We start from the raw sequence: 56,734 nt of genomic DNA on the forward strand, positions 1-56,734 counted from the left end.
GTCCCATCCCGAACCCGGTCGTGACCCACCGCAGCGCCGGAGAGTACTGTGGGGTCGCCCCACGGGAGGCGAGGCCGCTGCGAGCCCCCCAGATCGGCTCCCATTCGGGAATTGCAGGTACAATTGAATAGCGTGACGCGGGGTGGAGCAGCGGTAGCTCGTTGGGCTCATAACCCAAAGGTCGGGGGTTCGAATCCCCCCCCCGCCACCAAGTGATTCGGCCGGCGCACATGCGTCGGCCGTTTGCGTTGTCTGGCGCCTCAGACCTGGAGCCCCGTAGATGGATATGCCATCGATAACGTACTGCGTCGGCATCACCGAGCAAGACCGAAAAAAGGCCGTCGAGCTCATCGACGAGGCCTTCGCACGCAAGCTTGGCTTCGCGATTCCTGGCGGAGAGCGACGGCGACGCGTGTTGGAATCGGGATTGCGGCTGGACTCGGTCGTTGGCGCGTTTGCGGACGGCTGTTTGGTTGGTGTCGTAGGACTCAGGTCCCGCGGTGGCGCGGCATTCGATGGTATCACCGGTGGTCTTCTTTGGAAGGAATTGGGTTTCGGTGCGGTTCGTGCCGCAGTTCTCTTGCAACTGCTCGACAGCCACGTCGAGGATGGAACCATTCGTATCGATCTGATCGCCGTCGATGACCACATGCGTGGGCGCGGAGTCGGTTCCGGGCTCATCGATGCGGTGTTCCAGCTCGGATGCTCGATTGGGGCATCGGGTGTCGAGCTCGATGTGGTGGACACCAATCCGGATGCTCGTCGCCTCTACTTGCGACATGGATTTGTGGATCGTGAGACCAGGACGCTCCCGTTTCCAGCCCGTTGGATGGGATTTCGGTCGAGCACCGCCATGTATCGTGAGCTCGGTTGCCCGGAGCCCGACCAGACCACAGAACAGGCAGAATAGTCATCGACGAAGCGAGTGCGGAAGCGAAGGAGTTCCAGTGTACGACGTGCTGATCCGTGGGGGGCACCTGTTCACCATGACTGGTGAGGGCGTGGGGTTCGTCCCGCATGGCGCTGTGGCCATCAAGGGACGTGAGATTGTGGCGGTTGGGCCGGAAGAAGATGTTGCCAAGGTCGACCGCCCTGCCCAGATCATCGACGCCACCGGTTGCCTGGTCATGCCTGGCCTGATCGATGTGCATATGCACTCATCAGCCACGGTGGCGCGAGGACTGGCGCAGGAAGTCGAAGCCTGGATGGGGAGCGCCTATGGCCCCATGGTGCGTCACATCGCGGACGAAGACGCGGCGCTCTTCTCCGCACTGGCATTGATGGAAGGCGTGAGCAACGGTACGACCACGTTCGGCGACTATGAAGCGCCAATGATGGAAATTGCCGCGATGCACGAAGCAATGGGCAATCGGGCGGTCTTGTGCCAGGGGATCACTGAAATCGACTGGTCGCAACGGGAGCGCTGGATGGAGCAGGGATGGAAGCCCGGTGACCCTGCGTTTCTCGATCCTGCCGTCGGCGAGGCTGAGTTCGAGAACGAACTGGCGGTCTACGACCGCTGGAATGGAACCGACGAAGGCCGTATCACGAACGTGCTGGGTCCAATTGCGGCCGATATGGTGTCCAGGGAGTTGCTGTTGCGGGCGAAGGAGGAAGCCCGCAAGCGGGGCACGAAGATTCACTTGCATGTCTCGCAGGACCCTCGGGAGAACAACTCCACCATGCAACGCTACGGGATGCGGGCCATTCCATTTCTCGATTCCATTGGGGTGCTGGACGAAGGAACGATTTCGACGCATCTCTGTTTTGCGGAACCAGAAGAGATCGAGTTGGTGGCGCGACGTGGAGCGCCCATGGCGTGCTGCACGAATTCGATTGGCACGATCGATGGCATCGTCCCGCCGGCTGCGCACTTCGCCTCGCTGGGCGGTGTCGTGGGTCTTGGGTCGGATCAGGCAGCTGGCAACAACTCCCACAACATCTTTGCTGAGATGCGCTCGACCGCGATGTTTGCCAAGATAGCGGCTGGCAGCCCGTTACCGCTGCCGGCGTGGCAGGTGTTGCGAATGGCCACTATCGGTGGCGCGCAGGTGCTTGGCGTCGATCAGAAGGTTGGAACACTGGAAGTCGGCAAGGAGGCCGATCTCATCATGATCGACCTCACGAAGCCGCCCATGGCGCCGGTGGTGCTTCATCCCGCCCGAAACATTGCCGCCAACCTCGTCTATGCCGAAACCGGCAAGAACGTTCGCATGACGATGGTGGCCGGACGCGTCATCTATCGGGATGGCGTCTTTACCCGTATCGACGAGCACGCGATCTTGCGGGATGCCCAGGCCGCGGCCAATCGCTTCGAGGAGCGGCTTTCGGCCGATCCGGTTGTTGCCTGTTTGCCGATTGCTCAGTTGACGCAGCGTGGCTTCATTTAGCGGAGCGCGACTGCGTGACGTCTTGACGAACATCGTGGAGGTTGCCTATCCGCCGCGATGCTCCGGCTGCGGATTGCGTGGGCGATGGGTGTGCAGCGAGTGCCTGCTCGCAACGCCACTGTTCAGCGAGCCACGGTGCCCCATCTGCAGCATGCCGCAGCATGGGACCGCGTGCGACTGCCGCGATCTTCCTGCCGATGTCGACCGGCTCTGGGTGGCAGGTCCGTACGATGGTTGGCTGCGTCATGCAGTCCACAGTTTCAAATTCGGTGGCGAGACCGCCCGCGCTCCATCGCTTGCCGCATTGCTCGCCTCGGAATGCGCTTCGATTGGACCTGATGTGGTGCTCGTACCGGTCCCGATGCACGTCAAGCGCAAGCGCCAGCGCGGCTACGACCAGGTGGCCATTTTGGCGCACGCACTCGGCAAACAGACCCGGCAGCCGGTGGTCGCTGCGCTCGCCAAGGACCGGGAAACTCGTACGCAGGTCGGTCTGAGCGCCGCTGAACGCTCGATGAACTTGATCGATGCGTTCGTTGTTCGTCCGGGGATCGTGCTGCCCGACGCCGTCGTGTTGATCGACGATGTGGCGACGACTGGATCGACCCTCTCCGAGTGTGCCCGGACGTTGCGGCGAAGCGGGGTTCGCTCGATCAGCGCGCTGGCGATTGCCCACGGCCTGTAGCAAGCGATCGCAGCGTCTCGGTTGCGCGAATGTGCTCCTGGTCGACCGCCTGCAGGACGTTGTCGAGCGACGAAACATCCACCGAATCGTGTCGTTCCAAAGTGATAGCGAGTGCTCGCGCGATATCGGTGAACCGGATTTCGCCGCGGAGGAACGCCGCCACGGCCAGTTCGTCGGCGATGCTGTAGGCGGTGGGATACGACCCACCGGCCATGATGGCCTCTCGCGCCAACCGAAATGCAGGGAAGCGCGCATCGTCCAGCGGACCAAACTCCAATGATCCAACCGACGCCAGATTCAGGGTGCGGTGCACACTCGGCAATCGGTCAGGGTAGGTGAGCGCGAGCTGAATCGGCAATCGCATGTTCGGCCAGCTCATTTGCGCTATCTGGCTCCCATCGACGAATTCCACCAGCGAATGAATGATGCTTTGCGGGTGGATCATTGCTTCGATGCGATCTGGTTCGACATCGAACAACCAGCGCGCTTCGATCAGCTCCAGTCCCTTGTTCGCCATCGTGGCAGAGTCGATGGTGATCTTGTCTCCCATTGCCCATGTGGGATGGTTGAGCGCATCGGCCACCGTCATCGAGTCGAGCTGGTCGAGCGGGGTAGCACGGAACGGGCCACCCGAGGCCGTCAACACCAGTCGGCTGATTTCGTGCGTTCGCGCCTGGCCCAGAGATTGCCAGATGGCGCTGTGCTCGCTATCGATCGGACGTAGCGATACTCCACGCTCGCGCACAAGTGGCATGATGATCTGCCCTGCGCAAACGATAAGTTCTTTGTTCGCCAGGGCGATCGCTTTCCCTGCAAGGATTGCCTCGTACGCTGGCCGGAGTGCCGCGTGTCCCGCACTCGCGATGATGACGATATCGACATCAGGATGCGTCACGGCCTCGATCAGTGCTGGTTCACCGCGATCGTACCGCGTGCCGGGCCGTTGCCGCGGTAACGCGGTGTGCGGGGCGTTATGGACCGCCAGAACCGGCGCGAATCGATCGACCTGATCGGCCAACAGCTCGAGATTGCTCCCGGCGGCAATGGTGACGAGATCGAACCGATTCGGAAATTGGCTCAGGACATCGAGTGTTTGGGTGCCGATCGAACCGGTCGACCCGATCAGCGCAACTCCGGTGCGCGCCCGGCCAGCGGCTCGATCGGCTTCACTCATAGGAGCCAGCAGTCGAACGCGAGCGCGAGGAACCAACCCGCAACAAACGTGAAGATGAGCGCATCGATCCGATCGAGGAAGCCGCCATGACCGGGAATCAGATCGCTGCTGTCCTTCACGCCGGCGTCACGTTTGAGGACCGATTCGGCCAGATCACCGTACAACCCGATCCAGGCGATGATGGCGCCGAAAAGCAGTCCCCACAGCCAGTGAGGTGTCAGGCCGAAACCCCAGAAGCAGACGACCCCAGTGATAGCGGCCGCCACCATACCGGCGCCGAACCCTTCTTTGGTCTTGTTCGGAGAAACGACAGGGGAGAGCTTGCGCCGGCCGATCTTGCTTCCAGCCATGTAGGCAAGCGTATCGGCCAGCCAGGTGCAGAGGATGACCGTGATGACCCAGGCGAGTCCGCGGGGATGGTTCGCCCAGGCAAGCGAGAGACTGGAATCGAGATTCGTCAGCCACTCTCGGGAAACGGCGCCATCGATCTGCCGCAACGCCACGGCGCCGAACGCGGCCGCGCCCAGGTAGAGGGTCCCGGCGGCGGAAAGCGACCAGTCGGTCGTAGCCCCAGCCAGATTCTTTCGCCGAGTGGCGCTCATGAGCGGCAAGAAGACGGCAAGCGCGACCAACCCCATCGCCAACCGCTCTTCGTTGTTGGTGAACGGAATAGCCGCGAAACACGGAATGAGAATCAGCCCAACTTTGGGAATGCGGCCCGAGATGTTGCTCGCCAGACCATGAAACTCGATGAAGGCAATCATGCAGATGGCCGCAAATGTGAGCGCCCAGACAGGTCCGCCAAAGAGCGCCGGAATGATGCCAACCAACACCACTCCAATGGCCGAGATCGATCGTGTCTTCATGCCCTCTCCCGTGTCACACGCGCCGCCTCAGCGGAGATGTTGCCAAACCTTCGCTCCCGTCGGCTGAAATCCCGAACCGCGTCTTCCAGGTCCTCCGGCCCAAACTCGGGCCAAAGCACCGGGCTGAAATAGAGCTCAGAATACGCAGATTGCCAGACCAGGAAGTTGCTCAAGCGATACTCGCCGGAGGTGCGGATGATCAGATCGGGATCCGGCAGATCGCTGGTGAAAAGGTATCGCCCGATGGTCTCGTCGTCGATCAGCTCGGGGGACACGCCGTCGGCCATCATGCGGCGAATGGCGTCGATCAGTTCCTGACGTCCCCCGTAGTCGAATGCGAGCGTAAGCACCAGCCGGTCGTTGTTGCGCGTGAGCTCGATTGCGTCCAGCACTGCCTGCCTCAATGGCGCAGGGAGACCGTCCAGACTGCCGATGTGCCGGAGCTGGGCGCCCTGGCGGTGCAGCTCATCCAGTTCTCGGTCGAGGGTTTCGCCCAGGATACGAACGATCCCACTGACTTCCTCGGCCGGACGGCTCCAGTTCTCGGTCGAAAATGCCCAGAGTGTCAGATAGCGGATGCCAAGTTGACCGGCGGCTTCGGTGATGCGCCGAATATTGGATGTCCCCTGCTCATGACCTGCCAGGCGAGGCAACCCGCGACTCGCCGCCCAGCGACCGTTGCCATCCATGATGATGGCAACGTGTTGCGGCACGTTGAGCGTTGGCTCTGGAGCAACGAGTTCCGAGAGTTCTCCCGGACGCTCGCGGATCGATGCCACAGACCCTAGACCTCCAGGACTTCGTGTTCCTTGACCTTGCCGATCTTGTCCGCTTCCTCGACGAATTTCTTGGTCAGTTCGTCGAGTTTCTGCTCGGCGCGGCGCTCGTCGTCTTCCGAGACCAGCTTGCTGGACATCAGTTCGCGCACGTCAGACATCGAATCGCGCCGCACATTGCGAATCGCAACCTTGCACTCTTCGACTTGCGTGTGCACCTGCTTGACGAGCTGTTTGCGCCGGTCTTCGGTGAGTTGCGGGATCGCCAACCGGATGACAACGCCGTCATTCGACGGGGTGATGCCGATATCCGATTTCTGGAGCGCGCGCTCGATGTCAGGAATCACGCCTTTGTCCCACGGTTGGATGACGAGCAGGCGCGCTTCTGGCGCGGAAATGTTCGCCATCTGGTTGAGTGGTGTTGGGGTGCCGTAGTAGTCGACCGAAATGCGGTCGAGCAACGCGGGGGATGCGCGGCCGGTGCGGATCGTATTCAGATCGCGGTGCAGCGCTTCGAGCGACTTGGCCATCCGACTCTCGGCATCGGCGAGCGTGTCATTGATCATCTTGAAGCCCCTTCTGTTGGGTCGATTCTACCCGCAACCGGGCTCGACGATGAATCAGTCCGTGGCGAAACGTGATTCACCGGCGGTCACGAGGGTGCCTACGTGGTCTCCGGAGACCGCCCGCTCGATGGCGTTGTCATCGCGGATATCGAAAACCAGGATCGGCACATTGTTTTCCCGGCAGAGCGACAGCGCAGCGGCATCCATCACGCGCAGGTTCTTCTCGATCGCTTCCTGGTGGGAGACTCGCTCATAGCGCCGCGCATTCGGATTGACGCGGGGATCGGAATCGTACACCCCATCGATCCCGTTTTTGGCCATGAGCAGGATGTCGCAGTTCAGTTCGAGCGCGCGCAAGGCCGCGGCAGTGTCCGTGGTGAAATAGGGGTTGCCGGTACCGGCTGCCAGAATGACGACGCGCCCTTTTTCCATGTGTCGAATGGCGCGCCGCCGGATGTAGGGTTCGGCCACCTCGTGCATTTCGATGGCGGTCATAACCCGGGTTGGCACCCCAGCGCGCTCAGATGCTTCCTGGAGCGCTAGACCGTTCAACACCGTGGCGACCATCCCCATATAGTCAGCCGTGGAACGATCCATGCCTGTGGTGCTGGCGGAGATTCCCCGCCAAATGTTGCCGCCGCCGATGACGACGGCCACCTGCACCTGCTTGTCGGCAACTTTCTTGATTTGCTGCGCCAGCGACCGCACGACCGCTGGATCGATGCCGGAGTGTCCGTCGCCCATCAGCGCTTCGCCGCTGAGCTTCAGCAACACTCGCGCATGTTGTTCACTCATGTGCGTTGCTCCTTTGCGGCGATGCGCTGTTGGCCCAACCCCTTCCCGGGTGGTTGGCGTGGGTTACTCGGTTTCGCTCGCGGCTGGAAGATCGGCGCCGACCTCGAAGCGGGCGAAGCGGCGAATGACAATGTTCTCGCCCAGTTTGCCGATCTGCGCGCGGACAAGATCACCGATCTTGACCTTGGCATCCTTGATGAATGGCTGCTCGACGAGCACGACCGCGGCAACCGCGTTCTTCCGGCTGCCGAATTCTTCCTCCAGCTGTGCCCATTCCGCGTCGCTGATCTCGTCTTCAGTAACGAAGCGCGGGTTCATCGCGGCGACCTGCATCGCAATGTCGTGCGCAAGCGTCTTGAAATCATCGGTGCGAGCGACGAAGTCGGTCTCGCAGTTGATCTCGACCAGCGAGCCAATGCGGCCACCGTGGATATATGGCTCGATTACGCCTTCGCTGGCATTGCGGCCGGACTTCTTGTCTGCCTTGGCCAGCCCCTGCTGGACGATGATGGCTTCGGCCTTCTTGATGTCGCCACCGGTCTCGGTGAGGGCGCGCTTGCATTCCATGATGCCCGCGCCGGTCAAATCGCGCAGCTCCTTTACCTGGGCCGCACTAATCGTTGTTGCGCTCATTCCTCTCTCATTCTTTTCGTGGTCCAGTGATCAGGGTCCAGTGTCCAGCAGCATCCGGGAGCCAGCACTGGACACTGGCTCCCGGACCCTGGACAGCAGAATCGCTAGGAAGTGAAGTCTTCGACCGCGTCGTCGACCGCGTCTTCGACGTCACCTGCGACGAAGAGATCCGCATCGAGCACGCCCGGCTCATCGGCCAGCTCGGCTTCGGCGGCGTACGCTTCGTCGGCACGATAGGCCTGATTCATCATCGAGCCTTGAATCGCCGCGTCGGCGATCATTCCGGTCAGCAGGCGAACGGCGCGAATGGCGTCGTCGTTGCCGGGGATGATGTAGTCGACCTGATCCGGGTTCGCGTTCGTGTCGGTAATCGCGATGACGGGAATCTTGAGCTTCTGGGCTTCCGCCATGGCGAGGTGTTCACGCTTGGGGTCGATCACGAAGAGCGCCGCCGGCAGCTGGGTCATGTCGCGCATGCCGCCAAGGGTCCGCTGCAATCGCTCGAGCTCACCGCGCAGATTGGCGGCTTCCTGCTTGGGCAGAAGCTCCAGATCGCCGCGCTCTTCCTGGCGCTCGATGTCCTTCATCAGCTTCAGTCGGCCGCGGATGGTGGTGAAGTTGGTCAGTGTGCCGCCCAGCCAGCGCCGATTGATGTAGTACTGGTTCGAGCGGGCCGCTTCGAGCGCAATGACCTCTTGCGCCTGCTTCTTGGTGCCGACAAAGAGAATCTTGCCGCCATTTGCGGTGGTCTCTTTGACAAACTCGAGCGCAGTGCCGAGGAACCCGAGGGTTTGATCCAGGTCGATGACATGGATGCCGTTGCGCTGCGAGTGAATGTACGGCTTCATCTTCGGGTTCCAGCGCTTGGCCTGGTGTCCGAAGTGAACGCCCGCCTGCAGCATCTGCTGCATCACCTTATCGGGCGTATCTGGGAGAGAAGCTACCACGGGGTCCTCCTTTGAAATCGTTGGGTCACCGACGCCACTCATCTCCAACCCGGACCGGCACCCCCGTTCGATGCCGGCACGCCGGACTGAATCCTGACGCCTGCCAGATAAAGACCCGGCAACTGCCGGGCCGCCTGAAAGTATAACGCGTGTCGCGCATGCCGACCGAAGCAGCGAAGCATGCGGGAATAGGGAAGAAACGAAAGCGGCCCGCGTTCGGCGGGCCGTTGAATATGCGCTCTGGGCTGATTCGAATCAGCTACTTCTCGAGGAAGTCCCCTGCAACCCAACCGGTGACGCCCAGCGCATCATCGCTGACGTTCCACCAGGTATATCCCTCGGCTTCTGTTGGGGTTCCGCTGAGAACACGGAGCTCCGCGCCCTGAGATAGGGTGTCGACGATGTCGGCGGAGGTCGATGCATCGGCCCGCATATTGACGTCGTTGTCATTGACGACCACAAGATCGCCTTCGTTGAACGCGCCGGTCGTTGTTGCGGTCGTCGGCTCGGCCTGGGCCTGGGTGGGCTCAGCCGGGGCCTGCGTGGGCTGCGCCGGTGGCTGGGTCGGCTCGGCAGGCACCGCCGAGGTGGCGGTTGGGTTCACTGGCGTCAGTTGGATCGCATCGGCCAGGGTTGGAGTGAAGGTCGGCTGATCTTGCGGTGTGACATTGACTGCCACCACCGGTGTCTGTGTGCCGCTGTCGTCATCACCGATGAACGAGCTCGCCCAGTACCAGAAAACGCTGAGCAATAGCAGCAGGCCTGCAATCGGCAACGCGATTCGCAAGTAATCGGTCCAATAGCGCTCTTCGGTTTGATAACTGCTCGGGCGATCGCCGCCGCCGGACGATCCAGCGCTGCGACTGCTGCGGGGTGGGGGAGCGTCGGACGATTGCGGGTACATTGGGTCGTCGGACGGACGTGGCTGATCCGCGCTGGAGCCTCTCATCTGACTACCTCCCGACAGAACCTCATGCTGATCGTACTCCAATGAACGGTCGACCGTTGACTCCGGTTCCGCCGCGTCCATTGGACGGGCGGCAAAATCATCGTCACTGGCTTCCCAGAAGTCGCCTTGCCGTGAAGCGCAAGAGAGCTCGAACTCGGAGACAGGCTGGCTCTGACCGGCAGTGTAGAGGCGTGGGTTGCGGCACCAGCCGCACCCCGTTTGTGTCGCCCACTCGAAATGCCGGCAAGTTCCACAGATTCGGTCATCCATTGCGAGCCAATGCGGGACGCTCGGCTGCGGTCGAATTCTCCAACGTCGTGGCAAGCATGAAACTGCGAATCAATCGAGGCGCCTGATCCGTGCGTGCGAAACCGCGCACTGAGCAAGCGTTCCCGACGCCGCGAGTATAGCACGGCATTCTGACGAGTTGATCGGTTGGAACGTCAGGATTGTACGGTGGGAACCTACAATCCTGTGCTCGGCCGAATTCTGCCGGACCCTTGATGGGTGGCGCTATGAATCGCTCGAATCTGTGTCCTGATCGGGGTCCCATGGAGTCTCGGGGCCACCCAGCCGGCGAATGAAGGTGCTGGGCGCGACAGCTGGTTCGTCTGGAGTCGTCTCCGGTTGCGGCGTGCTGGTTTGCGCCGGCACCACCGTCGGTCGTTGGGGCGCCGCAATGGCTTGAGCGTCGTCCGCCATTGCAAGTTCGCCCTCGTAGATTGCCCCCTCGGTGATGACCAGTCCCGCGGTGCTGACTCGGCCGCGTACACGCCCGGTGGGGAGCAGGTGCAACTTGCCGCGGCAACGCGTCTCGCCGGAAAGATCGCCAGCGACGGTGATGTTCTCCGCAGTCACCTTGGCCGCGACGATGGCTCCTTCGGCCACGTAGAGCGTGCCATGGCACTCGATCGAACCCTTCACATTGCCTTCGACCCGCAGATCTCGCTCGGCGACAAAGTCGCCATCGAACCGGGAGAACCGGTCGATGACACTGAACGAGTCCTGGTCGCCAAATCCGGACTGTGCCTGATTGGGATCGAGCACCGAAGAGCGAAACGACATCTCAATTAACTCCCCCGGTCGGTTGCGACGTGGTGGTGACTTTCTGGTGAACGAACTGCATCGCTAGGCTGTGCCGCGATGGCTGCGCCGGTGGACCGCCGCGGGGATCGGCTGTTCGGCGCTACTGGATTGGGTCATGCGGACATTTCCGTTGATGATTGCGCCATGGTGCACGACCAGCGCAGGCGCGTAGATCTCTCCACGAACGCGCCCAGTCGGAAGCACCTCGAGACGTGTGCTGCAGTTCAGGGCGCCGCTGTATTTGCCCGAAACCGTCACGGTTCCGGCTGCGATCGTGGCGTCGACGTTTGCGTCATCGAGGATGAAGAGATCGTCTCGCACGCGGATGTTGCCCTCGAACGTGCCGAGAATGTGCATAGAGCCCTCGGCAACGATCTCGCCCTTCCAGGAAGCATTCGGGCTCAACACGGTCGTCTGGCCATCGACAGCAGGCAGAGAAGGAATAGGGGGATCGTTCGTCGGAACGGTTTCCACGATCTCGGTGACGGGTTGCTGATAGGCGTAGCGCTCTCGCTCGTACTGCGACGGAGCCTCATAGTTCCGCGCCGAAACGTAGGCAGCCTCCACACCGCCGGGCGTGTCGACAATGATCTCCTCCTCGACCTCATCGAACTCGCCGCTGCCCAATTGCTGCCGGAGCGCGCTGATCTGCCGCTGGAAGGAATCTCCCGCTCGGTCCTTGCGAAAAACCATCTCTTGACCCCCAACGGCCGAAGCCGCACTGTGACGCCACGACCAGTCGAGTTTCCCCGGCGCTGCAACGTAGCCGGAATCGACTGGAGACGTTCGATCGACACATCGACCGCGAGTCGCGCATGCAATGTGTACGTACATTGTAGCACGCAACATCGTACGTTCGATACATCAGTAACGTACGATGCCAGCGTGGGGTTACCCGAACCGAAGCGAATCTCCGGAAATCGCTCCCAGCAATCGTTGTGTTGACTCCCAGGCTATGGAAAACGGGAAAAACCTGTGAGAAGATAAAGGAAAGCACTCGAAGGAATGCGGATTCGAACGAATCGGCATTTCAGTTTTTACCCGCTGGAAGCGATCCCCCGTATGATGCTCTTCCGTCCGCAACACTCCGTCTTTCGACGTGTGCTGTTGGCCTGGAGCTTTGTGCTCTCCTCTCTCCTCGCGATCGAGGCATTGGGTGTTCCCGCTGCGCAGGCTGCTACGGCCGGCATGTCCACCAGCTACCTCAATCTGCGGACCGGCCCGGTAACCACATCCACGATTCTGGCAATCGTTCCGCCTGAGGCTGCCCTGACCGTCAGTGGAGATGCTGAAGCAGGGTATTACCCGGTGGTTTATGGCGAGAATGCCGGCTGGGTGTCTACCGAGCTCATCCAGCTGGAAATGCGCACCGAGCCCGCGGCGGCTGCCAACTTCGATGAAAGCAAGCTGCTTCCCGAGGGAATGGCGACGCTGGTCGAATCGGTCAACCTGCGAACTGGACCCAGCACCGATCACGATGCGTTGCGCGTCGTGGATGCGGGCACGCAGGTGGAAGCAACCGGTGAGATCAGCGGGGCGTACGAAAAGATCAAGGTCGGCGACGAGCTGGGTTGGGTACGGTCGGTTTACGTCGATCGCGGTCCTGAACCAGAGGGCGACGAGCTGCGCCAGACCGAGATCATGTCCGCGGCCGTTGCAGCCGGAATGTCGCCGCTCGTCGCCGGTACGGTCGTCATCGCCGACGCGGAGATCGTGCTTCGAGCCGAACCGTCGTCCACCTCGCAGAAAGTCGAAGTCGTTCCAGACAATTCCAGATTGACCCTCACTGGCAATCAACAGGGGGAATTCCTGGAAGCTGATCTCAATGGTAAGAAGGGATGGGTTGCCGGCGACTACCTGCGGTTGGCGTCTGTGCCTTCCTCCACTCCGCCTGACTTGCCGGTGTTGATGTATCACAGCATCCAGGAGAATGGGGCAGAGTATCAGGTCACTGCTGGCCAGCTCGAGGAGCAGCTCGCATGGCTCTCGCAGAACGGCTACGAATCGGTCACCAGTGCCGAGATCATTGCCTGGATGACCTACGGTATTCCCTTGCCTGAGAAGCCGGTGATGATCACCATCGACGATGGGAATTTCACCGATTGGTACTTCCTGGAGCTGCTCGAGCGCTATGGCTTCCAGGGGGTCTTTTCTCTGCCGAACTACGTTCAACTCACGCCGTCGGAGATCCGCACCCTGGATCGCGCCGGTGAGGTTTGTGGGCATTCCGTGAGCCACCCGAATCTCAGCACGCTCTCCTACGATGAGCAACTCTATGAAATCAGCGCGAACAAGGAGTTCCTGGAAGAGATTCTGGGCAATGAGATCACCTGTTTTGCGTATCCCTTTGGCGCGTACTCTGGCATGACGCAGTACGCGGTCATCGAAGCAGGCTACTTGATGGCCTTCGATGTCTCAGGCGGTCCCCAACCGCTGGACACTTCCATCGACCGCTGGCATATTCTCCGTATCAATGTCAACGGCAACGGAACGCTGGACGATTTCATCGCCTCGCTCCAGTCTTGGGAATAGCGGCTCCGCGCCGCTAGCAGGGGGAGGCAAGCATGATTCCGGTGGGACCGCATGCGGGTCAGCAGGTGCTCCGCGCTGGAGCCAGCGTGGAGAACGCTTCCAGCGCGGTAATTGCCGTTCACGGTCGGGGTGCCAACGCCGCCGACATCATTGGCCTGGCACGGGCGATCGATCTCCCGGGTGTGGCGTGGTTGGCGCCCGATGCGGCCAGCCATACGTGGTACCCGTATAGCTTCCTGATGCCCATCGAGCAAAACCAGCCGTTCCTCGACTCAGCCATCTCTGTGGTTGGCGGTCTCTTGCAGCACCTGGAGGATAACGGCATCCCGGCCGAGAACGCGGTGTTGCTCGGGTTCTCTCAGGGCGCGTGTCTCGTCTCGGAGTTCGTCGCGCGCTATCCGCGCCGATATGGTGGCTTGGCGGTCTTTTCTGGCGGATTGATTGGTGAGTCAGTCGATCCAGGCAAGTACGCTGGTTCTCTCGCCGGGACGCCGATATTTGGCGGCTGCAGCGACACCGATCCCCATATTCCGCTCGAGCGCTTCGAGGTTACCGGCCAGGTGCTGGCGCAGCTTGGCGGCGTAGTCGATTTTCGTGTCTACCCTGGCATGGACCACACGATCAATCTGGATGAGCTTTCAGCTGCCAGGGCATTGATCGCCGGCGTCTCGAGATCGGTTTCCTGACGCCCTTGAGCGATGTGCCCCGAGGTAGCTCCTGAAACCGGGGAACACTCGTCATTCTCTCTGGCTGCAGGTGACGTAGGCCCCGAGCGCGCGTCGCACTCACCTCAGACTCGGCATCGCCCATCTTCGTGGAATCGTCCGACTCCGCCTTCACCCCGATTCCGCGGTCTCGGGTCGATGGAATCAGGCACTTTCGACTAAATTGGACACTATAGTTCGTTCCTCGGCGAACGATTCGATCCGGCACAACTCGAGAGGACACATTTCATGCTTCGGGCTACGTTTACCAACGAGCCATCCGCCGATTTTTCCGATCCAGCCGTGCGTGACGCCATGCAGGCGGCATTGGCCAAGGTTGGCAAGGAACTCGGCCGCGAATACCCGTTGATCATTGGCGGAGAGCGACGCGAGACCGGCAACTGGATCGTATCCACCAATCCTGGCAATACCGACCAGGTCGTCGGCAAGGTGGCAAAGGCGTCCAAAGACGACGCGCTCGATGCGATTGCCGCTGCCCAGGATGCGTTCAAGGAGTGGCGGAAGCTTTCCATGGTCGGTCGCGCCAGCGTCTTGCTGCGCATGGCGGCCATCGTGCGGCGCAAGCGCTTCGAGCTTGCCGCGTGGATGGTGTATGAGCTGGACAAGCCATGGGATGAAGCGGAAGGCGAAGTGGCCGAAGCGGTCGACTTCCTCGAGTGGTACGCGGCTCATGCGGTCAAGTTGACCGAGCGTGCCGAGTTGGCCCACTTGCCAAACGAAGCGACCGACTACTTCTATCAGCCGATCGGTGTCGGGATCGTCATTCCGCCCTGGAACTTCCCGTGCGCCATTCTGACCGGCATGACCATGGGACCGATTGCCGTCGGCAACACCGTGGTCATCAAGCCCGCGACGAACACCCCGGTCATCGGATACAAGATGGTCGAGATCATGTTGGAGGCCGGCGTTCCTGGCGGTGTCGTGAACTTCGTCGCCGGATCCGGTTCTGAGATCGGCGACCTGTTGGTCGAGGATCCGCGGGTGCGTTTCGTCGGATTCACCGGCTCGAAGGATGTCGGCGTGCACATCTTCGAGAAGGCGGCGAAAGTCCAGAAAGGACAGCGCTGGCTCAAGCGGGTCACGGCCGAGATGGGCGGGAAGGACGCGATCATCGTCGATAGCTCGGCCGACATCGACGCCGCCGTCGAGGGAATCGTCACCTCGGCATTTGGTTTCTCGGGTCAGAAGTGCTCCGCCTGCTCGCGCGTGCTGGTGCACGAAGACGTCTACGATCAAGTCGTCGATGGTGTCGTCGCGCGCACGAAAGCAGTCGTTTCCGTTGGCAGTGGCCTCGAGGGCGAAGCCTCCATGGGCGCCGTGGTCGACAAGAATCAATACGACTCGATCAACAAGTACATCGACATCGGCAAGAAAGAGGCCAAGCTCGTGTACCAGGGTGAAGTCCCTGACGTCAAGGGGTACTACGTGCCTCCCACCATCTTCGCGGATGCTCCACGCTCCGCTCGCATCGCCTGTGAAGAGATCTTCGGTCCGGTATTGACCATCGTGAAGGTTGGTTCCTTCGACGAGGCGATCGAGGTCGCGAACGACTCGGAATACGGATTGACCGGATCGGTCTATTCCGGAAACCGCGCCAATCTGGAACGCGCCCGGGAAGAATTCGAGGTTGGCAATCTCTATCTCAACCGCAAGTCGACTGGAGCCATGATGGGCGTCCATCCCTTCGCGGGAGTCAAGCTGAGTGGCACCAATTCGAAAGCAGGCGGTCCGGACTATCTGCTGAACTTTGTCGAGGCAAAGGCTGTCGGCGAGAAACTGTAGGCAGAAGCCACCAGGGAACTTGGGCTGCAACGCGCCGCGCGCGCGTGCAGCCCTCGGTGGCTACCGGTCTTTCGACAGTCGAAAGGGGAGTCGAGGCATGGGTGAGGATCGAGACATGACAGCGCGTGCCTCAGCTGACGAGCGCGCCAAGCTTTTCAGGGTCCGCGAGGCGTTGCTCAACCTGCACAAGGAGTTGCTCAACGTCGAGCGGAAACGCTACGAGCACAACGTCGGCCCAGTGGCGAACGAGTTCGAGTTCTTTCGGCTGGTAACGACTGATCCATCGTTTGCCTGGATCGGTCCGATGACCACCCTCATTGTCCAAATCGATGAGAAGGTGGCCAGCAAGGAGCCGATCACTGCGGGAGAAGTGGAGACGCTCTATGCCGAGACGCGTTCCCTGCTGGCATCGCCGGGCGAAAACCAGTTCAAGTCCGAATACACTCAGCTCTTGCAGGAGAATCCTGGCCTGGTGATGAAGCATTCCGCCGTCATGCAGGCGCTACCGCCAGTCGAGCGGCCATCATAGGAACTCCGCCTCTCGAGCAGTTCGACGCCGGGCGCGGTTGCATCGCGTGCGAGGCAGTGGGCGCATCGGTGGCGGGTTTCGTTCGACACCGCATCTACTCTGCCCACCTGAGGGGAGTCGGGCGTCTCTGCTGATCCATCGGGGAAACGAACGTCGTGGTGAATCAACCCTCGGTCGATGCTGTCGCGTCGACCGAACAAGAATCGATCTGGGGTCCGAAGCTTGGCAAGCTCACCACAGGGTTGCTGATCACGATCGTGGCCGGTGCATTCGAAGCGCTTGCGGTGGCCACCGTGCTCCCGGAAACCGTCGACGACCTCGGTGGACTCCACTACTACGGCTGGATCCTGGCGTCCTTCACCCTGGCCAATCTGATCGGCATCGTCGTCGCAGGAACAGAGATCGACCGGCAAGGAATGGCGTTTCCGTTCGTGCTGGGCATCGGGTTGTTTGCGGGGGGCCTGCTGGTGGGTGGTCTGGCTCCGTCCATGCCTGTCCTGATCCTTGGGCGGTTAGCGCAGGGCCTCGCGAGCGGCATGTTGATTTCCGTGGCGTACGCGGCCGTGCGAACCGCCTACGATTCCGATGTCCGCCCCCGCCTGATGGCGTTGTGGTCATCCGCCTGGGTCGTGCCGGGTTTGGTGGGGCCGGCGGTGGCCGGATTCGTCGCGGAGACGATCGGGTGGCGGTGGGTGTTTCTCGGGATGATCCCGTTCCCGCTCATTGCCGGTGCGCTCACCTTTCCGTCACTTCGTCGTGTCGAACACCCAGCGGGCGGGCCGCGCGATCTCTCCCGTCTGCGGGACGCCGTACTGCTCTCGACCGGTACCGCGCTCTTGCTGGCGGGCCTGGGGCGTTCCAATCTCATCGCCCTGGCAGGCTTGGGCACGGCCGGGCTGCTGATACTGACGCCCGCGTTTCGCCGGCTGAGTCCGCCCGGCACGTTGCGCGCGAAACCGGGAATCGCGGCTGCGGTTGCCTGCGCCATCCTGTTGCCGCTCGGGTTCTTCGGGTTCGAATTCTTCATCCCCCTGGCGTTGACCGACATCCGTCACCAGACGCCGCTGATGTCTGGTCTCCCGCTCACGGCTAGCGCTGTCACGTGGACCAGTGGCGCCTGGATCGTCGATCGGACGGCCGCGACCCACTCGCGCACGCTTCTGTTACGCATCGGTTTGGCACTGCTTGCCGTTGGGATCGTCTTGACGCTCGGTGTCATCGTGACTCAGGTTCCCGTCCTGCTCATTCTCGGCACATGGGCGATTGCTGGTTTGGGCATGGGTCTGGCCTTCTCCACACTCATGCTCGCCGTGCTCGACGACGCTCCGGAAGGCAGCGAGGGCGCGACGATTTCCGCGGGACAACTTGGAAACACGCTGGGGATCGCGCTCGGGACGGGGATCGGGGGCGCCATCATCTCTGCGACCAGCATGGACGACGTTGCCGTGCCGCGTGGATTCGAGCTGCTGGCGCTGGGTGCTTGCGCTGTCCTGGTGACGACCATTGTCATTTCCGGGCGAATTGGCGAATCGGCACGCACGGGATCCAATACGCACTGAGACGGGTCTGCTAGGCTTGCGAGCAACGATGCCGGTCTCATCTGAACGAGCAAGGTGAGCTGCGCGATGAGCTTGGTCGCCGGAAAGCCCGCATGATGCCAGCGCGCTGGTGGCAACGAAACTCGCAGCATGTTGCCCACGGCGTCATGTTGTTCCCATACCTTGCCGGACTCGTACTCCTGGTTCTCGGCCCTGGGCTGGCGGGGTTTGCGCTCTCACTCACGGATTACAACGCGATCCAGCCACCAGCCTGGGCAGGGCTGGAAAACTTCCGCCGGCTCCCGCACGATCATGTTTTTCGCATTGCGGTTTTCAACTCGCTGCTTTATATCGTTCTGGCCGTGCCGTTGCGTCTGGTCGGGGCGCTTGCGTTCGCGCGATTGCTGCAACGCCCGAGCCGTGAGTCGCTGATCGGCCGGGCCATCGTCTATTTACCGACGGTCATGCCCGATTTGGCCTGGGCGCTCATCTGGCTCTGGATTCTCAATCCGCTCTATGGCCCGCTGAATCTGATGCTGGGAGCGTTTGGGATCGATGGTCCGGACTGGATGGTGGATCCGGTCACCGCCAGGTTCGGCATCGTCCTCATGATGGTCTGGCAGCTGGGCGAAGGATTCATCGTCTGCTTGGCCGCGCTGGGTAGTGTCGATCCCGACCTTCCGGATCAAGCTGCCGTCGACGGAGGCGGCGCCTGGAGCACCTTCCGGAGCGTGATTCTGCCAGTCATCGCTCCGGCGCTGCTCATACTCCTCTTCCGGGACACGATCTTCAGCTTCCAGGCGAACTTCGTTCCCGCGTTGATCGTCGGAAAGGGCGGTGGTCCGGATTACGCCACCATGTACCTCCCGATGTACATCTACAACACGGCGTTCATGTATCTCCGATTCGGTTACGCGGCCTCGATGACCGTGGCGATGTACGCCATTACCGGAACGATCCTGTTTCTCCAGTATCGCTTGACCTATCGCTGGCATGACGGGTTGGGACGGCATGGATAGGAGAACGCTGCGCTCATTGGCGTGGACCGCGCTGACGGCTCTGGTGTGCGTTGTCTTCCTGCTCCCGCTTTACTGGGCTGTGGTGACCTCACTGCGCGAAACGGGACGACCGTTGCCCCGGGAGATCGAATGGCTCCCTTCACCGGCGATCTGGAGCAATTTCCGCACCGTCTTCGAAGTGGTGGACGGCGGCAGATTCGCGCTCAACTCGTTGATCGTTGCCGGAGTGGCGGTTCCCGTCACCATCCTCTTCGCCTCACTTGCGGGGTTTGCGATGTCGCAGTTGCCGCATCGGTTGCGTGCTCGGTTGGTGGGACTCTCGGTGCTCTGTTTGATGGTGCCACTCACGGCAATCTGGATTCCGCGTTTTCTCCTGTTCAAGGAAGCGGGATTGATGAACAAGCGGACCGCCCTGATGGTCCCTGCGCTGATGGGCACGTCGCCGTTTTTTGTGCTGCTCTTCCTCTGGGCGTTTTCCACGATCCCAAAGGAGGTCTATGACGCAGCCAGACTGGATGGCGCCGGAGCCTATCGCATCTGGGCCGGGATCGGTCTGCCGCAGGTGAAGTTCGCGATCGTGACCGTTGGCGTGCTCGCGTTCGTGCACTACTGGAACAGCTTCGTCGAACCGCTGCTGCTGATGCGCACGGCAGACAAGTTCACCGCGTCGCTTGGGCTGCGCATGCTCTACAGTCTCGAGAACACCAACTGGCCAATCATCATGGCAGGGTCCGTGCTCACGATTGTTCCGGTGGTGGTTGTCTTCGTGCTCGCGCAACGAGTCTTCATGCGGGAGCTTCGGGAAATTCGGTAGCCGGTGTCCGGAGCTGCGACGAATGCCGCTGCCCCAGACCCCTGGATTCAGACCTGAATGGCCAGCAGTTAGCCTTCGGCGCGGGCGAACGCGTCCTTGCTGCTCTCGATGGCCGCCGCCGCAGCCGCCGCGACATCGAAATCCTCGATGTAGAACGAGCGGTCGAACTCTGCGTTGAAGGCATCCTCGACCTCGACCCAGGTCGATGTCGATGGCAGCCGGTGCATGATCGCGATGTTGTCGAGATAGACCTGCGCGTTGGATGGTGGAAGCGCTCCGTCCTCGTCAGAAGTCGATGATTGCGAAGCGTCTGCTGCGCTGGCCTCGGCGGTAAGTGGTTCGCCCTTCAGGAAGACGTCCGATTCCGAAACGGCGATCATCGACGGCACCGTCCGTCCCGTTTCCGCGAGCAGGAGCTGCCCGTCGGCGCTGCCGGCGTACTCGATGAAGGTCCAGGCCGCATCGGCATTCGCGGTATCCGCCGACATGCAGAACGCGTCACTGTGCAGGACCGTGGCTGCTTCGTTCAGCACCGGCAGCGAGGTGACATTCCAGCTGAAGCCCTCGATCTCGCGCAGCGTCGGAACAGGTCGCCGGCTCTGGATGTACATCGCTGCCCCGCCGCGCATGAAACGATCCTGGTCGGACTCCGCCGCGACTTCTTCCTCGGTCGGAACCACGTTGTATCCGCTTGCGCCAAGGCTGATGAACTTGGTCAGCCCGTCGATCGCCTCGGGAGAATCGATGGTCAATGTAGTCGGGTGGTTGGTGTCATCGACGATTTCACCGCCCGCACCCCAGATGAACGAGACCATACGGTACATGGAAGGCTCGACCACCACGCCAAACTGGTCGATGGACCCATCGTCGTCCGTATCCTGGGTCAGCGCTTGCGCGGCAGCGACGAAGGTATCCCAGGACCAACCATCTTCGGGAAGTGGCACGCCATTGGCTTCGAACATGTCCTCGTTGTAATAGACGACCAGGCTGGAGATGTTCTGCGGCAGGCAATAAAGCGCTCCAGCATCGCCAAAGCGGAACGCATCGAGCGAGAGCCCGTAGTAGTCATCCTCGGAGATAACCTGGCTGCCGTCGATGAATGACTGAATTGGGGTGAGACCGTCAGCGCCCGCATATTGGCCGAACTGCCGGTAGTTGGTCAGATAGACATCGGGCGCATTGCCGGCTGCGAAGTCGGACGCGATCTTGCGGTAGTAGTCTCCCTGACCGGGTGTGTAGTCGATGGTGACATCGATCTCCGGATGGCTTGCTTCGAACGACTCCACCACCGCCGTATAGGCGGCTTCCTCGGCCGGGTCACCCCAGAAGGCGAAGCGGACCTCGCTCGACGCCTGGGCATCAGCGTGCTGCGCCACCAGCGGCGCCAGACTGGCGCCCAGGAGCAGAAGCGTTGCGGCGAAAAGATGGAAGCGCATGCGTAGAACGCTCAAAGGTTCACCTCCAGAGACACACGGGCATGACGCGAGCGGTCCGTCGTCCTGCGGTCGTTCACTCGTCTTCAGTCTGCCTGAGCAAGCAACGAAGCGCAATGCTTGTCGACGGATCGTGGCCAATGGATCACACTTGACGAAACCTTGCGCCAGGCTGACGTTCACAGTGCGCCGGCGCGCATTCATCCGATCGCACGCGTTTTTTCGTTTCGGAGCACTCCATCATGAACGATCCCATGCAATCGAAACTGCAGCGACGGACGTTGCTCAAAACAGTTCCAGCCGCCGGATTGGCGACATTGATGCGGCCGGAAGGATCTCTCGGGGCGGATGCAGTCCGGTTCGCGTTCTTTGCCGACCCTTCTGAGGCAATGGCATATGCGCAACTGATCGACCGTTTCGAGGACGTGCAGGACGAGATCAAGATCGAGCCAGTGGTGATTTCCTCGTCGAATGTCGCGCCACTGGGGAGATTGTTGCCTGCCAGCAAGTACCCTGAATGGCTGCGGTCCTCGTTCACAGGACCTAATCCACCCGACGTCTTCCTCTTTACCTACCGCGACGCCGGGGTCTACGACACGCGGGGCGTGCTGGAGCCGCTCGACACCTGGCTGGCGGACAGCAGATCGTTGAGCGAGTCGGATTTCTATCCCGAGGCGCTCGCGCTCTTCCGGCCCATGAACAAGCCGCTGATGGCAATTCCGCAGAATCTATCCAGCCTGGTGGTCTACTTCAACACCGAGATGTTCGAATCCGCTCGGTTGGACGATCCATCCACCGGCTGGAGTTGGGATGTATTCACTGCCGCCGCCGAGAAGCTCACCCGTGATACAGATGGCGATGGGTTTCCCGAGGTGCATGGCGTCGCGTTCGACCCGACGATCCATCGCTTCGCGGCGGGAGTCTGGGGCGCTGGGGGCGAGCTTTTCGACGATGTCTACCAGCCGACCAAGTTGACTCTCGATACACCCGAAGCGCGCACGGGGATCGAATTCATCACCAATCTTGGCCCGAATGGGATCGGGGCGACGCCTACTCAGGCGGACCGGATGCTGCTGGATGACACGCAGCGCTTCTTGCGCGGGCAATCCGCGATGCTGATCCAGAGCCGCCGTGTCGTCGCGTACCTGCGGGACAACGCCGAAGTGCCGTGGGATGTCGCTCCGCTGCCGGTGGGACTCGTGCCAGCCAACGTCTCACATAGCGACGGGATCGGGATTTGGTCCGGTTCGCCGCGCAAGGACGGGGCCTGGAAGTTCCTCGAGTTCGCCATGGGCGAAGAGGGTCAGAAGATCCTGGCCGAGTCGGGCCGCACGGTGCCCTCGATGAAGCGTGTGGCCGAGTCGGATGCCTTCCTCAAGGGCGGAAGCGCGGCTTCCCTCCTGGGCTACGCTCAGTCGCCAAGAAGCGCCTCGGTCTATCTGGACAACATTGCGATCAGCCGGCCGCTGCCTTCGACGTCTACCTGGCCGAGCGCGGTGTGGGAAATGGACCGCGCCTTCAAGAAGGCCTTCTACGATGATGGCGATGTCGATGCTGCCATCACGCAGGTGATGGAGCGGACCACCTTTTCGAACGAAAGCTCCAGCGATCTTTTCCAGATGGCGTCGCCGAACCGCATTCCCGGCACCGAGGACTAGGCGTTTCATCGAGATGGGCGACTGCCAGCTGCGCCAACTTCGGCGGCCGCCGAGTTGCCCCTGGGGATAGTAGTCCCAGACGAGGCAGAGGGCGCAGAACGCCACGATCCATGCGCTGAGTCGTCGAGGGTCGAGTTCGGCATGGCTTGCGACCTGCAGTCGGCGAGCAAACACCGCCGGGTCGTTTCCAATCGTCCCGATCGGAAGCAGGGAAGAGATTACAAAATCGTAGGCGCGTTCACCGAACTGTCCCTTGGGATCGATGGCAACCCATCGATCGCCTCCCGCGTGGAGAACGTTGGAATGCTGGAGATCTCCGTGCAGGGGAACGGGATCGCGCTGATCTGCAAGGAGCTCATCGGCAATTGCCTTGCCGGTTCGAATGAGCGGGTCGTCAGATTCTGACGACAAGAGTTCATCGAAGAGCGCCTGGAGGGGTTCGAGGGGGGGAAGCGGTTGGCTTCCTCGGACGATGAAGTTCCGCGGCAACCGCGCAGAGGATATCGGTTGCCGCCTCGTCCTGGCCATCGAGCGCCATCCGGACGAGCGAACGAGTACCGGTCGGCCGCTCCATGAGCAATGCGCCTGCATCTCGTGCAAGTACACGAACAGCGCCGCGCCCGTCCCACCATTCGAGGAGTCCTCCGCCCCTGATCTCATCCGGCTCGGGCGTCAGCTTGAGCATCACCGGCTTGCCGTCACGCAATGCTGGCATCAGGACGCTGCTATGCGTTGTGAAGGGAGATCCGTCTGGCGTTAGCCGCCATCTTCTCATCACCTCCGCGAGCTGATCTCGATCGATGGTTTTTTCCATCTGCCTCGTCTAGCGGGCGAACAGCTCGACCTGTGGTTCGAAGACCGTATCGAGCTCCAGTGGATACATCGGTCGGCGGCAGATCGTGTGGCCCAGATAGGGCAGGTTCGCGCTGGTGGAACCGGGCGCATCCACGCCGATCAGTTGCGCCGCCCAATCCCGGAAGGCAGTAGGCAAATAGCTAATTTCTGCACGACGATATCGAAGTCTTGCGGATTCTGGCCATGCGCGAGGAAGAGCGACCGGTCGAAATGGCTCACCTGACGGCTGGTCACGACCACCACATGCTGTTCCACCTCCAGCACCGCGGTCAAACCCGCATCGGCCGGACCGAAGCCATGCGGATTCGTAGCGAATCTGGCTGCCAGACAGAAGCTTCACTCGCGCGGTGACTGTCACCGGCGGAAATCGATCGGGATCGAGGGTGCCTCCGAGCAGGCTCGAGATCACAGCCCACGCCGGCGGCGAAGGCAGCTTGCACCGCGGGTGCATCGACGATAGGAAAGAGTCCGCGACCGGGGAAATCTCGCTTCAGCACCGCCGCCAGAATGGCGTTCGAATCGCCCGAGGCGCCGGAACTGGTTGCGTCGGCGGCATCGATCAGCACTGTTGTCCCCTGCACACCGGTTGCCATGTCGAGCGCTTCGTCAATGGTGTATGGCTTTGCTGCACGGCAGCGGTCGTCCGGTGAACGTTTCGGCGAGGAAAGCGCCCGTGGCGGCTGCAGTCGGCATCGCCATCCGTGGTGACGATCGCGAGCGAGCAGAGCTCCGGCACATCGGTGAATACCGGTTGCCTGACGCGGGCAGCCGAGAGTGTTTCGCCCGGACTTCTCGAGCTGCACGCACCGGTCGACGGTTTTTCGGATCTTGCCGGATGCCGTGATCAGCTCGTCCCCTCGAACGAGCGCCGGGATGCGCACCACCGCCGTTACTGGCCTGCGCCCTCCTGCAGGATCCTCAGGAGCAACCGCGCCGCGCGACGACCGGTGGAATCGAAATCCTCATGTGGATAGGTGTGGTAGACGGAAAAGGCATTCGCGTTTTCCAGCATCCGGTTGGTCAAAATGCCGTGCAGATCGAGCGACGCAACGATCGGTATTTCGGAGCCGGCGATCTTGCGGATCTCCTGGAGCAGATAGCCCTCGGGATCGAGCTCGTCGGTCGTCGCCATCGCGCCATGCAGCGCGACGTAGATGCCATCCACTCCGTCGATGTTGGCGCGCACGAGCTCGAGCAACTCCGATTCCATCGTGTGCCAGGCATCTGCCGCCAGAATGCCGCCCGAGGTGATGAGCTGGGCGCTGTAGCTGCCGACGACATCGACTCCCGCCTCAGCGAAGACTTCGAGCGCTCCTCCGACTTCCGTCCGCCGTCCGCGGTGGGACTCGAGAAACGCGTCCCCGCGACCAATGATGAAATCACCCAGTCCGGTATTCACCGGATTGAAGCTGGAGACTTCTTGACGGCATTCGGCAATCAGGATCTTCACGGCATTCCTCCCCAGTCCCGGGCAATCGAAGCAATGCCGGAAGTAAAGCAGTTTGACGGTTTGCGCGCGCACGCCGATGGGCTGGTTGGAAACACATTCCGCCGATCGACTCTGGACTTGTCGAATACTGCGTTGTCCCGGTTGACAGACCGTGCAGCTCGCTGTATAAAACCAATAGGTTAATTAACCGATTGGATAACTACAGGCGTGAACGACGACCATCTCGATCTGATCTTCGCAGCACTCGCGGACTCAACCAGGCGGGCAATTCTTGCTCGGTTGGCGACAGGTGAGGCGACGGTCAATGAGCTCGCGGAACCATTCGATATCAGCTTGCCGGCCATCTCGAAGCATCTCAAGGTGCTGGAGCGGGCGGGTCTGATCAGCCGGAGCAAGGATGCCCAGTGGCGACCATGCTGCCTGGAAACCTCCGCTCCGCTGGAAGAGGCAAGGAGCTGGATCGAAACGTACCGCGAGATCTGGGAGGAGTCGTTCGCCCGTCTCGATGACCTCTTGCTGGAGCTTCAGGCATCGCACGAGCCTGGCACTCAGGAAGAGATCGAACGCCAGAAAGACTGAATTCAACGAGCAGCCCCAGAGAACAACCAGCAGAAATCGTTTCCGATACCGAAATCACCATGCAGTGGTCATTCGGGCGTTGCAAGGAGTTGGTGGTCGGCGCTTTTACCGAACTCTGACCTGATTGCCAGGTGAGCGTGGCAGCGCAGTTCACGACGATCTGTCGACGTTCGACGGGCAGAGGTCATGAATGGCGCGGCATTATCCAGCGTGTACAGGATGGAACCGGACTGCGTGTTCCAAGAGTTCCTGGAGTTCACCCGCCATGTGTCGTGACCTCTTTCGAGTTGAGCGATGCCGGGACATTTCGACCAGATCGATGATTGTTGACCTGAAGTCGAGGTGGGCACGCGCAGCATCGACTAACATTGGCCTGCGGAGGATCGCGACGGTACGCTGCAGTCCGGAATGGAAGCGGGCGCCAATGAGTCGTACGACCGGCTCGAGGAATTGCTGGCGACGATGGCATAGCCTTGATTGGCGAAGAAACCGCAATGAGACACCGGCGCCAAGCGCGCCGGTGTCTCATTCGGGATTCCAGGCTTCCTGGCAAACCCGCGGAGCAAGGGAGCCGATCGAGTCGCGACGGAGCGGATTTTCAGCGCGGTCCGAGTTCCTTGAGTGGACGGACTTCGACCACTCCGAGATGGGCCGATGGGCTCCTGGCCGCGATCCGAATGGCGTCGTTCAGATCGTTGGCTTCGATGAGGTAGTAGCCGGCAATTTGCTCGCGCGTCTCGATGAACGGGCCGTCTGTAATCGACATCTGACCGCCACGAACCCTAATGACCGCACCACTCGATGGACCCTGAAGTCGTGAGGCATCGATAAGGTTGCCGTGTTCGTTCAACTCCTCGAGATAGAGCTGAACGCGCTCTATGATCTGCCCAAACTCTGCGTCGGTATACGCATCGAGTTTCTCCGGGTCCTGAAACGCGATGCAGAGATACTTCACGGTCGTTTCCTTCCCGAAATGCTCCTTTGGTGTACCTGATTGTCGTTCGATTGGCACGCTGTTCGACAGAAGCGGCGATCTCTCTTCGGCTCGCCTTGGCGGACCGGAGATTGCATGGCTCCTGGGCGGAAGCGGGGAGCTGCGCTATTCAGGGAGGCCCGGAATATCCAGCATGGGACGCACCTCGACGGTGCCCCAACGCGCGCCCGGAATCCTTGCGGCGATGTCCAGCGCATCGTCCAGATTCTCCGTATCGACGATGAAATAGCCGCCCAGCTGCTCGCGTGTCTCGGCGAACGGGCCATCGGTTACCAGCCGCTTCTCGTCCCGCACCTGCACGCTGGTGGCGCGGTCGACGAAGTGAAGCGGAGATGCGCTGACAAAGACGCCCTCCTTGGCGAGATCATGCGCCAGCCTGGTCGACTCCACGAAGCACGCCTCGCGCTCGTCGTTGTCCTGAATCCCTTCCTGGCCGTAGATCAGCAACATGTATCGCATCGGGTTTCTGGTCCTCGAGTTGTGAATGGAGTGGCTGGAGACTAACCTCCAGCCATCGCTCCGACGATCATATACGGCTCTCTTCCGCTCACGACTTCCTCAGGAAGCGGCATGTCGAGCGGTTCATGGGAGAGATCTTGCTTGCAGGCAAAGAAGCGCACCAACGGGCGCCGTTCCTTCGTTTGCTGATCGCGAATGGTCCCCCGCAGCGTTGGGTAGGCGGCTTCGAGCGCGTCCAGCACCGATCGTTGCGTCACAGGAGCGGGCACATCGAGCACGACCTCTTTGCCACTTCCCGCCAGCGTGCGCAGATGGCCCGGGAGGAGCACGCGGATCATGCCAGCGTCTGCACTTCTACCGAGAGCACGCGCGGGAGGTCATGCACGATTGTCTCCCAGGTGTCACCGGAATCAGGAGACACATAGACCTGCCCACCCGTGGTTCCGAAATAGACGCCGCCAGATTCGCAGGCATCGACTGCCATTGCATCGCGCAGGATGTTGACGTAGCAGTTCTCCTGCGGCAGCCCCTTGGTCAGTCCTTCCCATTCGTTGCCACCGGTCCGTGATCGGTAGACCCTGAGCTTGCCTTCGGGTGGGTAGTGGAATTGGTCACTCAGGATGGGCACGACATAAATCGTCTCCGGCTCGTGCGCATGCACCGAAATCGGGAATCCGAAATCGCTCGGCAGGTTGCCGCTGATCTCGAACCAGTTGTCTCCCGCGTCGTCGCTGCGCATGACGTCCCAATGCTTTTGCATGAAGAGCGTGTCCGGCTTGCTGGGATGCATTGTGATGTTGTGCACGCAGTGGCCGACCTCGGCCACCGGGTCGGGGAGTTCCCATTCTGACTTGAGTCCGTGATTGATCGACTTCCACGTCTGGCCGCCATCATCTGAACGAAAGGCGCCGGCAGCCGAAATGGCGACCACAATGCGGTTCTCATCATTCGGATCGAGCACAATCGTGTGGAGGCACATTCCTCCGGCGCCGGGTTGCCATTTCGGCCCCGAGATGTCACGCAATCCAGGCAACTCATTCCAGGACTGGCCGCCGTCGGTGGACTTGAAGAGCGCCGCATCTTCGACGCCTGCAAAGACCGTATCGGCATCGCTGAGCGAAGGCTCCAGATGCCAGACGCGCGCGAACTTCCAGGGATGCTGGCTACCGTCATACCACTGATGCGTGCCAGGATCGTTGGCATATTCGAACTGGTTGTTGATAACTTCCCAGGTCTTTCCTCCATCGTCCGAACGCTGCATCGTCTGGCCGAACCAGCTGCTGGATTGCGAGGCGTAGATTCGATTTGGATCGACGGGCGAGCCCTTGAGGTGATACATCTCCCATCCGGGGAACTGCGGTTCGGAGATATTCCATTTCTTGCGGGCCTCATCTGATTCGAAGATGAATGCGCCCTTGACGGTGCCGACGAGAACTCGAACTCCTGTCATACGATCCCTCCCGGAAGAAAACGCGAAGACCGCGTGCTGTGACCCCCAATACTCTGTCCAATAGTCGGTCCGGCCGGGACGAATTCGACAGGCGGGACTAGGCTCCGAGCGTTATGCGCAAAGCGTCGATCTGCTCCTGGAGATAACGGCGGGCCGGCTCCTGTTGCGACAGATCGTGCGCCTTGCGATATGAGACAAGCGCACGCTCGAATTCGCCGCTTCGACGGAGCAGTTCTCCATGCGTCGACCAGGCGAGTGGGTAGTCGAGCAGCTTCCCCTCGGCGAAGATGCCATCGATCAGGACAACTCCGTCCTGTGGGTCGTCGCGCATGGCGACGGCGACGGCGCGGTTGAGTTCGATGACTGGACTGGGTGTGGTGGCGAGCAACACGTCGTACAAACCGACGATCTCCACCCAGTCGGTGTCTGCCGGTGTCGGCGATGTGGCGTGCACGGCCGAGATGGCAGCCTGAATGGTGTAGGTCCCGAATCTGCGCGATCGCAATGCGCGTTCCACCAGAGCAGTGCCCTCGGCAATCTGCGCCTGGTTCCAGAGTGCGCGGTTTTGATCGTCGAGCAGGACCAGATTGCCTTCGCTGTCTGTCCGCGCATCCCGGCGTGACTCATGCAGCAGCATGAGCGCCAGGAGTCCGTCTATCTCTGGTTCGTCCAGCAGTTGTCCGAGCAGGCGGGCGAGGCGGATGGCCTCACCCGTAAGGTCGGCGCGAATGGCCATCTCGCCTGACGAGGCGAAGTACCCTTCGGAAAAAACGAGATAGATCACCTGCAGAACGGTGTCGAGCCGTTCTTTCAGCTCGGCAGGCTCCGGCACGCGATAGGGAATGCCAGCGTCCCGGATTTTGTTCTTCGCGCGCACGATGCGTTGCGCAAGAGTGGATGGTGTCACCAGGAACGCGCGCGCGATCTCTTCAGTCGTCAATCCGCAGACCTCACGCAGGGTCAGCGCGACACGCGCCTCGGGGGAGAGCGCCGGATTGCAACAGGTGAAAATCAGCTTGAGGCGGTCGTCACCGATTCCGTCGGCATCGTCCAGGTCGTACTCGTCCTCCATTCGCTCATCCAGATCGCGGGCGAGCGTTGCCAGCGAGGCATCGAAACGCGCTCGCTTGCGAATGCCGTCGATCGATTTGAAGCGACCGGTGGAGACGAGCCAGGCGCGTGGATTGTCGGGAATCCCATCGCGCGGCCATTGCGTGATGGCTGCGGCAAAGGCGTCCTGCAGCGCGTCTTCGGCAAGGTCGAAGTCGCCAAGCAGGCGCACCAGCGTTGCGAAGACTCTCCGACTTTCGTCCTGATAGATCTGGGAGATGAGTTCGTTGGCGTCGATGGTGGCGACGGTCATGCGGTGACGAACCTCCTCATCCGGACGGGTGGGCAAAGCGGGACATCGATCGGGCGCGGGCGCGTTCGGCTTCGATCTCGCGGTCTTTCGGGTGCGCCGTGGTCTGGAGTGAATCGATGAGCCGCCTGGTGACCACGGCAATGTCATCGACTGCCTGGTCGAACGCAGCCTGATTCGTGGCCGATGGCTTGGTCATGCCGCTGAGCTTGCGAACGAACTGCAACGCGGCCGCATGGACCTCTTCGTCTGTGGCGGGAGGATCGAAATTGAAGAGCGGCTTGATGCTACGACACATGGACCGGGGCACTCCGATCGGGTTGGGACGATGTGTGTTCGTACAGTGTCCGGCGCGTTTCGGCTATGTACGTATAGTACAAGTGTTCGTGGGGGGAGTCAAGCGCGATTGACCGCGAGTCATCTTTGGGGTCATGCCCAGACTGCGGAATTGGTTGCGGCGCGGAATTTCCAGCCAGGCGATGGCGCGGCGGAAAGCGACGATTGGCTGGAGCGGGGATCGTTACCTGCGGGCGGAGAGCCGGTCGATCTGGTGGAGACGGGCGCCCTGCGGAGCTGCTTTGGCGCCCATTTTTCAGATCAGACTGCGATGGAATCGACCAGCGTGGTCTTGCCTTTGCCGAGCGAAATACCCCAGCCCGGGAGATCGGGCGGCCGCACGACACCGTTCTCGGGAAGCGGATCGCCTTCGATGAGCCCGTTCCAGATCGGGACGATCTGGTCCCCGGTCGGACTCATGGCGAGCACTTCCTGGAACGGCCCATTCGCCGAGGCCATCTGGAAATGGGTCGAGAACACACCGCTGCCATGCGGAATCACCGGCAGGTCGTACGCCTGCGCCATGGCGGCGATCTTCTTCGCTTCTGTGATCCCGCCGACCCAGCCGAGGTCGGGTTGCAGGATATCGAGATTCGATCGATTGATCAGTTCGCGGAATCCGTAGCGGGTGTATTCATGCTCCCCGGTGGAGAATCGCTGCCAGGGGCACGCAGCCTTGATGCGGGCGTGGCCATCGTAGTCGTCCGGAGGCAGGGCTTCCTCGATCCACCGGACTCGATAGGGACGCACCGCGTTGGCGAGGTCGATCGTATATGGGACGTCCAGCGCCATGTAGCAGTCGAGCATCAGGTCGAAATCCGGGCCAACCTGCTCTCGCGCTTTCGCAACCATTTCGACGTTGGCGTTCAGCCCTTCGATACCGTCAGCAGGTCCATGTGGCAACGGCATCTTGCCTCCGAAGAAGCCGAGTTCCTTTGCTGCCAGCGGCTGTGGGCCGGTGACGTAGCAGGGGATCTCCTTCTTTGTCTCCCCGCCGAGCAGCTTGTAGACCGGTTCGTCGCGAATCTTCCCGCAAAGATCCCACAGGGCAATGTCCACCGCGCTGATGGCGCAGATCGGCAGTCCCTTGCGGCCATAGGGGAGCGTGGCGCGGAACATCTGATCCCAGAGACGCTCGGTGTCGCGCGGGTCGGATCCGAGCAGGAAACGGGAGAGGTGATCGATGATGATGCGCGCGGCGGGAATGCCGCCTTGGCTCAGACCGATTCCCACCAGACCCGATTCAGTTGCCAGTTCGACGACAACTGTGCCGTTTGCCTTGGAGCCCCAGCTCGAACGGCGAGCGTGATACTCCGGATAGACCGACATCGGGTTGGCGATCACCGAATCGATGATCCAGTGGCCCGGCGTCTTCTCGAAGTAGCCGCTGACGGTCTCTGAGGGTATGGACGCGCGAATCTCAGCTATGCGATCGTCGCGCCGGGTCATTCTTGCTCCGCCTCCAGGTGGTACATCTCATCCAGGTCCCAGGTCTTGGGGGTATGGTCGTCGTTGTATTCCATATACGGCTCCATCATGAGCCACCAGTCGCGGGTGATCTGATCTGCTTCGCTCGGATCGCGGCCCGGCTGCGTCGATTCGATGTACGCGAAGAGATCGAGTCCGCTGCGGTAGATAGAAAACGAGGTCACGCCATCGCGCAACAGCGCAGCCTCGACGCCTGGCCAGACCGCCTCGTGCTTCTTCTTGTAGATCGCCTCGCAGCCTGGTTTGAGCCGCATCCTGAAAGCACGTCGCATCGTTCCTACATCTCCACGATTTGGCCGCTTTGCGCCGATCGCTTGGCGGCATCCAAAAACTCCACGGTGAGCGCGCCCAGTTCTCCAGGCGCGACGGCCGGACTGCGGCCCAGGAAGGTATCGACGAGCTGTCGAGAAGTTGCCTGGAGCGGATAGATCTCATGCGCTTCCAGCGGCGGTTCGACAATCGTTCGGCCGTCGTAAAGCGTGATGTCGAGCAGCCCGTTGCGAATGTCGATCTGGGCGTGCCCCTTCGTGCCGAAGATGGCGCTCCCTTCGACTGTCGGCGAACCGCGGCCCACTGAACCGGTGCTTGCGACCGTTCCCGCCGATCCAGTCTCCGTTTGGAACGAAATCGCGTCCCACTCGTCGACTTCGGTATCGCGTGATCCCTGAAAGGCGGCCACCTTCGCTGGTCGCAATCCAGTCAGGAAAAAGACATGCGAGGAGGCATGCGTGACCTGGGTATAGAGCTGGCCGCCCCCTTTGGCGACCTTGCTGTACGTTTCGGTTCCCGGAGCCCAGAGCGCCCCTTCGTGAATCTCGCCGAAGATGTCGGTGTTGCCCTGGTAGAAGTCGTGCACGATGGTGGCAAAGTTGGTGGACGTGAGCAGGATGTCGCCCAGCTCTCCGGCCTGAATCATGCTCCGCAGCAGTTGGGAATGGCGTGTGAATGGGAACGGATAGCCGATGTGCAAGTGCAGTTCCTGGCTGGCAGCCAGGTCGACCAACTCGCGCGCTTCGACCGGGTCGAGCACCATCGGTTTTTCGACCATCACATCGGCGCCGGCGAGCAGCGCATCCTTCACCAGCCGGTAGTGGGTGTGGTGCGGGGTGACGACGATGACGGCGTCGGGTTCCAGCGCCAGCAGTTCCATGTGGTCAGAGAATGCGTTCGGCACGCCAAACGCATCGGCTGTGATGCGCGCTCGTTCGCCATCGAGATCAGCCAGGCCGACTACCTCGGCGTCGGCGTACGTTGTCAGGCTCGGAAGATGCGCATGTGTCGCCCACCAGCCCGATCCAATGATTCCCACCCTGGCGTTCGCCATGCGCTCGTCTCCTTCGACTTGGTGCGGATCGATCGTTGGAGGGAATCGTAGTCGGACTCAACCAGGCAAGCAGGTGAGTTCCGGGCCGACAGATAGGCAGGTTGCGGGCGAGGTTCCGTCCAGCAACCGCACACCGGTGACATACCCTGTATCGACCGGCTGGATCGTCATGAATCCAAAGTCTCGCCACCGCCAACCGTGTTCGAGCTCCGGATCGCCAAGTGTCGCACCATCGAACGTTCCGCTCGGAAAGTTATCGAGCTCCGTACCGCCACCGCCGGCAACGAGCTGCGGGGCGCGTTGCGACTCAGGTGTGAACCAGACGAGCTGCGTCATATGGACGTGACCGGCAATCACGAGGTCGAACGCGGACGACTGTTGCGAAAATCCCGTCTGGTCGTAGGTGGCCGTCGACCATTCTGTCGGCGCGCCCGAGCTGGTCGCTCCCATCGACCACATGGGCCGGTGGGTCAGGAGCCAGGTTGGTTTGTCCTTGGCGAGGTCCAACGCACGCTCGAAGATCGGCTTGAAAGCGTCTGTCACGTCTGGAGTCGGGTTCGTATCCTGAGCCGACGCGACATCGAGCACAACGGCTTGCACATCGCCGATCGAAAGCGCATACGGCTGCGTGATTGGCTGGCAGGTCTCGGGAAGCGGCATTGGGTCGAGGTAGCGGAACCACCCATTGCCCTCCCGGCTGCAATCCTCGTGGTTGCCACGCACGAAAATCCAGGGCGCCGCATCGAGCAACGATCCCGCGGGCTCGAAAAAATCCGCGCTCCAGGTCGACCAGCTGTCGCCATAGGGGCTTCCAGCGCAGCCAGCATTGTCCGATGGACAGGGAGCCTCGCGATAGATGTAGTCACCGACATGGATGACCAGATCGGGATCCCATTCTGCCGCCTCGGAAGCGACACGCGCGAAAGGCCACTGAGCAGGGTCGTTGCACGCCTGGAAATGCTCCGGAGCCTTGAGCCGGCAGCCCGTGTCTCCCAGGACGGCAATCCGCTGCGGGTCATCGACCGGCAATGGCATGAGTTGGCCATCGATCGAGACCTGGGTCGATCCGGCTGGGACGGTCGATTCACAAACCACGTTGGGATGGCCCTCGACCGGCAGCGCCCGAATGTCCATCGAACCGGTCGACCCGTCGACGGTGATCTGGGGACAGGTCGATGACCGCACCGCCCGCGCAATGATCGTATCGCTTGGACCCATGGCAATCCAGGTTGGCCAATCCTCGACGGCAGTTGGACTTGCCATTGGCGATGAGACGGGCGTTGCGTCAGCGTTCACCGACACCCAGCCCAGCGGGCTCACCAGTGCCAGGACGAGAAGCGGAACCAATTTCATTCGAAAGAGTAGTGTCGCCATCTTCGAACCTCCTGGACGTCTACGTTGAAGCTGAGTTCGCCAAACGACGGTCGAATGCGACAGGATAGCAATCTCCGCGCATTCCGCGGATTGGGAAGCGAGCGGTTTGCCGCCTACCATTGCATCTAGTGGATCGATCTCGACGAAACGCTTCGCGGGAGGCAGTATGGAACTCCTTGGCATTCACCATCTCACGGCGATTTCGGCGCAGATTCGTGAGAACAAGCAATTCTTCACGGAAACCCTTGGTATGCGTCTGGTGAAACGGAGCGTCAACCAGGACGACGTTTCTGCCTACCATTTGTTCTACGCGGACGCATTGGGCAGCCCAGGAACGGACGTGACCTTTTTCGACTGGCCGGTGCCACGCGAGCGTCGCGGTGGACGTTCGATCACCCGCACCGCGTTGCGCGTCGACGGGTCGAACGGATTCGACTATTGGACCGAGCGGTTCCAGCAGATGGGCGTCACGCACGACATCCCCACCGTTCGCGACGGCCGATTGACGCTCGATTTCGAGGATCCCGAGGGCCAGCGACTTGCCTTGATCGATGATTCCGGCGCCGGCGAGCCGCATCCGTGGGATCGAAGCCCCGTCCCCTCGCAGAACCAGATTCGCGGCCTGGGACCGATCACCATGTCGATCCCCGATCTGGCGGCGACCGATCTTCTTCTGCAGCAGGTGTTGGGCATGCGGCCCGTGCGCACCTATCCCGTGCCGGATAGCCCGAACGACACCGTTCATGTCTATGAGATGGGTCCTGGCGGCGCGGGATCCGAGCTGCACGTGGCCGTGCAGCCAGGCATGCAGGTGGCGGGACAGGGCGCCGGAGGGGTGCATCATGTGGCGTTCCGCTCCGCCGATGCCGACTACGATGCCTGGGCGAACCGGTTGCTCGAGATGCGCGTGCCGAACAGCGGTCGAGTCGATCGTTATTGGTTCAAGAGTCTCTACTTCCGTGAACCGGGAGGAGTGCTCTTCGAGATCGCGACCGACGGTCCCGGATTCGGTGTCGATGAAGACCTGGAGTCGCTTGGCGAGAAGGTCGTGCTCGCGCCCTTCCTCGAGCCGCATCGTGCCGAGATCGTCGCCAACCTGAAGCCCATCGATTGACCACTCACACGGCCTGTGACCGCTGGCCGTGTATGATTCGATCGTTCCAGAATTCGTTGAAATGGCTGGGAGGATCCCGCACTGAGCGTCATGCCGCTCACGTGCTCGCCGGGGAAGAGTGAGATGCGACTGGAAACGTTCACAGCGTTCGTGCGCCGATTGGCGTTGGCGGTCTTGCTGATCGCGCTCGTTGCTTCGGGCAGCACGCATGTCATGCCGGTTGCCGCGCAGACGGCTGACGGCTCGCCAGTCGCGCCAGTCGAACCGACCTACTCACCCCCGGAAGATGTCCCCGTCGAGACCGAGGCGCCGGTTGCGCCGCTGTCACTCGTGACTCCGACGCTCATTGCCATCGACACCGTCGATGTGTTCGATGGCATCGATCCCTGCTCATCGATCGATGCGACAAGCATGGGCCTTTGGGTCGATCTGCTGACGGATGTCACCTGGAGCGCTCTCGACGGCGCAGCGGGCGGCAACCTCTTCGTCGACTATGCGACAGATCCGCCGACCTTTAGCTGGGATGCGTTGGCGGGAGGCACCGTGCTCGGCGCCATCGTTCCGGACACGATTGGTGTCTTGGAAAGCCCTGCGTACTACTACGACTATCGTCCCTTTGGAGGGTCGGTGGGCGGAGACGCGGGTCTTCGCGCTCCGGCCGGGCTGCTTTCGGGCGCCTTCCTTTGCCTGTTGGCGCCAGTCATCGCGGCCACGGAAACAGCAACAGGCGAAGTTGCCATCGAAGCATCTCCGAGCGCAACCGCAACCAACGAGCCCCAGGTGGCTCCCGCGGCGATCGGCATTGGGTCGACGGTGCGGGTCACCGAAGCGCTCAATCTCCGCACGGCGCCGAGTCTGTCCGGTACCGTCATCGCGGTGCTTGCCGCAGGTACGACCGGGACGATTCTCGGCGGGCCGCAGAGCGCCGACGGATATACCTGGTGGCAAATCTCGACGACGTCCGGCACTGGATGGTCGGTTGGGACCTATCTCGCCGAGCAACCGGTTGCCAGCACACCTACGCGGACTGTTTCACCGACGTCCACGCGCACGCCAACGCAAACGGCGGGGAACATCACTATCGGCGGAACGGTGCGTGTAACTCAGTTGTTGAACTTGCGATCCGGGCCGGGCACCACCGCGTCTGTTATCGCCGTGATGCCCACTGGCACGATCGGTACGGTGTTGGCGGGACCACAAACGGCAACCGGCCGGTCATGGTGGCAGATCTCCACCTCGCTTGGGACCGGTTGGGCTGCCGCCGACTACTTACGGGCCACGTCAGGCGGAGTGACATCGACACCCACGCGCTCCACGACACCGGTCCTTACCTCGGTGGCGACGCTTACCGCGACACCAACGGTCACCACCGTCGCAACCACGCCGGCCTCCGGAATCGCGATCGGCGACCTGGTGCGCACGACCGCGCGGGTGAATCTGCGTGAAGGTCCTGGCACACAGGCTACGGTGATCACCGTGTTGCCATCTGGCTCGCAAGGACCCGTGCTAGGCGGACCGCAGACTGCCAACGGCATGAGCTGGTGGCAGGTGCAGATGCCGAGCGGAACTGGCTGGGTCGCGGCGCCATATCTGGCACGGACCGGAGTGGCTCCCACCGCTACTGTCACCCGCACGCCGTCGACCTCACCCGTAGCGACACAGACCAGAACGCCGTCGATCACACGTACAACGACCACCACGCCGACTGTGACACGCACGCCGTCGATCACGCCAACCGTCGGCTCCTGCGGAACGCTTGGCTACGGTGATATTGCGCGCGCGACGACCTCGGTGAATCTGCGTTCCACCCCCTCCACGTCCGGCACGATCATCCGCACGCTCTCCGAGGGCGAGCGCGGGACCGTGCGCGGTGGTCCGGTATCCGCGAACGGATACACCTGGTGCCAGCTGCAATTCGGAAGTGTGACCGGGTGGGTCGCGAGTCAATACCTTGCTCGCGTGAGCGGTCCGATTCCCACGCCAAATGGCACGGTCACACCCCGGCCCGAACCGCCCGACGAGCCGGGCGACGGTAGCTCGATGGTGATCTACGGCGGGTCGACCAGTAGCGGCAAGATCGCCCTCACCTTCGATGCCGGGGCGGATCGCGGCATGGCCGGATACATCCTCGACGTCCTGGCCGACTACGGGGTGCACGCCACCTTTGGCATGACGGGTCTGTGGGCGCAGGAGAACCCCGATCTCGTGGCGCGCATGGTGGCTGAGGGCCACCAGCTCATCAACCACACCTGGAGTCACCCCTCATTCACCGGTGGATCGAGCTCGACCACCGTGCTGACCCGCGCGGGACGGGTGGATCAGCTCGACCGGGCGGAGGCCATTGTCGAGAGCATTACCGGCTACCAAATGGCGCCCTATTGGCGGCCACCGTACGGCGACATCAATGCATCCGTCTTGCGCGATGTCTACACGGGTGGCTACTACGTTGCCGTGATGTGGACATGCGATTCGCTTGGCTGGAATGGGGCAAGCGAGCAGCAGATTCTCAATCGCTGCATGTATCCCATGGGCGCGGGTGACATCATCCTCATGCATGTCGGCGCAGACGGACTCGACTGGGCTGCCACCGATAACATGATCCAGTACTTCCTGGGGCGTGGCCTCGAGATCGTGACCGTCGAGGAACTCCTCAGCAGCTAAACTGGCACGAGAATTGGCACGCCAGCGAACGACTCAGCGGTGATGGAGCCGTGAGTCACCGGCTCGAGACTCTGTCAGAGCCGGGCCTCGCCTTGTCCTCACGCGCGCGCGTTTCGCTGCGATTGGCGTGAACGTCGCTTCGGCGGAGCCGTTTCACCCTCGCGCTCGCTCAGTCGAGCCGATGAGCGGTTTCCTCATCGTCCACCGGAGAGGATGACGTTCCTGTGACATGCACTCGAAGCTTGCCGTTTTCGATCCCCAGGATCGATTGCACGGGCACCTCGAGATCCTTATGAGGCGAACTCGTCCCGACCAGCAAATAGTGCTCATGCGCCTCACGCACCTAGCCCAACGGACGGCCATCGTAACCGATCACCTCGATGCCTATTGGCACCTCGCCGTCGTTTCGCTTCTCGAAGTCAGACATGCTCATCCTCCGGCATTCAATGGCAGGTTTGGTCCAATTATCGTCAGTCTGTCGAAAATCGGTTGCGCCGCTCGACAACTGTCCGAAGGAGGTGCAATCCCATGCACAAGATCACACCGTTTCTCTGGTTCGATGCCAACGGCGAAGAAGCCATGAATTTCTATGTCACGCTCTTCCCGAATTCGAAGATCCTCGACCGCAGCAGTTGGGGCGAGGGTGGTCCAGTGCCCCCTGGAGGCATGATGGTGGGCGAGTTCGAGCTCGATGGGCAGCCGATTCGGATACTCAACGGTGGACCCCATTTCAAGCTCAACGAAGCGTTTTCGCTCTCTGTGGCTTGCAAGGATCAGGAAGAGATCGACTACTACTGGAACGCTCTCACTGCCGATGGCGGAGAAGAGAGCCAGTGTGGCTGGTTGAAAGACAAGTTCGGTCTTTCCTGGCAAATCGTGCCGACCCGGCTGCAGGAGCTCATGGACGGCGATCCTGATGGCGCCAGGCGTGTTGTCGACGCATTCATGCAAATGAAGAAGTTCGACATTGCGGCTTTGGAGCGAGCCTACGCTGGCGAGTAGGTTGGTCGCGCGGCCAGGCGGAGATCGTATTCATGTGACAAAGCCCGGGCAGCGCGCCCGGGCCTTGTCCTTGTGAATGCTGGCGAGGTGTCCCTATGTGCCGACCGAGTAGCCAGGACCGAGAGGAATCCCGATCACGTACCAGGCGATGAAGAACACGATCCAAACCAGCAGCACGACCAGGGTGTACGGAATCATCAACGAGATGATCGTGCCGATGCCGGTGTCCTTCACATAGCGTTGCGCCACCACCAGGATGAACGGGAGATAGACCATCAGCGGCGTGATGACGTTCAGGGGCGAATCGCCAACGCGATAGGCAGCGAGCACCGTTTGCGGCGCCACGCCGAGCTGCATGAAGAGTGGCACAAAGATCGGCGCGAAGATGGCCCATTTCGGCATCGATCCGGGCATGATGATGTCCAGCAAGCAGATGATCAGGATGAAGCCGATCAGGAGCGGAATCTCGCTGAATCCGGCATCGCCCAGCCAGTTGGCCAACTTGCCTGCAATCACGTTTGGCATGTTCGACCAGTTGAAGAGCGCGATGAACTGGCTGATCATCAGCAACATGAAGATCAGTCCGGCCAGCCCAGCGAATGCTTTGGTCACACCCGCGATCGCATCGTTGCTCGATTTGAAGGTCCCCGCTCCGAAACCAAATCCCAGGCCCATTGCCAGGAAGAGCAGCGTGATGATGAAGATCAGACTGTCCATGAAGGGGGTGTTGCCGATGATGTCACCGCTAACCGGATCGCGTAGCGGAGCGCCGCTCGGCGCGGTCATTGCGATGACCAACACGACCATCCCAATCAACGCATAGAGCGACCAGCGCAGCCCGCGCGACTCCGCTTCCGGGCTGAGCGGTGGCTTCTCAGCAATGGCGGGATCGGCGTCACCTTCGCTATCGAGCGGCGCGGCGAGCGAAGGATCGTATTCGCCCAACTGCTTGGCGGTGACTTTCTCGGCAATGATGGTCATGACGATGGCCATCAGAATAGTGGAGGCGATAGAGAAGTAGAGGTTGGCGGTGATCGTGATCGATTGGCTCGGATCGGCGATCGCGATGGCCTCATTGGTCATTTCGGTCAGCATGGCATCGAGTGGCGCGATGAGAATGTTGACCGAGAATGCCGCGCTAACGCCAGCATAAGCGGCGGCCAATCCGAGCAACGGATGGCGTTTGATGCTGAGAAACGCTGCGGCCGCCAGGGGTATCAGAATCAAGTAGCCAGCGTCGGTTGCAACACTGGAGAGCCCGCCGATCAGGATGATGACAAAGGTCAGGATGCTGCCGGGCGCGACGCCGACGAGCTTGCGAATGAGCGCGTCCATGAGCCCGGCATGCTCGGCGACGCCGATGCCGATCATGGAGACGAAGATGACAGCCACCACACTAAAACCGGCGAAGTTGCTCACGAACGAGGTGAAGATGAATCTGAATCCGTCCACCGAGACCAAACTGCGAATGCCAATGGTGACGGTTTCGACTTCGAAATCGTCGATCCATTCCGCATCGGTGAGTTGATACCCCTCGATGGGGTCATCGGTCACCGGCTGAAGTGCCGGACCGGCTGTCTCGCCAGGAAAATACTGTTCGACCTGTTCGGGCGGGGCGACGATGATGTCTTCTGTGATGTGGACGTTCGCCAGGTCCAGCACCGCCGAAAGGACGATGACGCCGATGATGAGGTAAAGAAACATCATGACCGGGGTGGGAACCTTGTTCCCCACCTTCTCGATCGTATCGAGCATCTTGTTGACGAATCCCCGGTCCTCCGGAGGTGCTGCCGCCTGTGCCATTTCCGCCTCCCGTTCCACGCCTTGAATCCCGACCCCCGACCGTTCGGGCGTCGAACCGCCGTTATTTTTGCGCCCAGAGCTGTGCGAGCAGCACGATTGCTTCGGCTGCCTTTTCCATATCCTGCAAGCTGTTGTATTCGAGCGGGCCATGGATGTTCTGCATGCCGGTGAAGATGTTGGGAGTGGGAACCCCGAGCTCGGTCAAGCGTGAACCGTCGGTTCCGCCCCGGATGGGTGGGGAAATGACGTCGATACCCAGTTGCTCGCATGCCTCGCGTGCCAGGTCGACGGGTCGCATGTCGTTCTTCAGCCAATTCGCCATGTTGCGGTACTGCGGCGTGATGGTGCAGGTGATTTTGGCGCGCGGCTCGGTGAGCTGAATCGTGTCGCAGACGCTTTGCAGAATCCGGCCGTTCTCCGCGAGCTTCTCGTCGTCGAAGTCGCGCAGAATGAACTCGAGCGTGGCCGTCGCCGAACCGCCGGTCATGTGATAGATGTGAATGAAACCTTGCCGGCCATCGGTGGTTTCCGGGGTGCGAGTGACGTGGGGGAGTGTCTCGATGACCTTGGCCGCCAAGTGCAGCGCATTGACCATCACGTCCTTTGCCTGGCCGGGATGGATCGAGACGCCTTCGATGTGGACTGTTCCCTTGTCGGCAGAAAAGGTCTCGTAAACGATTTCGCCCCGTTCGGCTCCATCCAGCGTGTACCCGAAGTCAGCCTGGAGATCTCCCGGCAAGTCCGGATGCACGCCCCGCCCGATCTCCTCGTCCGGGGTAAAGCAAACGCGAATCGTGCCGTGCGGGATCGATGGATCCTGAAGCAGGTGCCTGGCACATGCCATCACGATCGCAACTCCGGCCTTATCGTCCGCTCCAAGCAGCGTGTCGCCACTCGATGTCACGATGTCGTTCCCGATTTGCGTGGCGAGATAGGGAGTTTCGCCGGCAAGAATCGCAATCGGCGGGTTCTCGGACAGAACGAGATCGCCCCCCTGGTAATTGCGGTGCACGATCGGCTTGACGTTGCTGGCGGCGAACTGTGGCGACGTGTCGACATGCGCCAGGAACGCAATCGTCGGGATTTCGCCCGTTACGGTCGCTGGAATGGTTGCGATGACCGCGCCGTAATCGGTGAGACGAACGTCGTCGGCTCCCAACTCGGTGAGCTCATCGACCAGGACCCGTTGCAAATCGAGCTGAACCGCGGTGCTTGGGTTGGTGGGTGACGATTCGTCCGCCTGTGTATCGATCTTGACATAGCGGAGAAATCGCTCCTCCAAGTCCGCCAGGTACCAATCGGTCATTCGAGTCCTCCTCATGATTCGATCATGCCATTCTGCGCGCCATCATAGTGCGTGGGTCGAGGAGCGAGAGTGGAGCGGGGCGCCTTTCCTGGCAGGTTCGCTCATGGCGTCCGCTTCGAGTCACCACGGAAACAAGCTGATGAACGCACAAGCGGTCGCCCAGCCGATTGGCGGGAATACGAAGAAGCTGAGCGCGCCCGTTCTTGGGACGACTCCCGCGTGGTGAGTGAGTCAGGACCCGAACCTTGGTGACCAATGGGTCGCCAGGCTAGACCGTCGAGATTCCCAGCGGCAACTCATCCAGCGACTCAGCCGGTGGTTCCTGCGGTGATGTCTCGGCTTCGGCGTGACGAGCCAGCTCACCGATTCGGTCGATTGCCTGGGCGGCGCTCCAGAAGAAGTGCTGCTCGCCGATTTCGTCGACCAACCCGGCGCGCTCCAGTACCCCGCGTACCTGTGGTTGCAACCCGCTGATATAGATCGCGCCACCGGCCTTGGCGTGCTCCCGCCAAATGTGCTCGATGGCTTGCACGCTCGAGACATCGGCCATCGGCACCCCGCGCATCGAAAGAATGAGCGTCTTGCTGAACGGCATCGACTCGATCCGCTCGACAAGTTGGTTGACCGAGCCGAAAAAGAGCGGGCCCGTGATGTAGACGACATTCGCATCGGGCAGCCGTTGCGAAACGACCCCGGCTTCATCCCATCTGACTGGGGCTGTGTTCACTTCGAGCCGTGAGGCCTGCCGCAAGAAAAGGACCACGCTGAGCCCAAGACCAACGACGATGGCCTGCGTCAGGTCGAGCGCGACCGTGGCGAGCATGGTGACGAGGAACGCGGCGATTGCGCCGATCAGGCGATGATCCCAGTAGTATCGAATCGAATGCCATTCGTTCATGCGCCAGGCGGTGACAAAGAGCACCCCAGCGAGCGCTGCCAATGGAATGTGCCCAAGCAGCGACCCGAGAAAGAGCGCGCCGATCAGCAGGGTGATGGCATGGATGATGCTGACCATGCGGGTGACGCCCCCGGCTTTGACGCCGACGCTGGTTCGCGCGATGGCTGCGGTGGCCGGCACGCCGCCGAAAAAGGGCAGTGCGATGTTTCCGATACCCTGCGCAATGAGTTCCTGATTGACCGCCAACTTCCGGCCAGTCATGCGGCCGCCCACGATGCCGCACAACAGACTCTCGATCGACCCGAGCATGCCGATGGCGAGCGCCGGAACGATCAACTCGGGCACCAGTTCCAGGTCGCTCCGGTTCGGGACGAGCCGGTCGTCCAGCACGATGCCGCGTGGAATTGCGCCAATGGTGGCGGCGTCCCAGTCGAGCGACACGGCGAACGCGGTGGCGATGGCAATGCCCAGGAGCGCCGCGGGAATCGCGCGTACCCGGCGAAGGTGAGGAAGAACGAGCATGACGGCCATCACGATCGACCCGCAGGCCACAGCCTGCCAATCGATCGGCGGAAGCGGCTCCCGGAGATACCCCGCCAGCTTCATAATCGAGCGCTCTTCGGACGGAGTCTTGATTCCCAGGAAGTTGTCGATCTGCCCGATGAAGATGACGAGCGCGATGCCGCTGGTGAATCCAGTGATGACCGGGGCAGGGATGAGATTGACGATTCGCCCGAGCCGGAAGATGCCGATCGCCAGGATCAGCAACCCGGCCATGACGCCGGCAATCCAGAGCCCACGCATTCCCTGTTGGTTGGCAATAGTGATGAGCACCGCGGACATTGCGCCGGTGGGGCCGCTGATCTGATAGGGCGCTCCGCCCAGCAGCCCGATCAGGAATCCGCCAACGATGGCGGTCACCAATCCCGCGGCAGGAGTGGACCCACTGGCCACCCCGAACGCAAGCGCGAGCGGTAGGGCGACGGCAGCGACCGTCAGCCCCGCGATGAGATCGCGCCGGCCGGAAACCTGGTTGTACCCCTTGAACTCGTCACGAAGGAGTTGTACGAGCGCCGGCTGACGCAGCGCAGGACGGGCAATGGACAATGGGAGACACTCCTGAACACGATCGACCATAGGAACGAAGAGGCGCGAACGGAAATTGGCGCTCTTTACTCGTGCGTCGACAGGGCTCAGGGAGCGGGGAGGTGAAACGCGATCAACACCAGCAACAGGAAATAGGCCACGCCAGCGCGGCATTCGAGCCGCAGATTGGGAGGGGTTTTGCGGCGGGGTTGGAAGTCGCCGCCGCCCGAGGGCGGAAAGGTCACCAATTCCAGGGTGCCGTCAGCGCCGAGCGTGGCGAACGCTTTGGCTGGGAGCGGCCCCGCGGTGCGGAAATGCCGCAGCGAGGCCCGCCGGCCATAGCGGTCCATGCTCCATTTCGGGCGAACTTCGTACTGTCTCCACATGGGACTGGATATTCGGTCTCAGAAAACGGGCGACACCGCCGCTATTTTGGCAAGAAGCGCCTCGAACCGGCAAATCCCTATCGGCTGGACGGCATGAGATGGAAGCGGTGCTTCAGCGCGTCGAGCAACTCCGGCCGCATGTCCGGGTGCGCGATCGACGCGAGCATTTCCGCGCGACGGCGAATCGGTTGTCCGCTCAAGTTGACGATCCCGTACTCGGTGGCGACGTATTGCACATGTCCGCGGGTCGTCACCACACCGCCGCCCGGTTTCAGGGTGGGAACGATGCGCGAGAGCGTTCCTCCCTTTGCCGTCGATGGAAGCGCCAGGATGGCTTTGCCTCCGCGTGCGAGTTGCGCGCCGCGAACGAAATCCATCTGGCCTCCGATTCCGCTGTAGATCGACTCGCCGATGGAATCGGCCACCACTTGCCCGGTAAGGTCGATCTCCAGCGCGGAGTTGACGGCGATCATGTTGTCGATTTTCCGGATCTCCCGGGTGTCATTGACGATATCCGACGGGTGAAATTCGACGAATGGGTTTCCGTCGATGAAGTCGAAGAGCCGCTGGGTGCCAACGGCAAACGAGGTGACCACGCGGCCGTTCCAGGTGTTCTTGTAGCGATTGGTGATGACACCGCGATCGGCCAGATCGACCAACCCGTCAGAGAACATCTCGGTATGCACGCCGAGATCCTCGCGATCGGTCAATGACGCCAGCACGCCGTCAGGAATGGCGCCGATCCCAAGCTGCAGCGTCGCGCCGTTGGGTATGAGCGCGGAGACGTGCTCGCCGATCATGCGCTCGATCGGTCCGACTGTTGCCGGACGATGCTCCGGCAGAGGCCGGTCGGTCTCCACGAGCGCAGCAAAGCGGCTGACATGAATTGCCGAGGCGCCCATGGTTGCCGGCACTCTGGGATTGACAAGTCCGATGACCGTTTTGGCGGCATCGGCTGCCGACCGGGCGCACGAGACCGAAGCGCCCAGACGGCAAAATCCGTGTGTGTCGGGAGGTGTCACCTGGAGCAGGGCGAAATCGAGCGGCAGCGGCCCACGGAAAAGGTTCGGCACTTCTGAAAGGAAGACGGGCGTGTAGTCGGCGCGGCCATCGTTTACCGCCGCGCGCACGTTCGAGCCGACGAACAACGCGTTGTGCCGAAGATGGCCCTGCAATCTCGGATCGACATGCGGGGCTGGACCGTCGGTATGGATCGAAACGGTTTCGACGCCGGTCAGCTCCATTGCCCGGTCGCAAAGCGCGTCCATCAACTCGAGCGGCGCCATGGCTGCTTCGTGCAAATAGACGCGGTCGCCGGATTGCACCGGCCGCAACGCTTCCTCGGCGTCTACGAATCTCGGGTTCGTCATCGAGAAGCTCTCCCTGCGATCGAAGGGCGTGCCTGCGACAGCGCCGAGCATGAGTGTACGGCGGGAACGTGACTACCTCGTTGCGTCCCTGACTGAAGCCTTGCAGGATCGTGACAAAGGCGGCGAAGATGGGTCGATTGCAAACCTCCCACCGCAAAGCGCTCGCTCCTCAGCAGCGGAATCAGCTTGTATTGGACGGAACTCTGTGAGCGCGGATCGCTTCCGGAGCCTGGGCCCGCAATGCGTAGCCTCCGAGGATTGCCGCTCCGATGCAGACCAAACCGCCGAGCACAATCGGCGCCCGGGTTCCTGCCACATCCGCCAGGAACCCGAGCACGGGCGCCCCGATCAGGGTTCCACCAATCATCAACGAGCTTTGCAACGCCAGAATCCGCCCATGCATGTCTGGACGGGCGGTCACTTGCACATTGGCGGTTGTGGATGTCATGTAAAGGATGCTCGCCGCGCCAAGGAGCAGCATGATCGGAAACCCCGCGCGGACGCTCGGAATGCTTGCCAGCGCCAGCATGCACAGACCGAGCAACCCAGCGCCAATCACGATGGTGCGGACCGACACCAGCCCTCGATTGGCAACGACGAGCGCTCCCACCACCGAACCAAAGCTGAACGTGGCATAGAGCAGGGTGAACATGGCGTCGTTACTATGCAGCGCACCGGTAACGAAGAGGGGCAGCGTGACGGTGAAGTTGTAGGCCAGGATCCCGATGGCCGCGAGCATCGCCATTGGGATCCAGAGGACCGGCACGGATCGGATGTAGCGGATTCCGTCGCGTACCTCGCCTTTCGCGCGTGGTTTCGGTGGACGGCGGCGTAGTTCTTCCGGGCGCATCATGAAGAGGCAGATCAGCACCGCAAGATACGAGAACGCATCGATCGTGAAGCACCAACCGTAGCCGAGCGTCACGATCAGAAGTCCAGCGAGCGTCGGTCCGAAGATGCGCGACACATTGATGACCAGGCTGTTGAGCACAACCGCGTTTGCAATGTCGTCCTGCCGCACCATTTCCGGGACGAACGAGCGCCGCAGCGGGTTGTCGAACGAGAGCAGGATGCCTCCCAGAACGGCAAGCACGTAGAACGCCGGTAGGGGCGGGTTTGGCATGAATGCCATGATGGCGAGCGCGAACGACTGCAGCATCGAGAGCGATTGGGTGATGAAGAGGAAGCGTCGTTTGTCCGATCGATCGGCAACCGCCCCGGCCCAGGCGGAGAGAAAGAAGACCGGGCCGTACTGGCAAGCTGCCAGGATGCCGACTGCCAGTCCGTTGTCGGTCAGGCTGAGCACCAGCAGCGTCAACGCCACGTTGGTGAGCCAGTTCCCGGTGTTCGAAATCAGGTGACCGATGAAAAAGAGCCGAAAGTTTCGATTGCGCAGGGAAAGAAAGGTCGTTCGCACGCTGGATCCAGCACGACCGGTGAGGTTCATCGGATGAACGCAGACGTGGGATGGCACTGTGTGGGACTGGACATTCGAGGAGCGTACCAGATCGGCAAGCAGCTTGCACAAGTTGCTTGGCGAATCCTAGTATTCGATCATGAACGCGATCGAGACAATGGTTCGGGATGATCAGGCATTGCGTCTCGCCACGGCTGTCACGCGCTTGCGCAGCGCCCTGAAAAGCGCGCGTTGGCAGGTGACCGACCTCTCCATCACCCAGGTGTCGATCCTTCGATTCCTCTCCCGTCACGGACCGTCGACGGCCTCAGACCTGGCGGCGGCTGAGCACATCACGCCGCAGGCAGTAGCCCAGCAACTCAAGGGACTGAAGGAGCTCGGCTACGTCCACGCCGCGCCCGATCCATCCGACCGCCGAAAAACCCGGATTTCCATCGACGATTCGGGTCGCGCCCTGCTGGCTGCGCTGCTCGAAACCAGCGAGGCGTGGCTGGCCAATGCCATCGAGGCGACGGTGCTGCCCGAGGAATTGGCCGACCTCGATCGCGCCATCGACGTGCTGGAGCGGCTGGCGAATGCCGTGACCGCGCCCGAACGTTGAGTTAGCGGAAGCGTTCGTATTCCGATGGCAGCGGCCGGCCAAATGCCTCGCAAAGCGCGAGAACGTCGAGAAAGTCCCCTTCATCCGGTTCGTATCCCAGATGGAACTCGATCATCGTATCGACCGGGATACAGCGCACTTCTCGGCCGCCAATGTGTCCGATTCCCTCCAGATGGTGTCCGAAGTAGGCGACTCCGCCGGTATTTTGGCCAGAATCGTCCAGGATGTAGCTGTGGACGTCGATGCGTCGCAATTGCTCGTCCTGCACCACGAAGTTGTGTTCCCATGTGTCGGCAGTGGGAATCTGCACGAATCCAGCCACGATCAGCAAGCGGCGAAGCAACGGGAGATCGCGGTAGGGTAGCGCGATGTCCAGGTCGAGGTGGGGACGAGTTTGCCTGCCAAGCAGCGCGTCCACTCCCCAGCCTCCATCGACATACATCTCGATCCCGACCGACTCGATCAGGTCGATCAGGTCGATGGCATTTTGCTCGGTGACCTCTCCATCCATCTTGTTCGGTATCGTACCGAACACAACCGCAGCTAACGGGAGGACCCATGCGTAATTTCGATCCGGCCAAAAGCTTCGGACCCCGTGTCGCCGCCAGCTATGACGATCACCTCCGCGGAGACGAGGACGAAACCGTCGATTTTCTGGCCCGGCAGGCGAGAGGCGGTCCGGTACTCGAGTTGGCCATCGGAACGGGGCGCATCGGGCTGCCACTGGCGCGGCGCGGGCTCGCCGTGTCTGGAATCGAGCTGTCCGAGGACATGGTCGCGCAACTGCGGCGCAAGCCGGGTGGCAGCGAGATTCCAGTCACCATGGGCGACTACGCCGAGGTCGGGGTCGAGGGTGAGTTTGCCCTCATCTTCGTTGTGTTCAACACGATTTACAACCTCCTGACCCAGGACCATCAGGTGCGCTGCTTCGAAAACGTAGCGAAACACTTGACGAACGAGGGGGTGTTCGTGCTGGAGGCGGAGATGCCAACGCAGTTTGTCTCGACTCGGAACCATCAATATGTCGATGCGGAACGGGTGGAGGTCGATGCAGTGACGCTAGACGTGGCTCGGTTCGATATCGCAACCCAGCTGCTGGACGAGAATCATGTCCATATCTCAGGGGAGGGTATCTCCCTCGCACCCATCGTCACCCGCTACATCTGGCCAAGCGAGATGGACCTGATGGCGCGCATCGCCGGGCTCCGATTGCATGCGCGGTACGGAGGCTGGCTCGGCGAGCCGTTCGATGGATCGAGCCGGCGGCACATTTCGGTCTACGGCCGCTAGCTCACTGGCTGGATTGCGAGAGCGCGTCGTCCACCGTCGTATGACCCGGTGTTCCCACCAGTAGGCGTTCCAGTCCATCGGCCCGCAACGTATCCCGCACGCTTGCGGTGGCCCCTACGAGCATGAGCTCGATGTTGCGATCGCCACATGTTTCGTCCAGGTCACCCAGCATGTCGATAGCTGCCAGATCGAGCGAGGCCACATTGTCCAGATCGATCACCAGCCGGTCGATTGGCGGATCGGCTGCGTCGATTGACGCGTCGATGTTGTCTTTCACGGCGTCCGCGTTGGCGTAGAAGATCCCGCCGTCGACGCGCACGATGAGCGTGCCGGGAATCGACTCATTCGACGGATGACGTTCGAGTGAAGAGAAGACATCGGTGCCTGGGACGCGGCCGAGAGTATCGACGCGCGGTTTCGAAGCGCGATACGCGAGCAGCAGAAGCGAGAACCCGGCGCCGATGACGATGCCCTCGAGCATTCCGAAGGTCAGCACCCCGCCCGCGGTCAGCATGGCGGCTGCGAACTCGCCCCGGCTCAGCCGGTAGATTCGCTTTAGCGCGGGGATGTCGAGCAGACCCTTGACGGCCACGAGCACCACTGCGGCCAACGTTGCTTCGGGCAGTTTCGCAAAGACGCCAGTCAAGAAGAGCAGCACTACTCCGAGCAAGATGGCTGCAAAACCGCCTGCCAGGGGCGTCTTCGCGCCCCCGGCCTCGTTCACCGCGGAGCGCGACATGCTGCCACCGACCGGAAAGCCCTTGGCGATACCTGCCGCGATATTGATGGCGCCATTGGCATAGAGTTCCTGGTTTGCGTCGATCCGCTGTTTGTGCTTGGCGGCAAAGGTCTTCGCGACGCCGATCCCCTCGACATATGAGAGGAGGAAGCACCCAATGGCCAGTCCGAAGATATCGGAAAAGTGATCGGAGGGGATCCCGGAGATGCCCAGCGACGGCAAACCACTCGGAATCTCGCCGGCAACAGTCACACCCTTCTCTTGCAGATCGGTCACATACATCAGTCCTATTGCCGCTAACACGACGATCAGCGAACCAGGCAGCGCCGGAAGATACTTCTCGAAGAGGATCAAGAGCGCGATGCTGACCAAACCGAGCGCGAGCGTCCACTTGTTGGTCTCGTCGAGGTTTTCGATGACATTGCGGACCCGTTCGAAAAAGTTGCCCTGCACGCCCTCGATCCCGAAGAGCTTGGGAAGCTGACTGGACGCGATGTAGAGCGCGGCGCCGGCGGAGAACCCCTTGAGTACCGATTCCGAGATGAAATTGACAACGAAGCCGAGCTTGAGGAGCCCGGCGAGGATAGCGATGAGCCCTGCCGTCACCGCGGTGAGCTGCGCTGCGGCCAGATATTCATCCGGTTCGAGCGCGAGCGCCCCAAGCGTTCCGGCTACCATGATCGCCAGCGCCGACGTGGTGCCAACCGACATCTGGTTCGAGGTGCCGAAGAACATGTAGACCAGCAAAGCAATCATGCTGGCATAGAGCCCGTGCTCAGGGCTCAAGCCAGCCAAACCCGCGTACGCCATGCTTTCCGGAACGGAAAACGCCGCCACGGTCAGGCCGGCCATGAGATCGAGCCGCAGCCAGCGACCACGGTCGTAGGTCTTGATCCAACGAAAGAATGGAACCACCGACCCGATGCGGCGACCGTGGCCAGAGTCAACCGAATTGACTTGCTGCATCCGAAATCTTGTCCTCACGTTTTCCTGAAGAGACTCGATCGTGTCCATCGTACGTGTTAACGGCATCGAAAAACGAAGAGAGTACGCAGCCTGATTCGATCGAGACCGCAGTTGCGGCGAAAGCGAATGGCCAGCTGCCGGTTCTGTTCGGCATCGAAAGCCAGAATTCGGTTCGGCGTTCCTCTATCACGAAGTCGATGGTCTCACGCGTCTCCAGTCCGTCCCCATTCTGAATCAGTGAACGCTCAAGATCATGCAAGGAATTTGCTGGCGCGGGATCGAATTGCACGCTGAGGCTGTTCGAGCCAGCGCTATCTTCGCCTGCAAAGGAGCGCGCGTCATGCTCCGAAATGGTGCAATTGAGTGGTCTGGGAGAGTGATGCACCATCTCCCGAAGAGATACCACCATCGATCCATTGGCGACCTTGATAGGTTAGGGTAGGATCGAGCTATTCACCGGTGCATGCCGATGAACGGCAGGGGTGACGAATGGCAGTCGCACACAATCGAAATCCGCGGCAGGACGACGCTCCTGGACCGGCGCCCGATCTGGACATGGTCTGGATTCCGGGCGGCACATTCACGATGGGATCGGACCGGCACTATCCGGAAGAGGCCCCGGCGCACAAAGTGACGGTCGATGGGTTCTGGATGGACCGGTTCCAGGTTACCAACGCCAAGTACCGCCGGTTCGTGCGGGAAACTGGCTATGTCACAGTAGCCGAGCAGGTCCCCAAACTGGAGGACTATCCGGGCGCAGACCCGAATGACCTGGTGCCGGGCTCTGTGGTCTTCACCCCACCGCCTGGCCCGGTGCCGATGGTCGATCACTACGCCTGGTGGCGCTGGCAACCGGACGCCGATTGGCGTCACCCGGAGGGCCCGGGGAGCGATATTCAGGGGCGTGATAAGCACCCGGTCGTCCATCTTGCCTGGGCCGATGTCGAAGCATTCGCCGAGTGGAGCGGCAAATCCATACCGACCGAAGCGGAGTGGGAGCGGGCGGCGCGCGGCGGCCACGAAGGACGCGAGTTCGCGTGGGGTGACATGCTTGCGCCTGATGGCAAGATGCTTGCGAATTACTGGCAAGGCGAGTTTCCCTGGCAGAATCTCGAGCTGGATGGATTCTCGCGCACTGCGCCCGTTGGCTCGTTTCCACCGAACGACTATGGACTGCATGACATGATCGGGAACGCCTGGGAGTGGACGGCGGACTGGTTTGCCGGCCATGGTGATGTGGAGCGCGGGTGTTGCTCGGCGCCAGAACTCAATCCGCGAGGCGCTGGACGGGAAGAAAGCATCGATCCGAACGCTCCGGGCGCTCCAACACCGCGCAAGGTCCTGAAGGGCGGATCGTTCGCTTGCGCGGAAAACTACTGCCGGAGATATCGGCCCGCTGCGCGCATGAATCACCCGATCGATACGGGCACGAATCACATCGGCTTCCGATGCGTTGTGCGCCCATAGCTTGTGCGACATGGCGCCGGGCCCGGACGGAATGAGAGCGTTGTTGGAGTTCGGCCGGAGGTCGGTGCAGTGTTCGAGGGATCCCGCATCAGTCCGGAGACGGCTGACACAACCAATGCTCGTCGTAGAGCCGCCATCCTGACGGGCGCAGTTGGCGCACTCTTTGCCATCCTGTTCTTGACGAGCCTTTGGCTGCTCTCGCAGGCGCCAAGACCGGGTTCCGATGCACAGTCATTCATCGATTTCTACAACAGTTCTGAGCGCCGCAAGATCGTGCTGGTTGGGCTCTACGTCTTGCCGTTCTCGGCAATCGCGTTCATTTGGTTCCTTGCGGCATTACGTCAATGGGTTGCCCAAAGCCATCGACGCGGGAGTCAACTGGTTGGGACCGTCCAGCTCCTCAGTGGTGTTGGGTTCATCATCCTGGCGTTGGCGTCCGCTGCCGCGTCGACGATGCCGGCAGCGCTGGCGGAACTGAGCGACCAGGCGATCGATCCAGAGATGGCGCGGGATTTTCCTCTTTATGGCAACGCGCTATTGCTGGTCTTTGGCGTGCGCTTGTCTGCGATGTTCGTCATGACGACAACGAACATCGGACGCGCCTCGGGATACATGCCGAAATGGTTTGCCTACATCGGCTACGTTGTCGCCGCGGTTCTCTTTCTGAGCTATTCGCTCACGGTTTGGCTGGCCGTCGTCTTTCCGCTCTGGGTGCTCGGGCTTGGCTTGCTCATCATCTTTCTTGCCTATGAGTCGAGTCCCGAAAGCCTTGCGGAGTCTTTGGAACCACCTGGTCAACTTGCCGACGAGATCTAGTGGCGGATTCTGGATGTGCCGTGCGCGAGCAGCCAAAGCATTGTCATTTGCCTCTTTGGATGTATAGTCGCGACCGTCTGATCTCGTTACCATGAACGAGACAGGCGCAACCACGGCGAACGCGCACGGGCTGTCAGCTGTCCGGCGATATCAGTGAAGCGAGAGGTAGCTTTCATGGCATACGGCCCAGTGGAAATGCTGGTGGTCAAGTTCCCCGGCAATCAGTTCTCCGGCGAGTTGGCGCCGGCACTTCAAGATCTTGTCGACACCGGTCTCATCCGCGTGATCGACTTTCTCTTCGTGCTCAAAGACAGCGATGGCGCTGTGTTCGTCTACGAACAGAACGGACTTGGAGACGAAGTGGCCGCGTTGTTGGAGCCGATTTCCCAACCAGAGGACGAGCTGCTCTCCCAGGAAGACGCTGAGAGCATCGGCGTGCTGTTGGAGCCGAACTCGTCAGCGGCATTGTTGTTGTTCGAGAATGCCTGGGCCGCGCAATTCGCGCAGGCCCTGCGCAATGCGAACGGAGAAGTCATCATCAACTCGCGGATTCCGCGCGATGTGATCGAAGCTATTGTCGAAGACGCAGAGTTGGCCGGCTAACGCGCAGCCAGCTCTTGCAACAGGAGGAACAAGACCATGTTGAGACGAAGAGGTGGCCGAGGGATCATCGGCACCATGGCGACGACAGCAGTGGTTGCCGGAACCGCGGGTGCGGTCGCCCATCACCAGCAGCAGCGCTATGCCGGGAAAGCCGCGGCTCAACAGCAGGAGATGGCGGAGCAGCAAGCAGCCGCGGAGAGCCAGCAACAGTTGGCCGAGTTGCAGCAACAGGTCAACGCCATGCAATCGCAACCTGCAGCGGCTCCAGCTCCCGCGGGCGGCTCCGACATGATGAGCCAGCTGCAGCAGCTCGAAAGCATGCAGGCCGCCGGGCTGCTCACGCCGGACCAGTACGAGGCTGCCAAGAACAAGCTGCTCGGTCTGTAGGGCTTCGGACTCGAGCAATAGATACCCAGGACAGGCAAGGGCGAGCGCTCTTGCCTGTTTGGCGTTTGCGTTCATGGCAAACATGATGGCGATCGGCGTCGGGAACCGAATCTCGAGTTTCAGCCGTTGAGAATATCGGCCAGGACCTGCGCTTCACTAATCGATACTTCGCGCGTGGCGGTAATCAGCGTCAGCGGACCTTGGTTGGCAAGCGCGCGAAGATGGGCCAATGCAGCAGCATGCTCCGGCTCTTCGAGTTCCGCGCGGTAGCGTTTGACAAACTCTGCGTATCGCGCCGGATCGTGCGCATACCACTCCCGAAGCTCTGTCGACGGGGCGATGTCCTTGCGCCACTCAGTCAGCTGCGCTTTTTCCTTGCTGACCCCGCGCGGCCACAACCGATCGACCAGAACACGAGCTCCGTCTTCAGGGGACGCCGCTTCGTACGCTCGTCGGACGTGCACAACGCGTCGCTCCGTCATAGACAGATCCTCCCGCCATTTCTGTGATCAGGGTCGGCGAAATGGCTACCATCCTCAATCATATCGCTCGGGTCTAGCGGATGAGCGTTTTGGGAAGCTCTTGGCGGGAAGAACCTGGCGTGGACGCTCCATCTGTTGATTCGATTCCATTGCCGGGGAATCGACCAGGTGCTCAGCCGCCCTGTTCCGGAATATTCGTATTCGCCAGTCACACCCATTTCCTTACGTAGTCGCAGGCCTTTGTGCCTGCTGAAGGGTGCCAAGAGCAGCACCGGAATCCTGCGACTACGGGGCTTGGGGACAGGAGGAATCCAGTATGAATAATCCGGGCTTAGCTCAGGATGTTGATCGCACGGGCCGCGACGATCGCCAGAATGACGATGGAGCCGATGGCCTGAATCATCAGCAGGAGTTTCGCCCGAACCGAGAGAATCGACGTGTCGGTCGGGCTGAACGCAGCGCTTGCGGTGAAGGCAACGAAGAGGTAGTCGATAAATCGCGGAGTCCAGTTGCTGCTGTATTTCCGTCCAAGCGCAATCTGCGGGAACGCGAGATCGGTCGGAACATACCCCTGCGAGTGGCGTGTGCGCGGTCCGCCACCATCGAGCTCCCAATACCAGAGCGCGAAGACGAGCACGTTGACGATCCAGAGGAGCGCTGCATCGCGCAGGAGATAGGGAGCATAAACGTTGCCGTCGATCAGGCGAGAAACCAGGCCAGCCATGCTGCCTTCCACGGCCAACGTCGCAACCCCGGTCATCACCAGCGTCAACCAGCGAGCCTCGGGATGGCGCCCCGCGCGAAGTGCGAGCACGAGCGCGAACATGATTCCCAGCATCAACGCCGGCACCAGCCACCTTGGGCCGATGCGGAGCGGATCGGAAACCGAAGCGTACACCGCTACGAGCAGGGCGAGCCCGATCAAAAAATCCCAAGACCGCAACAAGTTGCGATGGGCGAGCCGAGCTGGAGCGTCCTGCACCGAATCCGGCCGCGCTGGCGCGGTTCGAAGCGGCTCAGCATGTTCCTTATCAGGTCCGCGACCCATTCGGGGCGTGGGGCGGTTGCGACGCTGGCGTGCTTGGGAACCGTCAGTCATGGGAGATGCAACTCTCGGCGGAAAGTCGGAGCGAACCGAGCAAATTCTCTCATTTCCAACGGTGTGCCCGGCCAGCGCCCCCTACCGTGGCGGGCCGAACCCACCCTGCTGAGAACTTTCAGTAGTCACCGTGGCGACCAGTGTTCCCGGATTCGCGCTGCCATCGACATAAAGGCCGTCGACCGCTTCGCCTTGTGCAGTGCCGCCCAGATAAACGTCGTATGCGACGCCGGGTACCACGTCCGCGCTGCTGAAGTAGATCGCGTTGAACGGGATCGAGGGCGCGAATGCCACGAGCTCCGTATCGCCGGATCGGACGACGACGAGCGTGCCCGCGCTTTGCGTTCCACCAAATGTCGCGAGAATGATGCCCTGGGCTGAGGCCTGGGACGGGGCCTGCATCATGACGCCGGTGCTGAGCACCATTCCACCGTCGATGGTGACGGGACCGTCTGCATCGAGACCGCTATTGGCATCCACCAGAGCGCCCTGGGTGATGACCGTTCCGCCGGTGATCGTGATGGAACCATTGGAATCGATACCGTCGCCCACTTCGGTTGCGACGAAGACGAACCCTCCAGAAATGTCGATCTGGCTCACTCCGTCCTGATTCGCATTGATTCCGTCTTCGTACGCGTGGATACGGATGGCGCCACTTTCGATGAAGATGTGTTC

At 61.3% G+C, this 56,734-nt stretch carries 59 protein-coding genes and 1 tRNA gene (1 of these 60 cut by a window edge); 23 read left to right on the plus strand and 37 right to left on the minus strand.

Annotated features, from left to right (window positions below; all coding sequences use genetic code 11):
* The first annotated feature begins 136 nt into the window (after window positions 1–136).
* The 4 genes from R2855_05310 (at window position 137) to R2855_05325 (ending at window position 3,075) form a co-directional block, all read left to right on the plus strand.
* Window positions 137–211, plus strand: a tRNA-Met gene (locus tag R2855_05310).
* Window positions 212–280: 69 nt separating this feature from the next.
* Window positions 281–910: a GNAT family N-acetyltransferase gene (locus R2855_05315; protein MEZ4530433.1), complete on the plus strand. Its 630-nt coding sequence runs from the start codon at window positions 281–283 to the stop codon at window positions 908–910.
* Window positions 911–947: 37 nt separating this feature from the next.
* Window positions 948–2,390: an amidohydrolase family protein gene (locus R2855_05320; GenBank protein MEZ4530434.1), complete on the plus strand. Its 1,443-nt coding sequence runs from the start codon at window positions 948–950 to the stop codon at window positions 2,388–2,390.
* 151 nt (window positions 2,391–2,541) lie between these two features.
* Window positions 2,542–3,075: a ComF family protein gene (locus R2855_05325; GenBank protein ID MEZ4530435.1), complete on the plus strand. Its 534-nt coding sequence runs from the start codon at window positions 2,542–2,544 to the stop codon at window positions 3,073–3,075.
* Here the strand turns inward: R2855_05325 and dxr are convergent.
* The 10 genes from dxr to R2855_05375 all read right to left on the minus strand — a co-directional run bounded on the left by dxr (window position 3,044) and on the right by R2855_05375 (window position 11,560).
* Entirely contained in the window at window positions 3,044–4,249 is a 1,206-nt protein-coding gene (dxr, locus tag R2855_05330; protein ID MEZ4530436.1) for a 1-deoxy-D-xylulose-5-phosphate reductoisomerase, read from the minus strand. The genes R2855_05325 and dxr overlap by 32 nt on opposite strands.
* Window positions 4,246–5,115: a phosphatidate cytidylyltransferase gene (locus R2855_05335; protein ID MEZ4530437.1), complete on the minus strand. Its 870-nt coding sequence runs from the start codon at window positions 5,113–5,115 to the stop codon at window positions 4,246–4,248. The genes dxr and R2855_05335 overlap by 4 nt, the downstream gene beginning before the upstream one ends.
* Window positions 5,112–5,894 carry a polyprenyl diphosphate synthase gene (gene uppS, locus R2855_05340; protein MEZ4530438.1) on the minus strand — a complete coding sequence of 261 codons (783 nt, stop codon included), beginning with the start codon at window positions 5,892–5,894 and terminating at the stop codon, window positions 5,112–5,114. The genes R2855_05335 and uppS overlap by 4 nt, the downstream gene beginning before the upstream one ends.
* Before the next feature lie 5 nt (window positions 5,895–5,899).
* Entirely contained in the window at window positions 5,900–6,457 is a 558-nt protein-coding gene (gene frr, locus R2855_05345; protein MEZ4530439.1) for a ribosome recycling factor, read from the minus strand.
* A 54-nt stretch (window positions 6,458–6,511) separates the two neighbouring features.
* Window positions 6,512–7,252, minus strand: a complete 741-nt coding sequence (gene pyrH, locus R2855_05350) for a UMP kinase (protein MEZ4530440.1) — start codon at window positions 7,250–7,252, stop codon at window positions 6,512–6,514.
* A 63-nt stretch (window positions 7,253–7,315) separates the two neighbouring features.
* Window positions 7,316–7,885: a translation elongation factor Ts gene (tsf, locus tag R2855_05355; protein ID MEZ4530441.1), complete on the minus strand. Its 570-nt coding sequence runs from the start codon at window positions 7,883–7,885 to the stop codon at window positions 7,316–7,318.
* Between the two features lie 104 nt (window positions 7,886–7,989).
* Window positions 7,990–8,832, minus strand: coding sequence for a 30S ribosomal protein S2 (gene rpsB / locus R2855_05360; protein ID MEZ4530442.1), 843 nt, complete (start codon window positions 8,830–8,832; stop codon window positions 7,990–7,992).
* 259 nt (window positions 8,833–9,091) lie between these two features.
* Window positions 9,092–9,781 (minus strand): SH3 domain-containing protein, encoded by a 690-nt coding sequence (locus R2855_05365; GenBank protein MEZ4530443.1) that lies wholly within the window; start codon window positions 9,779–9,781, stop codon window positions 9,092–9,094.
* Window positions 9,782–10,294: 513 nt separating this feature from the next.
* On the minus strand, window positions 10,295–10,846 hold the full coding sequence (locus R2855_05370) for a polymer-forming cytoskeletal protein (GenBank protein MEZ4530444.1): 552 nt from the start codon (window positions 10,844–10,846) through the stop codon (window positions 10,295–10,297).
* A 63-nt stretch (window positions 10,847–10,909) separates the two neighbouring features.
* A complete protein-coding gene (locus R2855_05375) occupies window positions 10,910–11,560 on the minus strand; it encodes a polymer-forming cytoskeletal protein (GenBank protein ID MEZ4530445.1) in 651 nt (216 codons plus the stop codon).
* A 312-nt stretch (window positions 11,561–11,872) separates the two neighbouring features.
* Here R2855_05375 and R2855_05380 point away from each other — a divergent pair, with 312 nt between their 5' ends.
* The 7 genes from R2855_05380 to R2855_05410 all read left to right on the plus strand — a co-directional run bounded on the left by R2855_05380 (window position 11,873) and on the right by R2855_05410 (window position 19,806).
* A complete protein-coding gene (locus R2855_05380; GenBank protein ID MEZ4530446.1) occupies window positions 11,873–13,399 on the plus strand; it encodes an SH3 domain-containing protein in 1,527 nt (508 codons plus the stop codon).
* 32 nt (window positions 13,400–13,431) lie between these two features.
* The gene (locus R2855_05385) at window positions 13,432–14,085 is read left to right on the plus strand and encodes a hypothetical protein (GenBank protein MEZ4530447.1); all 654 of its coding nucleotides are present in this window, start codon (window positions 13,432–13,434) and stop codon (window positions 14,083–14,085) included.
* Between the two features lie 267 nt (window positions 14,086–14,352).
* Window positions 14,353–15,906 carry an L-glutamate gamma-semialdehyde dehydrogenase gene (gene pruA, locus R2855_05390; protein ID MEZ4530448.1) on the plus strand — a complete coding sequence of 518 codons (1,554 nt, stop codon included), beginning with the start codon at window positions 14,353–14,355 and terminating at the stop codon, window positions 15,904–15,906.
* Between the two features lie 97 nt (window positions 15,907–16,003).
* Complete coding sequence (locus R2855_05395) at window positions 16,004–16,435, plus strand: hypothetical protein (protein ID MEZ4530449.1); 432 nt, start codon at window positions 16,004–16,006, stop codon at window positions 16,433–16,435.
* 155 nt (window positions 16,436–16,590) lie between these two features.
* On the plus strand, window positions 16,591–17,994 hold the full coding sequence (locus R2855_05400) for an MFS transporter (GenBank protein ID MEZ4530450.1): 1,404 nt from the start codon (window positions 16,591–16,593) through the stop codon (window positions 17,992–17,994).
* Window positions 17,995–18,086: 92 nt separating this feature from the next.
* Window positions 18,087–18,992 (plus strand): sugar ABC transporter permease, encoded by a 906-nt coding sequence (locus R2855_05405; protein ID MEZ4530451.1) that lies wholly within the window; start codon window positions 18,087–18,089, stop codon window positions 18,990–18,992.
* A complete protein-coding gene (locus R2855_05410) occupies window positions 18,985–19,806 on the plus strand; it encodes a carbohydrate ABC transporter permease (GenBank protein MEZ4530452.1) in 822 nt (273 codons plus the stop codon). The genes R2855_05405 and R2855_05410 overlap by 8 nt, the downstream gene beginning before the upstream one ends.
* A gap of 68 nt (window positions 19,807–19,874) precedes the next feature.
* Here R2855_05410 and R2855_05415 read toward each other — a convergent pair whose 3' ends face one another.
* On the minus strand, window positions 19,875–21,257 hold the full coding sequence (locus tag R2855_05415; protein MEZ4530453.1) for a sugar ABC transporter substrate-binding protein: 1,383 nt from the start codon (window positions 21,255–21,257) through the stop codon (window positions 19,875–19,877).
* A 224-nt stretch (window positions 21,258–21,481) separates the two neighbouring features.
* Here R2855_05415 and R2855_05420 point away from each other — a divergent pair, with 224 nt between their 5' ends.
* Window positions 21,482–22,897 (plus strand): sugar ABC transporter substrate-binding protein, encoded by a 1,416-nt coding sequence (locus R2855_05420; protein MEZ4530454.1) that lies wholly within the window; start codon window positions 21,482–21,484, stop codon window positions 22,895–22,897.
* 141 nt (window positions 22,898–23,038) lie between these two features.
* The gene (locus R2855_05425) at window positions 23,039–23,302 is read left to right on the plus strand and encodes a hypothetical protein (protein ID MEZ4530455.1); all 264 of its coding nucleotides are present in this window, start codon (window positions 23,039–23,041) and stop codon (window positions 23,300–23,302) included.
* A gap of 10 nt (window positions 23,303–23,312) precedes the next feature.
* Here the strand turns inward: R2855_05425 and R2855_05430 are convergent, their stop codons facing one another.
* From R2855_05430 to R2855_05450, 5 genes are all read right to left on the minus strand, one after another.
* Complete coding sequence (locus R2855_05430; protein MEZ4530456.1) at window positions 23,313–23,711, minus strand: aminoglycoside phosphotransferase family protein; 399 nt, start codon at window positions 23,709–23,711, stop codon at window positions 23,313–23,315.
* Between the two features lie 9 nt (window positions 23,712–23,720).
* The gene (locus R2855_05435) at window positions 23,721–23,888 is read right to left on the minus strand and encodes a hypothetical protein (GenBank protein ID MEZ4530457.1); all 168 of its coding nucleotides are present in this window, start codon (window positions 23,886–23,888) and stop codon (window positions 23,721–23,723) included.
* Window positions 23,852–24,016 carry a hypothetical protein gene (locus R2855_05440; GenBank protein ID MEZ4530458.1) on the minus strand — a complete coding sequence of 55 codons (165 nt, stop codon included), beginning with the start codon at window positions 24,014–24,016 and terminating at the stop codon, window positions 23,852–23,854. The genes R2855_05435 and R2855_05440 overlap by 37 nt, the downstream gene beginning before the upstream one ends.
* A gap of 5 nt (window positions 24,017–24,021) precedes the next feature.
* On the minus strand, window positions 24,022–24,345 hold the full coding sequence (locus R2855_05445; GenBank protein MEZ4530459.1) for an MlrC C-terminal domain-containing protein: 324 nt from the start codon (window positions 24,343–24,345) through the stop codon (window positions 24,022–24,024).
* Window positions 24,346–24,641: 296 nt separating this feature from the next.
* A complete protein-coding gene (locus R2855_05450; GenBank protein ID MEZ4530460.1) occupies window positions 24,642–25,274 on the minus strand; it encodes a M81 family metallopeptidase in 633 nt (210 codons plus the stop codon).
* Between the two features lie 135 nt (window positions 25,275–25,409).
* Between R2855_05450 and R2855_05455 the strand changes: the two genes are divergently transcribed.
* Entirely contained in the window at window positions 25,410–25,781 is a 372-nt protein-coding gene (locus R2855_05455; GenBank protein MEZ4530461.1) for a metalloregulator ArsR/SmtB family transcription factor, read from the plus strand.
* A gap of 598 nt (window positions 25,782–26,379) precedes the next feature.
* Here the strand turns inward: R2855_05455 and R2855_05460 are convergent.
* The 10 genes from R2855_05460 to R2855_05505 form a co-directional block, all read right to left on the minus strand.
* Window positions 26,380–26,736: a YciI family protein gene (locus R2855_05460; GenBank protein MEZ4530462.1), complete on the minus strand. Its 357-nt coding sequence runs from the start codon at window positions 26,734–26,736 to the stop codon at window positions 26,380–26,382.
* Between the two features lie 144 nt (window positions 26,737–26,880).
* Window positions 26,881–27,234, minus strand: coding sequence for a YciI family protein (locus tag R2855_05465; protein ID MEZ4530463.1), 354 nt, complete (start codon window positions 27,232–27,234; stop codon window positions 26,881–26,883).
* A 41-nt stretch (window positions 27,235–27,275) separates the two neighbouring features.
* Window positions 27,276–27,572, minus strand: a complete 297-nt coding sequence (locus R2855_05470; GenBank protein MEZ4530464.1) for a MoaD/ThiS family protein — start codon at window positions 27,570–27,572, stop codon at window positions 27,276–27,278.
* On the minus strand, window positions 27,569–28,684 hold the full coding sequence (locus R2855_05475; protein ID MEZ4530465.1) for a hypothetical protein: 1,116 nt from the start codon (window positions 28,682–28,684) through the stop codon (window positions 27,569–27,571). The genes R2855_05470 and R2855_05475 overlap by 4 nt, the downstream gene beginning before the upstream one ends.
* A 97-nt stretch (window positions 28,685–28,781) precedes the next feature.
* Window positions 28,782–30,047 (minus strand): RNA polymerase sigma factor, encoded by a 1,266-nt coding sequence (locus R2855_05480; protein MEZ4530466.1) that lies wholly within the window; start codon window positions 30,045–30,047, stop codon window positions 28,782–28,784.
* A gap of 16 nt (window positions 30,048–30,063) precedes the next feature.
* Window positions 30,064–30,342 (minus strand): DUF2277 domain-containing protein, encoded by a 279-nt coding sequence (locus R2855_05485; protein ID MEZ4530467.1) that lies wholly within the window; start codon window positions 30,340–30,342, stop codon window positions 30,064–30,066.
* A 299-nt stretch (window positions 30,343–30,641) separates the two neighbouring features.
* On the minus strand, window positions 30,642–31,829 hold the full coding sequence (gene rhmD, locus R2855_05490) for an L-rhamnonate dehydratase (GenBank protein MEZ4530468.1): 1,188 nt from the start codon (window positions 31,827–31,829) through the stop codon (window positions 30,642–30,644).
* Entirely contained in the window at window positions 31,826–32,140 is a 315-nt protein-coding gene (locus R2855_05495; protein MEZ4530469.1) for an L-rhamnose mutarotase, read from the minus strand. The genes rhmD and R2855_05495 overlap by 4 nt, the downstream gene beginning before the upstream one ends.
* A gap of 5 nt (window positions 32,141–32,145) precedes the next feature.
* Window positions 32,146–33,192 carry a Gfo/Idh/MocA family oxidoreductase gene (locus tag R2855_05500; protein ID MEZ4530470.1) on the minus strand — a complete coding sequence of 349 codons (1,047 nt, stop codon included), beginning with the start codon at window positions 33,190–33,192 and terminating at the stop codon, window positions 32,146–32,148.
* 57 nt (window positions 33,193–33,249) lie between these two features.
* Window positions 33,250–34,566, minus strand: coding sequence for a metallophosphoesterase (locus tag R2855_05505; GenBank protein MEZ4530471.1), 1,317 nt, complete (start codon window positions 34,564–34,566; stop codon window positions 33,250–33,252).
* A gap of 166 nt (window positions 34,567–34,732) precedes the next feature.
* Here R2855_05505 and R2855_05510 point away from each other — a divergent pair, with 166 nt between their 5' ends.
* From R2855_05510 to R2855_05520, 3 genes are all read left to right on the plus strand, one after another.
* The gene (locus tag R2855_05510) at window positions 34,733–35,680 is read left to right on the plus strand and encodes a ring-cleaving dioxygenase (GenBank protein ID MEZ4530472.1); all 948 of its coding nucleotides are present in this window, start codon (window positions 34,733–34,735) and stop codon (window positions 35,678–35,680) included.
* 123 nt (window positions 35,681–35,803) lie between these two features.
* Window positions 35,804–38,341, plus strand: coding sequence for an SH3 domain-containing protein (locus R2855_05515; GenBank protein MEZ4530473.1), 2,538 nt, complete (start codon window positions 35,804–35,806; stop codon window positions 38,339–38,341).
* A gap of 528 nt (window positions 38,342–38,869) precedes the next feature.
* Window positions 38,870–39,343 carry a VOC family protein gene (locus tag R2855_05520; GenBank protein MEZ4530474.1) on the plus strand — a complete coding sequence of 158 codons (474 nt, stop codon included), beginning with the start codon at window positions 38,870–38,872 and terminating at the stop codon, window positions 39,341–39,343.
* A gap of 93 nt (window positions 39,344–39,436) precedes the next feature.
* Here the strand turns inward: R2855_05520 and R2855_05525 are convergent, their stop codons facing one another.
* The 6 genes from R2855_05525 to R2855_05550 all read right to left on the minus strand — a co-directional run bounded on the left by R2855_05525 (window position 39,437) and on the right by R2855_05550 (window position 47,609).
* The gene (locus R2855_05525) at window positions 39,437–41,146 is read right to left on the minus strand and encodes an AbgT family transporter (GenBank protein ID MEZ4530475.1); all 1,710 of its coding nucleotides are present in this window, start codon (window positions 41,144–41,146) and stop codon (window positions 39,437–39,439) included.
* A gap of 61 nt (window positions 41,147–41,207) precedes the next feature.
* Entirely contained in the window at window positions 41,208–42,452 is a 1,245-nt protein-coding gene (gene pepT / locus R2855_05530) for a peptidase T (protein ID MEZ4530476.1), read from the minus strand.
* A 268-nt stretch (window positions 42,453–42,720) separates the two neighbouring features.
* Window positions 42,721–44,457, minus strand: coding sequence for a SulP family inorganic anion transporter (locus tag R2855_05535; GenBank protein MEZ4530477.1), 1,737 nt, complete (start codon window positions 44,455–44,457; stop codon window positions 42,721–42,723).
* Between the two features lie 86 nt (window positions 44,458–44,543).
* The gene (locus tag R2855_05540) at window positions 44,544–44,822 is read right to left on the minus strand and encodes a hypothetical protein (protein ID MEZ4530478.1); all 279 of its coding nucleotides are present in this window, start codon (window positions 44,820–44,822) and stop codon (window positions 44,544–44,546) included.
* A 77-nt stretch (window positions 44,823–44,899) separates the two neighbouring features.
* Window positions 44,900–46,192, minus strand: coding sequence for an acetyl-CoA hydrolase/transferase C-terminal domain-containing protein (locus tag R2855_05545; GenBank protein ID MEZ4530479.1), 1,293 nt, complete (start codon window positions 46,190–46,192; stop codon window positions 44,900–44,902).
* Between the two features lie 181 nt (window positions 46,193–46,373).
* Complete coding sequence (locus tag R2855_05550; GenBank protein ID MEZ4530480.1) at window positions 46,374–47,609, minus strand: MFS transporter; 1,236 nt, start codon at window positions 47,607–47,609, stop codon at window positions 46,374–46,376.
* A 205-nt stretch (window positions 47,610–47,814) separates the two neighbouring features.
* Here R2855_05550 and R2855_05555 point away from each other — a divergent pair, with 205 nt between their 5' ends.
* A complete protein-coding gene (locus tag R2855_05555; GenBank protein ID MEZ4530481.1) occupies window positions 47,815–48,210 on the plus strand; it encodes a MarR family transcriptional regulator in 396 nt (131 codons plus the stop codon).
* A gap of 1 nt (window position 48,211) precedes the next feature.
* On the opposite strand, the gene R2855_05560 is transcribed toward R2855_05555, so the two are convergent.
* Window positions 48,212–48,721: a hypothetical protein gene (locus R2855_05560; protein ID MEZ4530482.1), complete on the minus strand. Its 510-nt coding sequence runs from the start codon at window positions 48,719–48,721 to the stop codon at window positions 48,212–48,214.
* 47 nt (window positions 48,722–48,768) lie between these two features.
* On the opposite strand from R2855_05560, the gene R2855_05565 reads away from it, so the two are divergent.
* Window positions 48,769–49,500 (plus strand): class I SAM-dependent methyltransferase, encoded by a 732-nt coding sequence (locus tag R2855_05565; GenBank protein MEZ4530483.1) that lies wholly within the window; start codon window positions 48,769–48,771, stop codon window positions 49,498–49,500.
* Between the two features lies 1 nt (window position 49,501).
* Here the strand turns inward: R2855_05565 and R2855_05570 are convergent, their stop codons facing one another.
* A complete protein-coding gene (locus R2855_05570) occupies window positions 49,502–51,205 on the minus strand; it encodes a SulP family inorganic anion transporter (GenBank protein ID MEZ4530484.1) in 1,704 nt (567 codons plus the stop codon).
* A 489-nt stretch (window positions 51,206–51,694) separates the two neighbouring features.
* Between R2855_05570 and R2855_05575 the strand changes: the two genes are divergently transcribed.
* The 4 genes from R2855_05575 to R2855_05590 all read left to right on the plus strand — a co-directional run bounded on the left by R2855_05575 (window position 51,695) and on the right by R2855_05590 (window position 54,478).
* Window positions 51,695–52,672: a formylglycine-generating enzyme family protein gene (locus tag R2855_05575; protein ID MEZ4530485.1), complete on the plus strand. Its 978-nt coding sequence runs from the start codon at window positions 51,695–51,697 to the stop codon at window positions 52,670–52,672.
* Window positions 52,673–52,741: 69 nt separating this feature from the next.
* Window positions 52,742–53,488: a hypothetical protein gene (locus tag R2855_05580; protein MEZ4530486.1), complete on the plus strand. Its 747-nt coding sequence runs from the start codon at window positions 52,742–52,744 to the stop codon at window positions 53,486–53,488.
* Window positions 53,489–53,662: 174 nt separating this feature from the next.
* Window positions 53,663–54,091 (plus strand): DUF6325 family protein, encoded by a 429-nt coding sequence (locus tag R2855_05585; GenBank protein ID MEZ4530487.1) that lies wholly within the window; start codon window positions 53,663–53,665, stop codon window positions 54,089–54,091.
* 36 nt (window positions 54,092–54,127) lie between these two features.
* Window positions 54,128–54,478 (plus strand): SHOCT domain-containing protein, encoded by a 351-nt coding sequence (locus R2855_05590; GenBank protein ID MEZ4530488.1) that lies wholly within the window; start codon window positions 54,128–54,130, stop codon window positions 54,476–54,478.
* Between the two features lie 119 nt (window positions 54,479–54,597).
* On the opposite strand, the gene R2855_05595 is transcribed toward R2855_05590, so the two are convergent.
* The 3 genes from R2855_05595 to R2855_05605 all read right to left on the minus strand — a co-directional run.
* Entirely contained in the window at window positions 54,598–54,960 is a 363-nt protein-coding gene (locus tag R2855_05595) for a DUF488 family protein (GenBank protein ID MEZ4530489.1), read from the minus strand.
* A gap of 331 nt (window positions 54,961–55,291) precedes the next feature.
* The gene (locus tag R2855_05600) at window positions 55,292–55,885 is read right to left on the minus strand and encodes a hypothetical protein (protein ID MEZ4530490.1); all 594 of its coding nucleotides are present in this window, start codon (window positions 55,883–55,885) and stop codon (window positions 55,292–55,294) included.
* A 255-nt stretch (window positions 55,886–56,140) separates the two neighbouring features.
* Window positions 56,141–56,734: the 3' portion of a carbohydrate-binding domain-containing protein gene (locus R2855_05605; GenBank protein MEZ4530491.1), read on the minus strand. It continues 513 nt past the right edge of the window; 594 of the gene's 1,107 nt are visible here — the last part of the coding sequence; the start codon falls outside the window, past its right edge — the gene reads right to left on this strand; its stop codon occupies window positions 56,141–56,143.

It is taken from the genome of Thermomicrobiales bacterium, assembly GCA_041390825.1.
Taxonomy (GTDB): Bacteria; Chloroflexota; Chloroflexia; order Thermomicrobiales; family UBA6265; genus JAMLHN01.

Bases quoted from the DNA above. Each gene is read 5' to 3' on its own strand.
- dxr (MEZ4530436.1), bottom strand. From the start codon at position 4,249: ATGAGTGAAGCCGATCGAGCCGCTGGCCGGGCGCGCACCGGAGTTGCG.
- R2855_05375 (MEZ4530445.1), bottom strand. From the start codon at position 11,560: ATGGTTTTTCGCAAGGACCGAGCGGGAGATTCCTTCCAGCGGCAGATC.
- R2855_05425 (MEZ4530455.1), top strand. From the start codon at position 23,039: ATGGCTTGCGACCTGCAGTCGGCGAGCAAACACCGCCGGGTCGTTTCC.
- R2855_05565 (MEZ4530483.1), top strand. From the start codon at position 48,769: ATGCGTAATTTCGATCCGGCCAAAAGCTTCGGACCCCGTGTCGCCGCC.
- R2855_05585 (MEZ4530487.1), top strand. From the start codon at position 53,663: ATGGCATACGGCCCAGTGGAAATGCTGGTGGTCAAGTTCCCCGGCAAT.
- R2855_05365 (MEZ4530443.1), bottom strand. From the start codon at position 9,781: ATGAGAGGCTCCAGCGCGGATCAGCCACGTCCGTCCGACGACCCAATG.
- R2855_05495 (MEZ4530469.1), bottom strand. From the start codon at position 32,140: ATGCGACGTGCTTTCAGGATGCGGCTCAAACCAGGCTGCGAGGCGATC.
- tsf (MEZ4530441.1), bottom strand. From the start codon at position 7,885: ATGAGCGCAACAACGATTAGTGCGGCCCAGGTAAAGGAGCTGCGCGAT.
- R2855_05430 (MEZ4530456.1), bottom strand. From the start codon at position 23,711: ATGGAAAAAACCATCGATCGAGATCAGCTCGCGGAGGTGATGAGAAGA.
- rhmD (MEZ4530468.1), bottom strand. From the start codon at position 31,829: ATGACCCGGCGCGACGATCGCATAGCTGAGATTCGCGCGTCCATACCC.
- frr (MEZ4530439.1), bottom strand. From the start codon at position 6,457: ATGATCAATGACACGCTCGCCGATGCCGAGAGTCGGATGGCCAAGTCG.
- R2855_05575 (MEZ4530485.1), top strand. From the start codon at position 51,695: ATGGCAGTCGCACACAATCGAAATCCGCGGCAGGACGACGCTCCTGGA.
- R2855_05485 (MEZ4530467.1), bottom strand. From the start codon at position 30,342: ATGTGTCGTAGCATCAAGCCGCTCTTCAATTTCGATCCTCCCGCCACA.
- R2855_05420 (MEZ4530454.1), top strand. From the start codon at position 21,482: ATGAACGATCCCATGCAATCGAAACTGCAGCGACGGACGTTGCTCAAA.
- R2855_05395 (MEZ4530449.1), top strand. From the start codon at position 16,004: ATGGGTGAGGATCGAGACATGACAGCGCGTGCCTCAGCTGACGAGCGC.
- R2855_05315 (MEZ4530433.1), top strand. From the start codon at position 281: ATGGATATGCCATCGATAACGTACTGCGTCGGCATCACCGAGCAAGAC.
- R2855_05410 (MEZ4530452.1), top strand. From the start codon at position 18,985: ATGGATAGGAGAACGCTGCGCTCATTGGCGTGGACCGCGCTGACGGCT.
- pepT (MEZ4530476.1), bottom strand. From the start codon at position 42,452: ATGACCGATTGGTACCTGGCGGACTTGGAGGAGCGATTTCTCCGCTAT.
- R2855_05520 (MEZ4530474.1), top strand. From the start codon at position 38,870: ATGCACAAGATCACACCGTTTCTCTGGTTCGATGCCAACGGCGAAGAA.
- R2855_05590 (MEZ4530488.1), top strand. From the start codon at position 54,128: ATGTTGAGACGAAGAGGTGGCCGAGGGATCATCGGCACCATGGCGACG.
- R2855_05510 (MEZ4530472.1), top strand. From the start codon at position 34,733: ATGGAACTCCTTGGCATTCACCATCTCACGGCGATTTCGGCGCAGATT.
- R2855_05465 (MEZ4530463.1), bottom strand. From the start codon at position 27,234: ATGCGATACATGTTGCTGATCTACGGCCAGGAAGGGATTCAGGACAAC.
- R2855_05560 (MEZ4530482.1), bottom strand. From the start codon at position 48,721: ATGGATGGAGAGGTCACCGAGCAAAATGCCATCGACCTGATCGACCTG.
- pruA (MEZ4530448.1), top strand. From the start codon at position 14,353: ATGCTTCGGGCTACGTTTACCAACGAGCCATCCGCCGATTTTTCCGAT.
- R2855_05570 (MEZ4530484.1), bottom strand. From the start codon at position 51,205: ATGCAGCAAGTCAATTCGGTTGACTCTGGCCACGGTCGCCGCATCGGG.
- R2855_05385 (MEZ4530447.1), top strand. From the start codon at position 13,432: ATGATTCCGGTGGGACCGCATGCGGGTCAGCAGGTGCTCCGCGCTGGA.
- R2855_05470 (MEZ4530464.1), bottom strand. From the start codon at position 27,572: ATGATCCGCGTGCTCCTCCCGGGCCATCTGCGCACGCTGGCGGGAAGT.
- R2855_05500 (MEZ4530470.1), bottom strand. From the start codon at position 33,192: ATGGCGAACGCCAGGGTGGGAATCATTGGATCGGGCTGGTGGGCGACA.
- R2855_05335 (MEZ4530437.1), bottom strand. From the start codon at position 5,115: ATGAAGACACGATCGATCTCGGCCATTGGAGTGGTGTTGGTTGGCATC.
- R2855_05480 (MEZ4530466.1), bottom strand. From the start codon at position 30,047: ATGACCGTCGCCACCATCGACGCCAACGAACTCATCTCCCAGATCTAT.
- R2855_05405 (MEZ4530451.1), top strand. From the start codon at position 18,087: ATGATGCCAGCGCGCTGGTGGCAACGAAACTCGCAGCATGTTGCCCAC.
- R2855_05325 (MEZ4530435.1), top strand. From the start codon at position 2,542: ATGCCGCAGCATGGGACCGCGTGCGACTGCCGCGATCTTCCTGCCGAT.
- R2855_05505 (MEZ4530471.1), bottom strand. From the start codon at position 34,566: ATGGCGACACTACTCTTTCGAATGAAATTGGTTCCGCTTCTCGTCCTG.
- R2855_05545 (MEZ4530479.1), bottom strand. From the start codon at position 46,192: ATGACGAACCCGAGATTCGTAGACGCCGAGGAAGCGTTGCGGCCGGTG.
- R2855_05515 (MEZ4530473.1), top strand. From the start codon at position 35,804: ATGCGACTGGAAACGTTCACAGCGTTCGTGCGCCGATTGGCGTTGGCG.
- R2855_05595 (MEZ4530489.1), bottom strand. From the start codon at position 54,960: ATGACGGAGCGACGCGTTGTGCACGTCCGACGAGCGTACGAAGCGGCG.
- R2855_05540 (MEZ4530478.1), bottom strand. From the start codon at position 44,822: ATGTGGAGACAGTACGAAGTTCGCCCGAAATGGAGCATGGACCGCTAT.
- R2855_05380 (MEZ4530446.1), top strand. From the start codon at position 11,873: ATGCGGATTCGAACGAATCGGCATTTCAGTTTTTACCCGCTGGAAGCG.
- R2855_05445 (MEZ4530459.1), bottom strand. From the start codon at position 24,345: ATGGCAACCGGTGTGCAGGGGACAACAGTGCTGATCGATGCCGCCGAC.
- R2855_05525 (MEZ4530475.1), bottom strand. From the start codon at position 41,146: ATGGCACAGGCGGCAGCACCTCCGGAGGACCGGGGATTCGTCAACAAG.
- pyrH (MEZ4530440.1), bottom strand. From the start codon at position 7,252: ATGAGTGAACAACATGCGCGAGTGTTGCTGAAGCTCAGCGGCGAAGCG.
- R2855_05475 (MEZ4530465.1), bottom strand. From the start codon at position 28,684: ATGACAGGAGTTCGAGTTCTCGTCGGCACCGTCAAGGGCGCATTCATC.
- R2855_05370 (MEZ4530444.1), bottom strand. From the start codon at position 10,846: ATGTCGTTTCGCTCTTCGGTGCTCGATCCCAATCAGGCACAGTCCGGA.